General features: G+C 40.5%; 46 protein-coding genes and 1 tRNA gene. 37 read left to right on the forward strand and 10 right to left on the reverse strand.

Going from position 1 to position 51,074, the window contains the following annotated elements; all coding sequences use genetic code 11:
- Nucleotides 1-573, reverse strand: a 573-nt coding sequence (locus G576_RS0104800) for a helix-turn-helix domain-containing protein (RefSeq protein ID WP_027973640.1), incomplete at its 3' end; no start/stop codon positions are given.
- A 343-nt stretch (nucleotides 574-916) separates the two neighbouring features.
- Here G576_RS0104800 and G576_RS0104805 point away from each other — a divergent pair.
- The 23 genes from G576_RS0104805 (at nucleotide 917) to G576_RS0104915 (ending at nucleotide 24,223) form a co-directional block, all read left to right on the forward strand.
- Nucleotides 917-2,602 carry a type 2 periplasmic-binding domain-containing protein gene (locus G576_RS0104805; RefSeq protein WP_027973641.1) on the forward strand — a complete coding sequence of 562 codons (1,686 nt, stop codon included), beginning with the start codon at nucleotides 917-919 and terminating at the stop codon, nucleotides 2,600-2,602.
- Nucleotides 2,603-2,687: 85 nt separating this feature from the next.
- Nucleotides 2,688-3,626, forward strand: coding sequence for an ABC transporter permease (locus G576_RS0104810; RefSeq protein WP_027973642.1), 939 nt, complete (start codon nucleotides 2,688-2,690; stop codon nucleotides 3,624-3,626).
- Nucleotides 3,627-3,635: 9 nt separating this feature from the next.
- Nucleotides 3,636-4,526 (forward strand): carbohydrate ABC transporter permease, encoded by an 891-nt coding sequence (locus G576_RS0104815; protein WP_027971603.1) that lies wholly within the window; start codon nucleotides 3,636-3,638, stop codon nucleotides 4,524-4,526.
- 18 nt (nucleotides 4,527-4,544) lie between these two features.
- A complete protein-coding gene (locus G576_RS0104820) occupies nucleotides 4,545-5,150 on the forward strand; it encodes a DUF624 domain-containing protein (protein ID WP_027973643.1) in 606 nt (201 codons plus the stop codon).
- Nucleotides 5,151-5,212: 62 nt separating this feature from the next.
- Nucleotides 5,213-6,316, forward strand: coding sequence for a family 8 glycosyl hydrolase (locus G576_RS0104825; protein ID WP_027973644.1), 1,104 nt, complete (start codon nucleotides 5,213-5,215; stop codon nucleotides 6,314-6,316).
- A gap of 20 nt (nucleotides 6,317-6,336) precedes the next feature.
- Entirely contained in the window at nucleotides 6,337-7,875 is a 1,539-nt protein-coding gene (locus G576_RS12310; RefSeq protein ID WP_037618519.1) for a glycoside hydrolase family 43 protein, read from the forward strand.
- 14 nt (nucleotides 7,876-7,889) lie between these two features.
- Complete coding sequence (locus G576_RS12315; protein WP_051177996.1) at nucleotides 7,890-8,435, forward strand: polysaccharide deacetylase family protein; 546 nt, start codon at nucleotides 7,890-7,892, stop codon at nucleotides 8,433-8,435.
- Nucleotides 8,436-8,573: 138 nt separating this feature from the next.
- Complete coding sequence (locus G576_RS0104840) at nucleotides 8,574-9,920, forward strand: MATE family efflux transporter (protein WP_027973645.1); 1,347 nt, start codon at nucleotides 8,574-8,576, stop codon at nucleotides 9,918-9,920.
- A 1-nt stretch (nucleotide 9,921) separates the two neighbouring features.
- Nucleotides 9,922-10,890, forward strand: coding sequence for a Gfo/Idh/MocA family protein (locus tag G576_RS0104845; RefSeq protein WP_027973646.1), 969 nt, complete (start codon nucleotides 9,922-9,924; stop codon nucleotides 10,888-10,890).
- Nucleotides 10,891-10,898: 8 nt separating this feature from the next.
- Nucleotides 10,899-12,947, forward strand: a complete 2,049-nt coding sequence (locus tag G576_RS0104850; protein ID WP_027973647.1) for a right-handed parallel beta-helix repeat-containing protein — start codon at nucleotides 10,899-10,901, stop codon at nucleotides 12,945-12,947.
- Nucleotides 12,948-13,074: 127 nt separating this feature from the next.
- Nucleotides 13,075-14,010, forward strand: a complete 936-nt coding sequence (locus G576_RS0104855; protein ID WP_027973648.1) for an alpha/beta hydrolase — start codon at nucleotides 13,075-13,077, stop codon at nucleotides 14,008-14,010.
- Between the two features lie 96 nt (nucleotides 14,011-14,106).
- A complete protein-coding gene (locus G576_RS0104860) occupies nucleotides 14,107-14,754 on the forward strand; it encodes a GDSL-type esterase/lipase family protein (protein WP_051177998.1) in 648 nt (215 codons plus the stop codon).
- Between the two features lie 119 nt (nucleotides 14,755-14,873).
- Entirely contained in the window at nucleotides 14,874-16,916 is a 2,043-nt protein-coding gene (locus G576_RS0104865; RefSeq protein ID WP_027973650.1) for a right-handed parallel beta-helix repeat-containing protein, read from the forward strand.
- A gap of 79 nt (nucleotides 16,917-16,995) precedes the next feature.
- Entirely contained in the window at nucleotides 16,996-17,949 is a 954-nt protein-coding gene (comGA, locus tag G576_RS0104870) for a competence type IV pilus ATPase ComGA (protein WP_027973651.1), read from the forward strand.
- Entirely contained in the window at nucleotides 17,861-18,904 is a 1,044-nt protein-coding gene (gene comGB, locus G576_RS0104875) for a competence type IV pilus assembly protein ComGB (RefSeq protein ID WP_083959946.1), read from the forward strand. Before comGA ends, comGB begins: the two co-directional genes overlap by 89 nt.
- Complete coding sequence (gene comGC / locus G576_RS0104880) at nucleotides 18,904-19,203, forward strand: competence type IV pilus major pilin ComGC (protein WP_027973653.1); 300 nt, start codon at nucleotides 18,904-18,906, stop codon at nucleotides 19,201-19,203. Before comGB ends, comGC begins: the two co-directional genes overlap by 1 nt.
- Nucleotides 19,181-19,591: a competence type IV pilus minor pilin ComGD gene (comGD, locus tag G576_RS0104885; protein ID WP_027973654.1), complete on the forward strand. Its 411-nt coding sequence runs from the start codon at nucleotides 19,181-19,183 to the stop codon at nucleotides 19,589-19,591. The genes comGC and comGD overlap by 23 nt, the downstream gene beginning before the upstream one ends.
- Entirely contained in the window at nucleotides 19,563-19,856 is a 294-nt protein-coding gene (gene comGE / locus G576_RS0104890) for a competence type IV pilus minor pilin ComGE (RefSeq protein WP_027973655.1), read from the forward strand. Before comGD ends, comGE begins: the two co-directional genes overlap by 29 nt.
- Nucleotides 19,843-20,277: a competence type IV pilus minor pilin ComGF gene (comGF, locus tag G576_RS0104895; RefSeq protein WP_027973656.1), complete on the forward strand. Its 435-nt coding sequence runs from the start codon at nucleotides 19,843-19,845 to the stop codon at nucleotides 20,275-20,277. The genes comGE and comGF overlap by 14 nt, the downstream gene beginning before the upstream one ends.
- Nucleotides 20,255-20,698: a competence type IV pilus minor pilin ComGG gene (gene comGG, locus G576_RS0104900; RefSeq protein ID WP_027973657.1), complete on the forward strand. Its 444-nt coding sequence runs from the start codon at nucleotides 20,255-20,257 to the stop codon at nucleotides 20,696-20,698. The genes comGF and comGG overlap by 23 nt, the downstream gene beginning before the upstream one ends.
- A 45-nt stretch (nucleotides 20,699-20,743) precedes the next feature.
- Nucleotides 20,744-21,688 carry a class I SAM-dependent methyltransferase gene (locus tag G576_RS0104905; protein WP_027973658.1) on the forward strand — a complete coding sequence of 315 codons (945 nt, stop codon included), beginning with the start codon at nucleotides 20,744-20,746 and terminating at the stop codon, nucleotides 21,686-21,688.
- 61 nt (nucleotides 21,689-21,749) lie between these two features.
- Complete coding sequence (locus tag G576_RS0104910) at nucleotides 21,750-22,946, forward strand: acetate kinase (protein WP_027973659.1); 1,197 nt, start codon at nucleotides 21,750-21,752, stop codon at nucleotides 22,944-22,946.
- Between the two features lie 83 nt (nucleotides 22,947-23,029).
- On the forward strand, nucleotides 23,030-24,223 hold the full coding sequence (locus tag G576_RS0104915) for an acetate kinase (RefSeq protein ID WP_027973660.1): 1,194 nt from the start codon (nucleotides 23,030-23,032) through the stop codon (nucleotides 24,221-24,223).
- Between the two features lie 23 nt (nucleotides 24,224-24,246).
- Here G576_RS0104915 and G576_RS0104920 read toward each other — a convergent pair whose 3' ends face one another.
- Both G576_RS0104920 and G576_RS0104925 read right to left on the reverse strand, forming a co-directional pair.
- Nucleotides 24,247-25,203: a S66 family peptidase gene (locus tag G576_RS0104920; protein ID WP_027973661.1), complete on the reverse strand. Its 957-nt coding sequence runs from the start codon at nucleotides 25,201-25,203 to the stop codon at nucleotides 24,247-24,249.
- 208 nt (nucleotides 25,204-25,411) lie between these two features.
- A tRNA-Cys gene (locus tag G576_RS0104925) sits at nucleotides 25,412-25,482 on the reverse strand.
- A gap of 361 nt (nucleotides 25,483-25,843) precedes the next feature.
- On the opposite strand from G576_RS0104925, the gene G576_RS0104930 reads away from it, so the two are divergent.
- The 3 genes from G576_RS0104930 to tsf all read left to right on the forward strand — a co-directional run bounded on the left by G576_RS0104930 (nucleotide 25,844) and on the right by tsf (nucleotide 29,434).
- A complete protein-coding gene (locus G576_RS0104930) occupies nucleotides 25,844-27,025 on the forward strand; it encodes an MFS transporter (RefSeq protein ID WP_027973662.1) in 1,182 nt (393 codons plus the stop codon).
- A gap of 195 nt (nucleotides 27,026-27,220) precedes the next feature.
- Nucleotides 27,221-27,985: a 30S ribosomal protein S2 gene (rpsB, locus tag G576_RS0104935; RefSeq protein WP_027973663.1), complete on the forward strand. Its 765-nt coding sequence runs from the start codon at nucleotides 27,221-27,223 to the stop codon at nucleotides 27,983-27,985.
- Nucleotides 27,986-28,393: 408 nt separating this feature from the next.
- A complete protein-coding gene (gene tsf / locus G576_RS0104940; protein WP_027973664.1) occupies nucleotides 28,394-29,434 on the forward strand; it encodes a translation elongation factor Ts in 1,041 nt (346 codons plus the stop codon).
- Between the two features lie 331 nt (nucleotides 29,435-29,765).
- On the opposite strand, the gene G576_RS0104945 is transcribed toward tsf, so the two are convergent.
- From G576_RS0104945 to G576_RS0104965, 5 genes are all read right to left on the reverse strand, one after another.
- Nucleotides 29,766-30,236 (reverse strand): COG2426 family protein, encoded by a 471-nt coding sequence (locus G576_RS0104945; RefSeq protein ID WP_027973665.1) that lies wholly within the window; start codon nucleotides 30,234-30,236, stop codon nucleotides 29,766-29,768.
- 137 nt (nucleotides 30,237-30,373) lie between these two features.
- Nucleotides 30,374-31,279 carry an ROK family protein gene (locus G576_RS0104950; protein WP_027973666.1) on the reverse strand — a complete coding sequence of 302 codons (906 nt, stop codon included), beginning with the start codon at nucleotides 31,277-31,279 and terminating at the stop codon, nucleotides 30,374-30,376.
- Between the two features lie 103 nt (nucleotides 31,280-31,382).
- The gene (locus G576_RS0104955; RefSeq protein WP_027973667.1) at nucleotides 31,383-32,822 is read right to left on the reverse strand and encodes a 6-phospho-beta-glucosidase; all 1,440 of its coding nucleotides are present in this window, start codon (nucleotides 32,820-32,822) and stop codon (nucleotides 31,383-31,385) included.
- An 18-nt stretch (nucleotides 32,823-32,840) separates the two neighbouring features.
- A complete protein-coding gene (locus G576_RS0104960) occupies nucleotides 32,841-35,252 on the reverse strand; it encodes a glycoside hydrolase family 94 protein (protein WP_027973668.1) in 2,412 nt (803 codons plus the stop codon).
- A 12-nt stretch (nucleotides 35,253-35,264) separates the two neighbouring features.
- Nucleotides 35,265-37,970: a GH36-type glycosyl hydrolase domain-containing protein gene (locus G576_RS0104965; RefSeq protein WP_027973669.1), complete on the reverse strand. Its 2,706-nt coding sequence runs from the start codon at nucleotides 37,968-37,970 to the stop codon at nucleotides 35,265-35,267.
- Between the two features lie 413 nt (nucleotides 37,971-38,383).
- Between G576_RS0104965 and G576_RS0104970 the strand changes: the two genes are divergently transcribed.
- The 6 genes from G576_RS0104970 to G576_RS0105000 all read left to right on the forward strand — a co-directional run bounded on the left by G576_RS0104970 (nucleotide 38,384) and on the right by G576_RS0105000 (nucleotide 44,532).
- Nucleotides 38,384-39,757 carry an ABC transporter substrate-binding protein gene (locus G576_RS0104970; protein ID WP_027973670.1) on the forward strand — a complete coding sequence of 458 codons (1,374 nt, stop codon included), beginning with the start codon at nucleotides 38,384-38,386 and terminating at the stop codon, nucleotides 39,755-39,757.
- A gap of 51 nt (nucleotides 39,758-39,808) precedes the next feature.
- Complete coding sequence (locus G576_RS0104975) at nucleotides 39,809-40,750, forward strand: carbohydrate ABC transporter permease (protein WP_027972065.1); 942 nt, start codon at nucleotides 39,809-39,811, stop codon at nucleotides 40,748-40,750.
- Nucleotides 40,751-40,761: 11 nt separating this feature from the next.
- Nucleotides 40,762-41,607 (forward strand): carbohydrate ABC transporter permease, encoded by an 846-nt coding sequence (locus G576_RS0104980; RefSeq protein WP_027973671.1) that lies wholly within the window; start codon nucleotides 40,762-40,764, stop codon nucleotides 41,605-41,607.
- A gap of 35 nt (nucleotides 41,608-41,642) precedes the next feature.
- Nucleotides 41,643-42,959, forward strand: coding sequence for a beta-glucanase (gene bglS, locus G576_RS14030; RefSeq protein ID WP_027973672.1), 1,317 nt, complete (start codon nucleotides 41,643-41,645; stop codon nucleotides 42,957-42,959).
- A 21-nt stretch (nucleotides 42,960-42,980) separates the two neighbouring features.
- A complete protein-coding gene (gene bglS, locus G576_RS0104990; protein WP_027973673.1) occupies nucleotides 42,981-43,634 on the forward strand; it encodes a beta-glucanase in 654 nt (217 codons plus the stop codon).
- Between the two features lie 130 nt (nucleotides 43,635-43,764).
- On the forward strand, nucleotides 43,765-44,532 hold the full coding sequence (locus G576_RS0105000; RefSeq protein ID WP_027973674.1) for an AraC family transcriptional regulator: 768 nt from the start codon (nucleotides 43,765-43,767) through the stop codon (nucleotides 44,530-44,532).
- A gap of 272 nt (nucleotides 44,533-44,804) precedes the next feature.
- Here G576_RS0105000 and mutY read toward each other — a convergent pair whose 3' ends face one another.
- Entirely contained in the window at nucleotides 44,805-45,956 is a 1,152-nt protein-coding gene (gene mutY, locus G576_RS0105010; RefSeq protein ID WP_027973675.1) for an A/G-specific adenine glycosylase, read from the reverse strand.
- 1,505 nt (nucleotides 45,957-47,461) lie between these two features.
- On the opposite strand from mutY, the gene G576_RS0105015 reads away from it, so the two are divergent.
- From G576_RS0105015 to rpsR, 5 genes are all read left to right on the forward strand, one after another.
- A complete protein-coding gene (locus tag G576_RS0105015; protein ID WP_027973676.1) occupies nucleotides 47,462-48,334 on the forward strand; it encodes an ATP-binding cassette domain-containing protein in 873 nt (290 codons plus the stop codon).
- 13 nt (nucleotides 48,335-48,347) lie between these two features.
- Entirely contained in the window at nucleotides 48,348-49,070 is a 723-nt protein-coding gene (locus G576_RS0105020; protein ID WP_027973677.1) for an ABC transporter permease, read from the forward strand.
- 176 nt (nucleotides 49,071-49,246) lie between these two features.
- A complete protein-coding gene (rpsF, locus tag G576_RS0105025; protein WP_027973678.1) occupies nucleotides 49,247-49,537 on the forward strand; it encodes a 30S ribosomal protein S6 in 291 nt (96 codons plus the stop codon).
- An 11-nt stretch (nucleotides 49,538-49,548) separates the two neighbouring features.
- Complete coding sequence (locus G576_RS0105030; RefSeq protein WP_027973679.1) at nucleotides 49,549-50,040, forward strand: single-stranded DNA-binding protein; 492 nt, start codon at nucleotides 49,549-49,551, stop codon at nucleotides 50,038-50,040.
- Between the two features lie 53 nt (nucleotides 50,041-50,093).
- Complete coding sequence (gene rpsR / locus G576_RS0105035; RefSeq protein WP_000068664.1) at nucleotides 50,094-50,333, forward strand: 30S ribosomal protein S18; 240 nt, start codon at nucleotides 50,094-50,096, stop codon at nucleotides 50,331-50,333.
- Between the two features lie 318 nt (nucleotides 50,334-50,651).
- On the opposite strand, the gene G576_RS14125 is transcribed toward rpsR, so the two are convergent.
- Nucleotides 50,652-51,074: IS30 family transposase (locus G576_RS14125; RefSeq protein ID WP_425423364.1), on the reverse strand; the 423-nt coding region annotated here is incomplete at its 5' end.

Below are 51,074 nucleotides of genomic sequence, written 5' to 3' on the forward strand. Positions count from 1 at the left end.
AGAACAGTCATTGATACACTCCGGACGTTCTTCGATAGACTTACCCAAAGTCTTCCGATTCGTCTTCGTGACTTTCTTAGAACGTTTTCTGATACGAACCATCTTAGGCAGATCGATTGGTTTAATAGCTAACAACCCCTCTTTGATATAACGATAAATCGTTTTGGTAGAGGGTACGACTTCTTCAGGATGGGTTGCTTTATAAGTCTGAACAAAACTATCTACGCTATGGAGACGGATGTTAGCCTTCAAGGCATCCCCTAATTGTTCAATGAACCTAGCGGAGCAGTCATTCAACTTGAGATAAGAACACTTTTGACGATTGGTTTCATAGACACCTTGTCCACTATCAGCGAAATAGGCGCTGAAATAGGTTCGTCTCCCATTCTTATCCTGTACCTGATTGACTGAACCACGTTTGATTTCTCGACAAATTGTAGAACGGTGACGACCCAAGAGCCGAGCAATCTCAACTGGTTTCTTTCCCACTTTAAGATAAGCAGCAATTTCACCACGTTCTGTGGCTGAGAGATGAGAATAGGATGATTTTTTGGTAGAATGAGTGTTGGACATGTTCATCTGCTTTCTATACTGAGTTGGGGAATTCTAGTATATCAGACGAACATGTCTTTTTGTTGCACTTCATTTTACAACGCGGGGAGCAAAAAATTTTAAAATAAAACAAAGAAAGCGCTTTACAAAAATCTTCAAAAGTTGTATACTTTGTTTAGTAAGTTTAGCGAACAAACAAACATTAGAGATAATTTCTTATATTGGTTTATAATTGGCAATAAGTTTAACAATTATCGTAACGATGGTTAAGGATTTTGGGAAAGGAGGTATTGCCTAGGATTTAGGAAATCCTTACTTTGTAGTTACAAATATCATATATTTAATTTTTGAAAGGAAAATAGACATGAAAAAAACTTTAAAATTTTTAGCAGTTATTTTAGGTGCTCTATTGGTGCTTATTGGCTGTGGTGGAAAAAAAGATGCTGGGGAACAAGCTGTTAATAAAGATGGCACAAAACAGTTCACTGCATTCAATGCTGTTCCAGGTACAGAAGTTCCTGATAATTCCCGATTAAATGATGCTTTCGCAAAAGAATTTGGGTGGCGTGTGAAAGTATCATGGTTGACTGGTCAAACAGCTAAAGAACGTATCGGTGTTATGGTCGCAGGTGGTGAATACCCAGACCTTGTCGATGCTTCTGATGCCCGTTCTACCATGATTGATGCTGGTGCTTACGTACCTCTTGAAGACTATCTTGATGAATACCCTAACTTGAAGGCAACCTTGTCAGATGTGCAATGGCAAAAGATAAAAGAAGACAATGATGGTCACATCTACACCATCCCTCAATTTGCACAACGTGATGGTATGGTTGACCTGTCTACTGCTTATAATGGTGAAGCCTTCTGGATTCAAAAACGTGTTTTGAAATGGGCTAATTACCCTGAAATCAAAACTGTAGATGAATACTTCAAACTAATCAACGACTACCTAGCTGCTAATCCTAAGACGGATGATGGTCAAGATAATATTGGTTTTGAAATCATCTCTGATGACTGGCGCTACTACGCTCTTGAAAATCCTCCAATGTTCTTGGCTGGCTATCCAAATGATGGTGCTGCCATTGTTGATTTGGACACTCGTCAAGCAAAAGTTTATGATAAGATTCCTGAAGCGAAAGAATACTTTAAGATTTTATCTGAACAATACGATAAAGGTGTTATCGACCCAGAAACCTTTACCGCAAAATATGACCAATACATCGCTAAATTATCTTCAGGACGTGTTCTTGGTATGGTTGACCAAGGTTGGAACATTGACTCTGCTGAAAACTCTTTGATTTCTCAAGGTAAAGATGAATTGACATGGGTACCACTTGGCTTGACTCTTGATCCAAGCGTTCAACCTCAATACCGCGAAGGCCCAGTATTGACAACTCAAGGTGGTATCGGAATCACAGTAAGTTGTAAAGATGTCAAAGGTGCTCTCCAAATGCTTGATGATATCGCCTCTGAAAAAGGTATGATTCTCCGCAACTGGGGTGAAAAAGGCGTCGACTATGAAGTGGATGACGATGGTATGTTCTACCGTACAGAAGAACAAAATGCGAATTGGAAAGACTCAGACTATGTCAACAAAAACAGTGTACCATTTGGTTACATGCCTGGTTACAAAGGATACCTTCCTGACGGTAAAAATGCTGTTTGGCCAAGTGAACAAAAATCTGAATTTGAAAAGACCTTGTCTGATATTGACAAAGAAGTGCTTGCTGCCTATGATGCACCAAATTTCAATGCCATGATGCGTTTGCAAGATCCAGTTTCTGCTTGGTTCCCAATTTACACTGAACGTAACAAATGGACAACAGCAGATGCTGCTGGTATTGCCAACCAAAACATGACTGATGTGAAGATGCAATGGTTGCCAAAAATCATCATTGGTGGTCCAAGTAACTTTGATAAAAACTGGTCAGATTACATGAAGGACTACGATGCTAAAATTGACTACAAGGCTTATGAAGATGCTTTGACTAAAGAAGTTGACCGTCGTTATAAGTTGGAGCAAGAGATCCAAAAGAAAGTTGACTAATTCCAAATAAAGAAAGCCGAATGTTCTTCAATTTGGAAAGCATTCGGCTTATATTTTCTAGAAAAGAATGAATAGGAGGTAAAAAATGGCAAAAAAACAAAAAACTTCAGGGAATAAAACTTTTTTTCAACGAATGATGTTGCAAAAGGATTTATGTTTATTGGCTCTGCCATTTGTTATCTATGTAATATTTTTTAATTATGCTCCACTTATTGGGTGGGTAATGGCCTTTCAAAAATTCCGTCCAGGTCGTGGTTATTTTGACCAAGAGTGGGTGGGATTTGATAATTTTAAACTACTTTTTTCTGATGATAACTTCTTGAGGGTTGTAAGAAATACTCTTGGGATGAGTTTGTTAAATTTAACTCTAGGATTCATTTTTTCAATTGGTTTTGCCATTTTGCTTAATGAAGTAAGAAATAAATGGGTTAAAAAAGTAATGCAGACCATTTCTTATATGCCTCACTTCTTATCTTGGATTATTGTAACAGGAATTGTAATGGATGTGCTGAGTACTGAGAGTGGTATTCTCAATCAGTTGTTAATGACTTTTAATATCATTGATAAACCAATCAGTTTTCTTTCAGAACCTAAATATTTCTGGTGGATTGTTGGCTTCTCTAATGTTTGGAAAAGTACTGGATGGGGCAGTATTATTTACTTAGCAGCGATGTCAGCTATCAATGAAGAACTTTACGAATCGGCAGAAATTGATGGCGCAAATCGTTTAAGAAAAATTTGGCATATCACACTTCCAGGTATTAAACCAACGATATTCATCTTGTTATTGATTAATATTGGTAATATTTTAAGTGCAGGATTTGAGGTTCAATATCTTTTGGGTAATGGTTTAGTTCAAGAAGTTTCTCAAACGATTGACATTTTTGTACTGAAATATGGAATCAGCCTCAATAACTATTCATTTGCGACTGCTGCAGGTATCTTTAACAGTTTAGTAAGTGTGATCTTAATTACTGTTGCGAATCGCCTAGCTAAAGCTGCCGGTGAAGAAACATTGTTCTAGGAGGGGAGTATGAAAAAAGTAGCTATTTCAGATAGATTATTTGATATTTTCAAATGGGTATTTTTAATAAGTTTTGTTCTTGCAACGTTATATCCAATTTTGAATACTCTGGCGGTTGCTTTCAATGATGGTATGGATACTTTACGTGGAGGGATTTATTTATTACCACGGAAGTTTACTTTTGATAATTTTAAGGCTGTCTTTGCGAAAGAAACGCTAATGAATGCAGCTGTCATTTCAGTGGCTAGAACAGTTATTGCGGTTTTCCTTCAGACTTTTTTGACAGCTCTTTTAGCCTATGTTTTAAGTCGAAAAGAATTTGTTTTTAGAACTCCTATTACTATTTTATTCCTGCTTACAATGTATTTGAATGCAGGTATGATTCCAAGCTATATTTGGTTACAAAAAATTGGATTGACTAATACTTTTTGGGTATATGTTTTGCCGGGATTGGTAAGTGCCTTTAATCTGTTAGTCATCCGTACCTACATTCATGGCTTACCTGAAAGTTTAATAGAGAGTGCTAAGATTGATGGTGCAGGTCATATTAGAATCTTTTTAAGCATTATTTTACCTTTATGTAAGCCAGTTTTAGCTACTGTAGCTCTTTTTGTAGCCGTTGGTCACTGGAACTCATGGTTCGATGCAATGTTATTTAATGGATTTAATGAAAGATTAAGTACACTGCAATATGAACTGATGAAATTGTTAGCTTCTGTTATGACTCAAGGTGCTAATGCAAATGATATGAAAAATGCAGCATCAGCAGGTAGTATGGTAACACCAGCTTCAGTACGGGCTGCCACTACAATTGTAACTGCATTTCCAATTGTATGTTTGTATCCATTTTTACAACGTTATTTTGTAAGCGGTTTAACCATTGGTGGAGTTAAAGAATAGATATTAAGAGGGATGGTTATGTACAAGAAAAATTGTTCACTTGAGAGATTAGAAAAAATTAGTGCCTTAGTAGATTATTTAACAATGATAGGGCTTTGTCTACTCACGTCACTACCGTTTGTGACGTTTGGAGCCTCTTTTAGTGCATTGTATAAAACGTACTATAACTACTCTACGAACCAAAATAAGGCAGTTTTTAGAAATTATTTTAATGCACTGAAATCTTCATGGAAACAAAGTACTGTGATTTGGTTTTTATTTCTAATAGAAGTGATTTCATTTATATTGAATTATCAACAACTTTTACAACACCCTACCTTATTGTCTAATGGGCTCCAAGTCTTTTTAGGCTTAGTGCTTTTATTAGCAATACCTGTCGTGTTTTTGTCATTAGCTTATAATGCTCGTTTTTCAGACAATTTAGCAACAGTTGTCAAAAATTCACTTGTTATGCTTGCCATGAATCTTTCCAAAGCGTTTGGACTTTTGATAATTGTTCTGGCTTTAGGAACGCTGACATGGTTGTTCCAATTTGCTGCTATTATCTTTATAGTGATTGGACTGCGATTGATTGTCAGTACTTGTGAAACAATTTTTAGTGCCGTTAAAGCAACAATATCATAAGTTTAAAATGTGTCTTAATGATTTTTAGTATTATTTTTGATACTTAAAGCAAGGAATTTATTATGGAATTTACAAATTTATTTAAAGAATATGGTTATCCTGAAGTGGAGATTGACCAACGTGTAAAACAACTTTGGACTACAATTTTTGAAGATGAAGAATCAAAAGTATATTATGAAACAGAAGATGGCATGGGTTATGTCGTTGATACTGGAAATATAGATGTTCGTACCGAAGGAATGTCATATGCAATGCTTATGGCTGTTGAATATGATCGGAAGGATATATTTGATAAGCTATGGCGTTGGGTCATGACTTACATGTATATGGACGAAGGCGAAAATGCTCATTATTTTGCTTGGTCTGTTGATCCTTCGGGAACAAAAAACTCATATGGGCCTGCCCCAGATGGTGAAGAATTTTTTGCGATGGATCTCTTCTTTGCTTCAAATCGTTGGGGTGATGGCGAAGGAATTTTTAACTATTCTGAGCGTGCGCGTGACCTGCTTCACTATTGTTTGCATAAAGGTAGTAAATATTCGGGTGACCCAATGTGGGATCCTAACAATTATTTAATCAAGTTTATACCAAACTGTGATTTTACGGATCCTTCTTATCATTTACCACATTTTTATGAACAATTTGCGCTTTATGCAAATGAAGAAGATCGTCCGTTTTGGAAAAAAGCTGCTCAAGCAAGTCGTGAGTTTTTAAAAATAGCTTTACATCCAGAAACGGGATTGAACCCTGAGTATAGCTTGTATGACGGCTCACCTCAATATGATAGTGAACACCCATATTTTTATAGTGATGCTTATCGTACTGCTCTTAACGTTGCTAATGATATGGTTTGGTATGGTGAAGATGCGGTACTTAAAGATCGTTTGGCAAAACTTCAAGAATTTTTCATTGATGCAAATTCAGAACATTATCGTTATGTTCTTACTGTTGAAGGGGAACCTACAGAAACACAGGTTTGGCATCCTGTTGGTCTTATTGCAACTTTGGCTGCAGCCTCTCTAGCAAATAAAGAGACAGATAATGCTAAAGTATTTGTGGAGCGCTTGTGGAATATGGAAATGCGTACTGGTAAGTATCGTTATTATGATAATTTCTTATATGCATTTTCATTTATGGCCTTAAGTGGTCGTTATCGGAGTTTCTAATAGAGAAAGGGTCTATTGATATGGCAAGCTATCGTAATCCAATTATTGAAGGTTTTTCACCAGATCCGTCGGTTTGTGCGGTTGGTGATGATTACTATTTAGTTACTTCTACATTTGCCTATTTTCCTGGTGTTGCAATATATCACAGTAAAGATTTGGTTAATTGGGAACATATAGGGAATGTATTGGATCGTGAGGAACAATTGCCTTTAAAAGGTGCTGAGCATTCACAAGGAATTTTTGCACCGTGTATTAGGTATCATAATGGGGTGTTTTATATGATCACTACCAATGTGACACATGGAGGAAATTTCTATGTTACTGCAACTGATCCCAAAGGACCGTGGTCTGAACCTCATTACCTTGATAATGCTCCCGGAATTGATCCAAGTCTATTCTTTGACGATGATGGTCGCTGCTATTATGTTGGAACACGTCCAAACCCTAAAGGAGTTACCTACAATGGGGATTGGGAGGTTTGGCTGCAAGAGTTAGACCTTTCAACCCATCAATTAATTGGTGTGAGTACTTTCTTATGGAAAGGCGCTCTTCGAGATGTTATTTGGCCAGAAGGTCCGCATGTCTATAAGAAAGATGGTTACTACTATTTAATGATTGCAGAAGGAGGGACTAGTTTTAACCATTGTGTAACGATTGCCAGGTCTGAACAAGTTGGAGGTCCTTATATTGGTAATAAAAACAATCCGATTTTAACCCATCGTCACCTTGGGAAAAACTATCCAGTATGCAATGTAGGACATGGTGATTTAGTGGAGACACCAGATGGGCGTTGGTATATGACTTGTCTTGCTAGTAGGATTTTTGATGGCTATAGTAATCTAGGTCGAGAAACTTTCCTAGCGGAAGTGACGTGGGAAGATGGCTGGCCAGTAGTCAATGTTGGAGAGGGAAGACTTTTAGTAGAATCAGAACATTATTTGAAATTAGTTGATGTTGAGGAGAAAACACATTTTGGCATGTCTAGTTATTCTCCAGAGTTTATGTATTTGCGAAATCCTGATACAAATAACTATCAATGGGGAGTAGATGGTAGAAAGTTACGTTTAATTCCAAGTACAATGACATTACGAGACTTAGCGAGTCCAACATATGTTGGCACTCGTCAAAAATCTATGTATTATCGATTTTCAGCACAGATAGAATCATATCTTGGTATAGGTTCGCGAGCCAGTATTGTGATTTTACAAAATAATGATTATTTTGTTGAGTTGACATTGGAACCAAATGGGAAAGGATATCGATCAAGGCTATTGATTACTTTAGCTGGTGAAGAAAGCTGTCTTGGTGAAGTAGAATTACCTTCAAATGTTAATGATTTAATATTTGAAGGTAATGGACAAGCTTTAAAAGCAATTGTTTGTAGTTGTGGTAAAGAAATTATAGTCGCAGAAAATATTGATGTACATTATTTAAGCACAGAAGTAGCTGGTGGATTCGTGGGATGTACTATAGGGATATTTACCACAAGCCCGTCTTCAGATGATTGTGGGTATATAGATGTCATTGAAGTTATCCATGAACGATTACCATCAATTTAATCGTAGAGGTAAAAATGAAAAAAATTGCATTAACATTTGATGATGGACCAAATTTAGAAGCAAGGGAAATCTTTGATATTTTACAACGTTATAATGCTAAAGCTACATTTTTTCTTTGGGGCGAAAAAATATCAGGATACGAGAATGTCTTAACAGACTTGATAGCTTCAGGTCACTGGTTAGCAAACCATACTTGGACCCATCCTAGCTTACTTGAGGTAGATGACACGAAAGTAGTGGAAGAAATTGTAAAAACAGATCAGGCAATTTTTGATATTACAGGTGTTGAAACAACTCTTTTTAGACCACCTTATGGACACATTGATAAACGTGTTGAAGAGCTTATTCAAAAGAAAATCGTACTATGGTCAGCAGATTCGAGAGATTGGTCTGGTATTTTAGCAGATGAGATTGTCGATAATGTAATTAAAGAAAGTAAAAATCAGGCGATCCTTCTCATGCACTGCTTTCCAGAGACTGTCAAAGCCTTACCTCGAATTTTAGAATTCTTACAAAGAGAAAATTATACTTTTGTATCTGTAGATGATGTTTTGAAATGAACAAAGGAATATCGTTGTGATTGATAGATTGAGCGTAATTAACTAGGGATGATTTGATGATGCTTGATAGTCAATCATCAGTGTGAAATCGAATAGTCTTCAAAATATAGCATCATAATTTTGAAAATGGAGTGAAAAATGGTTAAAGATATGACAAAAGGGAATCCAATGAGATTAATCCTACTGTTTGCTATACCATTGTTTATTGGGAATATTTTTCAACAAGTATATAGCATGGCTGATACTTTTATTGTCGGCCGTACGGTTGGTATGAGTGCTTTAGCTGCTGTTGGAGCAACAGGAAGTATCACATTTTTAATTTTAGGATTTGCTCACGGATTAGCGTCAGGTCTAGCGATTCCTTTAGCACAAAAATACGGTGCTAAGGACTTTCAGTCTGTTTCTAAAAGTTTCGGTACTTCTATAATCATATCAATAGTTGTGGGAGTCATATTGACAATATTAAGTTTATTTTTTTGTCGTACCATTCTGGAAATGATGAAAACTCCAAATGAAATTATAAACGAATCTGAAAGTTATTTACGAATCCTTTTTGGTGGAATGTTAGCTTCGATGCTGTACAATCTTATGTCAAACAGTCTACGTTCAATAGGTGATTCACGAACGCCATTATATTTTTTAATTGCTGCATGTATTATTAATATTATTCTGGATTATATTTTTATCGTTTATGGAAATATGGGTGTTTCTGGCGCTGGAGTTGCCACTATTATAGCTCAAGTCTTCTCTTTTGTAAGTTGTATTATTTTTATTTGGTTAAAAGTACCAATTTTACATTTACACCAAGATTCATTTAAGATTGATAATGACTTTTTTTGGTTGCATGTTCGCATTTCCTTTCCGATGGCATTTCAAATGTCCATTATTGCGATTGGAGCTATCACTTTACAGGTAGCTCTAAATGGGTTGGGAGCGCCTTCTGTAGCTGCTTATACCGCATCTGGTCGTATTGACCAATTGGCAACTATGCCGATGATGTCTTTTGGAGTTGCAATGGCAACCTATGTTGCACAGAATTATGGTGCACGATTCTATGATCGTATTTGGATGGGTGTTAGAGAATGTCTAAAAGTGTCAATTACTTTTAGTGTAGTGATAGGATTGACTTTAGCACTTTTTGGGGAACATTTTCTAAGATTGTTTGTAGGACAAAATCAAGAGGAAGTTGTGCAGCTAGGGAAATGGTTTTTTGTGACAAATTCATCTATTTATTTCTTTTTAGCGATGCTCTTAATTTATCGCTATACGATACAAGGTGTTGGAAATTCGGTGACCCCAACAATAGCTGGTATTATAGAACTATTCATGAGAATGTTTGCTGCAGTAATATTAGCAAAACATTTTGGATTTGTAGGTGCCACAATTGCTAATCCTCTTGCATGGATTGGAGCCTTGATACCGATTGCTTATAGTTACTATAGATTTAAAAGACAATATACCTGTCATATAAAAAAGGAGACGTGAGATGAGCAAATTATTCAAATGGGGCTTTATTGGCTGTGGTGGCATTGCTGAAAGCGTCGCAAAAGAACTTGAACAGTCGGATAAACACCAAATTGTAGCACTTTGGAATAGAACCTTGTCAAGAGCTGAGCGTTTTTCAGAACGTTTTGGCGGTATGGTGTACGAACGGGTTGAAGATCTTCTTAATGATTCTAATGTTGATGGGGTTTACATTGCAGTTACAGCAGATTGTCATGCTGAATTTATGAAGCTCTGTATTGCTCATAAAAAGCCTGTTCTTTGTGAAAAACCATTTACGGTAAATGCAAAAGAAGCTCAAGAAGTAATTGACTATGCTCGTCAAGAAGGGGTCTATGTTTCTGAAGCCATGTGGACATGGCATAATGATGTGGCTAAACAAGTCAAGACTTGGATAAAAGAAGATCGCTTTGGTAAAGTTCAAGATGTAGAGGTTTCTTATTCTCTTCCTATGATTTGGAATTATGGGAATCCACGATTGACCTCAATTGAATTAATTGGTGGAGCGGTTATGGATATTGGAGTTTACTCTCTTCGCTATTGTTATGAGCTATTTGGGTATCCTCAAAACATCACCTGTACAGGAGAACTGAAAGACGGTGTTGATTTAAATGAGGAAATCATTCTTGATTATGGCGATTTCAAAGCTAGATTGTATGTTGGTATTAATGGTTCACGTGGAGAACATTTTCTACTTTTTGGAGAAAATGGAACACTTCATATCAAAGACTTTCACATGGCAAAAAGTGCCAGTGTCTTTGGAAATGAAAAGGAAATTTATCAAGCAGAACATCAGTTATTATTCTTAAGACAAGCTGATATCGTTGCTGATGAGATTTTATCTGGTCAGCTAGAGAGTGAAATTAGTCTTGAAAGTACACTAGATGTTATGAATATGTTAGATGATTGTCGCCGACAATTGGGTGTGGTCTATCTTTCTGAAACGGAATAGGAGACAAAATGAAATATTACGTTAATCAACAAGCGCCACGTAGTGGGCAAGGAACGAAGGAGTATCCTTTCAAATCAATTCAAGAAGCAGCTAATTTAGCTAAACCAGGTGACGAAGTCTTAGTCTATCCTGGGGTTTATCGTGAAAATGTTAATCCGGTTAATGGTGGTACAGCAGATGCAAGAATCACCTATACGTCTGTAGAAAAAGAAGCTGCCATTATCACAGGGGCAGAATCCGTAAAAACTTGGGAGCAGTATGATGGTAATGTGTGGGTAGCACGCATTTCTAATGGTCTTTTTGGTGATTTTAATCCTTATGTTGAACGTGTCTATGGTGACTGGTTTGTACAAACAATTTTAGCGCACTTGGGGGACGTTTTCTTAAATGATAAATCACTTTATGAAGTTGAAACTCTTGACGATGTTTTATCCCCAGTGATTAAGTTAGAATCATGGGATTCAGATTTTTCAATTTACACTTGGTATACGGAGCAAGATGAAACTGCTGATGAGACTATTATCTATGCAAATTTCCAAGGACTGAATCCAAATGAGGAAAATGTAGAGATAAGTGTCCGTAAGAACTGTTTTTATCCAGTGGAAGAAGGTCGCAGTTATATTACTGTGTCAGGTTTTACCATCTGTAAGGCCGCTGTTCAATGGGCTCCACCGACTGCTCTTCAAGAAGGGATGATTGGTCCACACTGGTCTAAGGGTTGGATTATTGAAGATTGTGATATCTACGAAGCAAAATGTAGCGGAATTTCACTTGGTAAGTATTATCAACCTGAAAATGATAATAAGTGGAGTAAGTGGAAATATAAAGATGGTACTCAGACAGAACGTGAAGTTATCTTACAAGCTCAACGTGAAGGATGGACGAAAGAACGCATAGGTTCACATATTATCCGTCGTAATAACATCCATGACTGTGGACAAACAGGTATTGTAGGTCATCTAGGCTGTGTCTTCTCAATCATTGAAGACAATCATATTCACCATATTAATAACAAACAAAATCTTGCTGGTGCCGAAATTGGTGGGATTAAATTGCATGCGGCTATTGACACACAAATTCGTCGAAACCATATCCATCATTGTAGTCGAGGTCTTTGGTTAGACTGGCAAGCTCAAGGAACTCGTGTTAGTCAGAACCTTTTTTATGATAATACTATTCCAAAAGAATTTAAAGGAGACAGAGTAGCGTTATCGGTGTCGGTTGTTGTAGGTGAAGATGTTTTTCTGGAAGTTTCTCATGGTCCAACACTTTTAGATAATAATCTGTTCCTATCTGAAAGGTCAGTAAAAATGGCTACTCAAGGTGTTGCGTTAGTACATAATATTGTTGCAGGTGGTTTTGTAGCTGTTGGGGTTGGTACTAATAATGGTGCGAAAGGTATTAGTAGTCCTCGCTACACACCATATCATGTGCCCCACCAAACAGAAGTGGCTGGCTTCATGACTTTCTTGCATGGTGACGATCGTTTCTACAACAACATTTTCATTCAACAAGACCTTCGTCCTGAAATGGTTGAAATTATGAAAAAATCTAAGGCTGAAAAAAATGATTGGGACGATAATAATGTTGAGACTGGAACCTTCCCGTTTGATTCTTACCCAACCTTTGAAGAGTGGGATAAGGAATTTGAAGGCTATTGTGGAATGGGCTCTGCGCCAAGTGATCGTTATTACAGTCCGCTTCCTGTATGGACAGGTGGTAACATCTTTATGAATGGCGCGAAACCATCAACTAAAGAAGTTAACTATGCAGAAAACACCACAGATAAAGTGTCTATTTCCGTTGTTGAAAAAGCAGATGGCTGGTACTTAGAAACCAATCTTTATGATGTTTTACCTGAACTTAAGACAGGAGTTATCAGCACAGAAATACTAGGTATGGCTTTTGAACCAGAACAAAAATTTGAAAATCCAGATGGTTCACCAATTGTCTTCGATACAGATTATTTTGATAATCGCCATAGTCTAGTGCCGTTAGCTGGACCATTTGTAGATAAATTCAGTGGTCTACAAAAACTTATTTCTAAGATTAACTAATAGATAACATAGAGACTCAACTATTTAAGCTTTTGTATGATTTATTATTGGTTGATAAAAAGATCAAACGTTATAGATTCGATCTAACCAATATTTTCAACATACTTAAAACTAGAGGTAGTAATATATGTTAATCAAAAAATTTAATTTAGATAATAAACGAGATAATGTGGATTTAACATCTTATATTTTAGAAGATTCACCAGAGCTCTTGAATGGGAAAAAAAGACCAGCAATCATTATTTGTCCTGGTGGGGCTTACATTAATTGTTCTGATCGAGAAGGAGAGATTGTCGCCCTTAGATTTGCAGCTATGGGCTACCACGCATTTGTATTAAGGTATCATGTTCTTTTAGATGATAAAGAAGACTATAATAGTATTTTTTCGGATTCTATTAATTTTAAGGATGATACTATTTTTCCTACTCCTATGTTGGATATCGCTAATGCCTTCTCTATTATTCATGAGCATGCTGACGATTGGCTAGTTGATACAGATAAATTAATTTTATGTGGATTCTCTGCAGGCGGAAATAATGTTACGAATTATGGTGTTTATTGGAATAAGCCAATCATAACTAATAGTTTTGATATAGAAAGAACACGTCCTGCTGCTATTATAGTTGGTTATCCTTTGACAGATTATTGTGTACATCAAGAATTTGTGAAAAGTCAGGGTAAATCAGGAACAAGATTTTTTGAAATCTCAAATCGTACATTTTTGGGAAATGAAAATCCGACTGAGGAGCAATTGCTGAGTGTTAGCAGTGCTAAATTAATTGATGACTCTACACCTCCAATGTTTATTTGGACAACTACTAGTGATCAATTGGTTAATGTAAATCAATCTACAATTTTAGCGACGGCTTTAGCAAATAAGGGTATTCCGTTTGAATTACATGTATTTGAAGATGGTCCGCATGGTTTATCTCTTGCTACACAGGCGACAGCTCCAAGTATAGTCGAAGTAGATGATACCGTACGTATTTGGATCGAATTAGCTGAAAAATGGTTATCTAAGCGATTTATGCTACCACTGGAAAAGCAGAGTCCTTGGAATTAGTTTGGATGTGTTGATTTATTTAAATTGTAGGAGTGAGACAGAAAAGGTGTTTTCACATTCTTACTGTATAGACTAGCTTATTAGGATACTGAAATAATGGATCAGAAAATCATGGAAATTGTAAGAGAATTAAATTATGAATTCTTACAAAATGATATTTTAAATAAGATCGAAAATTTTTCAAAATTAAATAAATTTGCTGAAACAGGGCAAGTTGTCTTCTTAGGTGATTCAATCACAGAAGGATTTCCTATTGAAGAGATGCTTAAGAGTTCAAAAATTTTGTATAAACGTGGAATTAGTGGAATCAGATCTGATACAGTTTTAGAGCATTTTGATGAAATTATGGGCGGTTTAAAAGCAGGTGAGGTGTTTATATTATTAGGCACTAACGATTTGGCTTATAATCGTAGTACTGATAGTATTGTTGAGACATTTACTAACATTTGCGATAGACTTAAATTAGAGAATCCCGCAACAGAAATTCATATTATTAGTATCTATCCTATTATTGAAGGATATACTGATATGGTTGATATTAGACAAAATAAAGATATTATTACTATTAATTCTCAACTAGAGGTATTGGCTGAGACGGATAGTAAAGTACATTATTATGATATTTATCCTCTGCTTTTAGATGACAAAGGACAGCTGGAAAAAAATTATACAAAAGATGGTTTGCATTTAACTATAGAAGGTTATCAGAAAGTGTGTGAAGTATTGCAAGAAGCATTGGTGTAAGTGTAGTATATTTTTTAGATGTAGTTGGAAACCGAATTCTATTCAGAAAGACTAGAAGTAGTTAAAAGATATCATCAATAATGCTATTTTAATAATAACTCTAATATAGAGGAGACAAAATGAAATATTACGTTAATCAACAAGCGCCACGAAGTGGGCAAGGTACAAAAGATTATCCATTCAAATCTATCCAAGAAGCTGCCAATTTAGCAAAGCCAGGGGATGATATTTTAGTTTATCCAGGTATTTACCGAGAAAATGTTAACCCGATAAATGGGGGGACGGCCGAAGCGCGTATCACCTATACCTCTGTCGAGAAAGGAGGTGCGATTATCACAGGGGCAGAATCCGTTAAAAATTGGGAGCAGTATGATGGTAATGTGTGGGTAGCACGCATTTCTAATGGTCTTTTTGGTGATTTTAATCCTTATGTTGAACGCGTCTACGGTGACTGGTTCGTACAGACTATGGTTGCTCATTTAGGAGATGTTTTCCTTAATGATAAATCACTTTATGAAGTGTTGAGTTTGGAAAAAGTTCTTAATCCTGAAGTTTACGAAGAATCATGGGATCCAGAATTTACAGTATATACTTGGTATACAGAGCAGGATGAAGCAACAAATGAGACGGTCATCTATGCTAACTTCCAAGGACTCAATCCTAATGAAGAAAACGTTGAGATCAGCGTCCGAAAGAACTGCTTTTATCCAGTAGAAGAAGGGCGTAGCTTCATTACGGTATCAGGTTTTACTATCTGTAAAGCAGCCGTGCAATGGGCACCGCCAACAGCTCTACAAGAAGGGATGATTGGCCCACATTGGTCTAAAGGTTGGATTATCGAAGATTGTCACATTTATGAAGCTAAGTGTAGCGGTATCTCACTTGGTAAATATTACCAACCTGAAAATGATAATAAATGGAGCAAATGGAAATATAAAGACGGGACTCAGACAGAACGTGATGCGATTCTTCAAGCGCAACGTGAAGGCTGGACTAAAGAACGCATTGGTTCACATATTATCCGTCGTAATAATATTCACGACTGTGGACAAACAGGTATTGTAGGACACTTGGGATGTGTCTTCTCTATCATTGAGGATAATCATATTCACCATATCAATAACAAGAAAAATCTTGATGGAGCTGAAATTGGTGGGATTAAATTACATGCGGCTATTGATGCACAAATTCGTCGAAACCATATCCATCACTGTACGCGTGGTCTTTGGTTAGACTGGCAAGTTCAAGGAACTCGCGTCAGCCAGAATCTTTTCCATGATAATAGTATTCCTCGCGTTGTCAATGAGGAGGCCTTGAAAGCGTCAGCGGCCATCTCTATGGGAGAAGATGTCTTTGTTGAAGTTTCTCACGGTCCAACACTTTTGGACAATAACCTTTTTCTTACTGACCGTGCTGTGAAAATTGCTGCTCAAGGTGTTGCCATGGTTCATAATATCGTGGCTGGCGGACTTTTGGCAATCGGCAAAGGAACCAACAACGGTACCAAGACCTTGATGAGCCCACGTTATACCCCTTATCATGTTCCTCATCAAACTGAAGTTGCAGGTTTCATGACATTTTTACATGGTGATAATCGTTTTTACAATAATATCTTTATTCAACAAAAAATGCGATCAGAAATGGTAGCCATCATGGATTACCTCAAGGGAATTGATGATGACTGGGACGATAATAACCTAGAAGTAGGCACCTTCCCATTCAATGATTATCCAACGTTTGAAGAGTGGAACAAAGATTTTGAAGGATATTGTGGTATGGGGTCTGCACCGAGTGACCGTTACTACAAACCATTACCAGTTTGGACTGGGGGCAATATTTTCATGAATGGTGCCAAACCATCAAAAAAAGAAGTGAACTTTGCTAAAAACGCTGTTGATGAGGTAGCCATTGCTGTTATGGAAAAAGAGGATGGTTGGTATCTCGATACCAATCTATACGATGTTTTACCAGAACTCAAAACAGCAGTAATCAGTACTGAAACCCTAGGTATGGCATTTGAGCCAGAACAAAAATTTGAAAATCCAGACGGATCGCCAATTATTTTTGACACAGATTACTTCGATGATTACCATGGTTTAGTGCCGCTGGCTGGACCGTTCGTCAGTAAGGAAGCTGCCTTACAAAAACTTGCTAGCCGGTAATAATGTAAGAACTCAAAAAATCTTGCCTATAAGGTGGGATTTTTTTGGTTGCCTGCGAATAGTCAGATAAGGAGGTCTCATGGTACAAGAACTTGCAAAGAAAATCATCACTCAGGCGGTGGGATTGGATGCTCAGGACATCTATGTTCTACCGAGAGAGAATAATTACGAACTTTATATGCGAATTGGCGACAATCGTCGCTTCATGGGTGAACACAGCAAGGAGGAGATGGCTAGTCTTATCAGTCATTTTAAGTTTGTCGCTGGGATGAATGTGGGAGAAAAGCGGCGCAGTCAGCTTGGTTCCTGCGATTATGAGCTTGATGAGGCTGAGAAAGTCAGCCTACGTCTGTCCAGTGTTGGTGACTACCGTGGTCAGGAAAGTCTGGTTATTCGGATTCTTTTCAGCGGACGCATTGAACTCAAGTATTGGTTTGATGGTCTTGATAAAATCAAGGAAAAACTGGCGGGACGAGGGCTCTACCTTTTTTCGGGTCCAGTTGGAAGTGGCAAGACTACCCTTATGCATCAGCTAGTAGCAGAGCGCTTTTCTGGTCATCAGGTCATTTCCATCGAAGATCCCGTTGAAATTAAAGAACCTTCCATGCTCCAGTTACAGCTCAATGATAGCATCGGTATGACTTACGATGCTTTGATAAAGCTGTCGCTCCGCCACAGACCTGATGTTCTCATAATCGGGGAAATCCGCGATAGCGAAACAGCGCGTGCGGTCATCAGAGCTAGTCTGACAGGGACTGTGGTCTTTTCTACCATCCATGCCAAGTCTATTCCAGGAGTCTATGACAGACTTCTAGAACTTGGTGTGTCAAAAGAAGAACTAAATAACAGTCTTTGCGGCATTGCCTACCAACGTTTAATCGGAAAAGGAGGAGTGATTGATTATGCCCAAGATAGTTTCAAAAACCACCGACCAGACCAGTGGAATGCACAAATTGATCAACTGGTTGCAGACGGATATCTCAGTCCTAAAGAAGGACAAATCGAAAAAATTACGCCTGAAAGATCAGCGTAAAGTTATTCAGCTCTTTGCCAATCTCATGAGCGCAGGCTTTACCCTAACTGAAATGGTCAACTTCTTGGAACGTAGTCAACTTCTGCCGATCCAGCAAACACAGCAAATGCGAGAGAGTCTCCTAAATGGACGGGGGATGGCTGAAATGCTAGCAGAACTGGGATTTTCAGATGAGGTGGTCACTCAACTGTCTCTGGCTGATATCCACGGCAACACCCTAAAAAGTCTGCAAAAAATCGACAGCTACCTTGCTAACCTGACTCAGGTCAAGAAAAAATTAATCGAAGTAGCGACCTATCCACTTATTTTGCTGGGCTTTCTCGTTCTTATCATGCTGGGACTAAAAAATTACCTGCTGCCCCAACTAGAAGACGGCAACTGGGCAACCACTCTCATTAGTAACTTTCCAACCATCTTTCTAGGGAGTTTTTTAGTTATCCTGCTCAGCCTTTTCATCACCATCATAGCTACCAAGCGAAAAAGTCGTCTCAAACTTTGGACGCATCTATCTCGCCTTCCTTTTTTGGGAAAAGTAGCACAACTTTACCTGACAGCCTATTATGCCCGTGAGTGGGGTAATCTAATCGGACAAGGAGTGGAGCTAGCGCAGATAACTCAGCTTATGCAGAAGCAGAAATCACAGCTCTTCCAAGAAATCGGCAAGGACATGGAATCAGCTCTCCTATCTGGACGTGATTTTCATAGCAAAGTACTGGATTATCCCTTTTTCCTGAAAGAATTATCCCTCATCATCGAATACGGGGAAGTCAAGTCCAAGCTGGGGAGTGAGCTAGATATTTTTTCGGAAGAGACTTGGGCTAATTTTTTCTCCAAACTCAATAAGAGCACACAGATCATTCAGCCCATCATCTTTATCTTTGTAGCGCTGATGATTGTCATGATTTACGCAGCCATGCTGCTACCAATGTATCAAAATATGGGAGGATATTTTTAATGAAAAAACGATTGAAAAACATCACAAAAGCGACAGTAAAAGGGTTCACTCTGGTAGAAATGCTCGTGGTTCTTCTAATCATTAGTGTTCTTATGCTCCTATTTGTGCCAAATCTAAGCAAGCAAAAAGATGTGGTTCAAGAAAAAGGGAATGCTGCTGTTGTCAAAGTGGTGGAAAGCCAAATGGAGCTGTACGAGTTGGAGCATCATCAATCCGCCACTGTACAAGATTTAGAAAGCAAAGGCTACATCACCGAAGATCAAGCCAAGGCCTACAATGATTACAAAGCTAAATCTTAAAGCCTTTACGCTTTTAGAAAGCCTGCTCACGCTTTTCATTGCTAGTTTTTTAGTGATTAGTCTGTCAGGGTCTATTCAGGGCGTTTTCCAAGATGTAGAGGAGAGACTATTCTTCCTTTCCTTTGAGCATCTCTACCGAGATAGTCAACAACTAAGCCTAGCTCAAAAAAGTGATGTGACTTTGTCTGTGACAGCAAGTGGCATCCGAAATAGCAATGCTGACCTTGCTATCCCGACCAGCGTCAGCCTTTTGGACGAAAAAATCATCAACTTTGACGCCAAGGGTGGCAACTCTAGTCTAACAAAGGTTCGCTTTGCGACGGACGATGGCATCGTCACTTATCAACTGTATCTAGGGAGTGGTAAATATCAAAAAACGACGACTTAAAGCCTATATCTTACTTGAAAGCCTAATCGCGCTAGGAGTTTTAGCCACTATCGTAGCGCTTATCTTGGGGCAAATCAACCTCAATCAAAAGCAGCTAGCCCAGAGCCTACACGAGCAAGAAGTACTAGCTGTGGCGGCAATGGCGGTGCAGACTAAGCAAACTCACATAACCTTAAATGGTATCTCCGTTGAGGTAACAAGAACAAAAGCAGGGCTTTTTATCACAGAGAGTGGAAAAGAGGTCATCCGTCTTGAAAAGAATTAGCTTACCCGCCTTTACCCTTTTAGAGTGCTTGGTATCTTTGCTGGTTATCATCGGTTCGGTCCAAGTTTACCAAGGGCTGACGCAAGTTTTATCCAGCCAAGTTCACAGCCTTTCTGACAACCACCAAGAAGACTGGCTCCTTTTTTACCAACAGTTGCATGCAGAACTCGAGGGTTCCAGCCTTATCAATGTTGAAAACAATAAGCTCTATGTTTCAAAAGGCGGGAAACACCTGGCTTTTGGCAAGTCCAAGTCAGACGACTTTAGGAAGACAAATGCTGACGGTCGTGGCTACCAGCCTATGCTATTTGGGCTAGAGAGCTCAGCCATTTCCCGAGAGAAAAATCGTGTGACCGTTCACCTGACCTTTGTGGGTGGGCTAAAAAGGAGTTTTATCTATGCTTTTGAAGAAAAAAGTTAAGGGCGGAGTCCTACTATATGCCCTCCTTATGTCAGCCATTTTCGTCTTACTTTTGCAATTCTATCTGGGGCGGGTACTGGCAGTTCAGCGGCAAAATCAAGCACAGACCTTATCAGCCAGAGCTTATTTGATAGCCCAGTTGACTGCAGACCAAGCTGATGACAAAAGCGGGGCAGTCAGCTATAAACAGGGGCGCAGCACATGGATACAGAAAAATGATACCCTGGCTGTTACCGTGACCCTAGCTGACGGGCAATCTTATCAGTACCACTTTTTCAAAAAGAAAGCAGAAAAAGAGGAGAAAAAAATAAATCCTGAAGAAAAAAGAACGGCTCAATCCGTGGCGTCGGAAGAAAAAGCAGGACTTTCAGAGGCAGTTGTCGAACCGGCTGAAGAAGCCACAGAAACCAAGGATGAATAAGTGGGAGTTTTTGTCAAAACTTCCATTTTTTGATATGATAATACCATGAATTTTGAAAAGATAGAAGCAGCTTATGAGCTGATTTTGGAAAATATCCAACTGATTGAAAACGACCTTAAAACTAACATTTATGATGCTCTGATTGAGCAAAATTCTTTTTACCTAGGTGCTGAAGGGGCGTCTGAAACGGTTATTGCTAACAATGTCAAACTAAGAGCTCTTGAATTGACCCAAGAGGAATGGCGTCGCGCCTTCCAATTCATCTTTATCAAGGCTGGGCAGACGGAAAGCTTGCAGGCCAATCATCAATTCACGCCTGACAGCATAGGTTTTATCCTGCTCTTTTTGCTGGAAACTCTCACTGACAAGAATCAGCTAGATATCCTCGAAATTGGTTCAGGTACAGGAAATCTGGCCCATACTCTAATGGCAAACACTAGCAAACGTTTAGATTACATGGGAATTGAGTTAGACGACCTCCTTATTGATCTCTCAGCCTCAATCGCTGATGTCATGGGCTCTAGCGTCAGCTTTGTCCAAGAAGACGCTGTTCGCCCGCAGATTCTTAAAGAAAGCGACGTTATCATCAGCGACCTACCTATCGGTTACTACCCCAACGACGCCATTGCTAGCCGCTACATCGTAGCTGCCGCTAAGGGCGAGCACACCTATGCCCACCACCTACTCATGGAACAGTCACTCAAGTACCTGAAAGCTGATGGTCTGGGTCTTTTCTTGGCGCCGACGGATCTTTTGACCAGCCCCCAGTCGTCTCTTTTAAAAAAATGGCTGAGCGGTTATGCTAGTGTCCTTGCAGTCATTACCCTGCCAGAAAGCCTATTTGGTCGCAAAGATAAGGCAAAAGCTATCTTTATCTTGCAAAAACAAAGCAGTGCACCAAAAGAAACCTTTGTCTATCCTATAACAGATCTTCAAAACCAAGATGTTATAGTAGAGTTTATGACTAAATTCAAAAGTTGGGCCAAATGACCATGTGAAATTCACCCAAGAATGTGATAGAATAGAAGCAAATCTATTAAAGAGGTAAATCATGTCAAAAACAATTGCAATCAATGCAGGAAGCTCTAGCCTGAAATGGCAACTTTACAATATGCCTGAAGAAACTGTTGTGGCATCAGGACTGATTGAACGTATCGGTTTAGCTGATTCTGTATCTACCGTTAAATTTGATGGTCGCAAAGAGTCTGAAACCCTTGACATTCATGACCACCACCAAGCCGTTAAAATTCTCTTGGATGACTTGATTCGTTTTGAAATTATTGCAAGCTACGATGAGATTACGGGTATTGGACACCGTGTCGTTGCTGGTGGTGAAAATTTTAAAGAATCAACCGTTATCGGTGAAAAAGAAATCCTAGAAATCGAAGAGTTGAGCGCACTTGCTCCGCTTCATAATCCAGCTCACGTGGCTGCTATTCGTGCTTTCGAAGAAGTTTTGCCAGAAGTGCTTAACGTGGCTGTTTTCGACACAGCTTTCCACACAACGATGCCAGCCAAGGCTTACCGTTACCCAGTACCAAAAGCTTACTACACTGAAAATCAGGTGCGTAAGTACGGAGCTCACGGAACAAGCCATTACTACGTATCACAAGAAGCGGCAAAATATCTTGGAAAACCAGTTGAAGAAACCAAAGTCATCACAGCTCACATCGGAAATGGCGTGTCAATCACAGCCGTTGACGGCGGTAAGTCTGTGGATACCTCAATGGGCTTCACCCCACTTGCAGGCCCAATGATGGGAACTCGCTCAGGCGACATTGACCCAGCTTTAATTCCTTATTTGGTGGCAAATCGTCCAGAATTGGCTGACGCTGCAGCAGTTGTCAACGTCCTGAACAAAGAATCAGGTCTTCTTGGTATCTCTGGAACATCAAGTGACATGCGCGATATTATCGCGGGTTATGAAGCGGGTGAAGAAGATGCGACCTTGGCTTTTGACATGTACATTGATCGCTTGAAAAAATACATTTCACAATACTTTGGTGTTTTGAATGGAGCGGATGCCCTTATCTTCACAGCAGGTGTCGGTGAAAACTCTGCACCGGTTCGTAAAGCTGTCGTAGACGGATTGACTTGGTTTGGTATGGAACTTGATCCAGAAAAGAACGTCTTTGGAGCAGTTGGTGAGATTTCAACACCAGATTCAAAAGTGAAAGTATTTGTCATCCCAACTGATGAAGAATTGGTCATCGCGCGTGACGTTGAACGTTTGAAAACAAAGGCATAAATAGAACAAGAGGCTAGGTTGTCATAACCAAGCCTTTTTGTTATAATGAAAATCTAAGAAAACGCTTACTATGAGGTGAATTAATGTCAAAAACAATTGCAATCAACGCAGGAAGCTCAAGTCTCAAATGGCAACTTTACAAAATGCCAGAAGAGGAGGTCTTGGCAGCAGGTGTTGTCGAACGTATCGGTCTTAAGGAGTCAATTGTTACCGTAACATATAATGGCAAAAAAGAAAGGCAGACGCTGGATATTGCAGACCACGGTCAGGCAGTAAAAATCTTACTTGATGATTTGATTCAATTTGGCATTATCGCTAGCTATGACGAAATTACTGGTGTTGGACACCGTGTCGTTGCTGGTGGTGAAAATTTCAAAGAATCTGTTCTAGTTGATGATGACGTGTTAGCAGAGATTGAAGACTTAGCGGCTCTTGCCCCTCTTCACAATCCAGCCAATGCTGCAGGAATCCGTGCCTTTAAGGAAATTTTGCCTGACATCACGTCGGTGGCTGTCTTTGACACGGCATTTCATACAACCATGCAGCCTCATACCTATTTGTACCCAATCCCACAGAAGTACTACACAGACTACAAGGTGCGTAAATATGGGGCTCATGGGACAAGTCACTTTTATGTTGCTAATGAAGCTGCCAAGTATCTAGGAAAGCCAATCGAAGAACTTAAACTAATTACGGCTCATATCGGTAACGGCATTTCTATTACAGCCAATTACCGCGGCCAATCTGTGGATACCTCGATGGGCTTTACCCCGCTAGCGGGCCCAATGATGGGCACTCGCTCAGGCGATATTGACCCAGCCATCATTCCTTATCTGGTAGAGCATGCTCCTGACCTAGCGGATGCCGCTGCGGTGGTGAACATGCTTAACAAGCAATCAGGACTCCTTGGAGTGTCTGGACTTTCAAGTGATATGCGTGATATTGAGGCAGGACTTCAGGCAAAAGATAAACATGCGGTGCTGGCCTATAACATCTTTATTGACCGAATCAAGAAATTTATCGGTCAGTATTTTGCGGTTTTAAACGGAGCTGACGCCATTGTTTTCACGGCTGGTATGGGGGAAAATGGGCCTCTCATGCGCCAAGATGTCATTGAAGGTCTGTCGTGGTTTGGCATGCACATTGATCCAGAAAAAAATGAAACTCGTGGCATTTCAGGAGAAATTTCAACCCCAGATTCGAAGGTTAAAGTCTTGGTGATTCCAACAGATGAAGAATTGGTTATCGCCCGCGATGTTGAAAAATTGAAAAAATAAGAAAAGAGCTGGCTTCAGCTCTTTTACTCTGTTTCAAAATGAATGGATTTGTCAGTTGTGTCCACGGTCACTTGTCCACCGATGGTAATGGTGAAAAGAGGCTGTGTATGGGCAAAATCCAAGTCATACATCACTGGAACGGTTTTCAGATAAGGGTATTTTTCCAAGATAGCCATGAAAATATCTTCTGTCATCTTAGTTTCTTTTGGAAAGCGCCCAAAGAGGACGGCTTTTGGTTCTGGATAGGCTTGAAAGATAGCTGTCAGATGCCTAAGGATGATTTCATAAGTATCATCTTCGGCTTCCTCTAAGAAGAGAATGTAGTCATTTGGTCGAGGAGCAAATTCAGTTCCTGTCAAGAGGTTGAGGGTCGAAATGTTGCCACCGATAGCTGTACCTGAAGCTCTTCCATGATGGTAAACCTTCCACTCGGTCGGGAAGAAATGGCGAGGTTGGGTCGGGTCGTACCAAGGATCGCTAGACCAGTCGGGGCTTGGTGTCAGGTCGTAGGTATTCGAAGTCACCGCCCTAAGCCAGCTTTCAGTTTGGTATTTTTGGCCGTCAATCATTTTAAAACTACTGTAGCTTGGTCCCATGTAAGTCTGCATGCCGGTCTTGGAGTAAATGGCATTAAGCAGGGCGGTAGTATCAGAGTAGCCACAAAAAATCTTAGGATGTTTGGCAATGATATCGTAATTTAGATAAGGTAAAAGCTCGTTGCAGTTGAAGCCCCCGATGGTGGTTAGAATGGCATCAACGGAGTCATCGGCAAAAGCAGCTTCCAAGTCGGCGACACGACTGGCGATCGAGGCAGAGTAAAAGACATCATTTTCAAAATAATTGTCCGAAAATGAAATCTGAAAACCTAGTTCTTCCAGTTTTTCCTTGGCAGAAAGGTTAGCTTCAAAGCCCCCTAAACGTTCAATAGACGAAGATGGACTGACGATACGGATATGGTCACCTTTGGCAAGTTTTTTCATAAGCGCCTCCTTCGGATAAATTGTTCCTAGTATAGCAGATTTTAAATATGACGTAAAGACCTTAAAATAGAAAAACTGAGACTCGATTTGAAAAAATTCTCCCCAAATTATTTTCAAAGTTTACCGAACTTAACCAGACGAAAAAAACAAAAAAGCCCGAATTTACGGGCTTTTCGTTAGGTTAAATCCTGTTAAAACAGGTATTGAAAGGCGGTAGACGGATTTGAACCGACGATCAAGCTTTTGCAGAGCCGTGCCTTACCACTTGGCTATACCGCCGTAACAGATAGTATTCTATCGTAAAAAGTGCACTTCGTCAAGGGGAAAATGAAGATGATGCATGGCTCAATTTTGTAAACGTCTATTGATAAAGGTACTATAAGCTATTTTTCCATGAAAGAGCAACACGGAATGAGGCACCTGTCTAGAAACCTGAAGGGCAGACAGGTTTTTATATTTTTGTTATAATAGATTGGAATGACAGTAAGCATGATTGAAGACAATAACTACTTTAGTTCAGGGAAAGGATAAGCCATTATGGTCGTAGGAGCAATCTAGCAGAGATAGTCTGGCCTTAAGGTCAGTCAGTTATAGCGACAAGTGTTTTATTATATATTACTAGAAACTAAAGGAACCAATCATGTTTAAACAAACTTACCGTCATAATATTGCTCTTCTTTGGGCAAGTGAATTCTTATCGTTTTTTGGGATAACCAGTTTTTGGTTACTCTTCCTTAGTCAACACGGCATGACACTCTGGCAAATAGGTGTTCTAGAGAGTATTTTTCATGGGACTAGTCTTTTATCAGAAGTACCTTCTGGTATCTTAGCAGATCGCTTTTCCTATAAGACAAATCTTTATGTGAGTCGTTTGGCCAGTATATTATCTGCCCTCTTGATGTTGGTGGCATCTGGTAATTTTTGGGTTTATGCCTTGGGAATGGTTGTCAGTGCTTGGGCCTATAATTTTGACTCGGGGACAAGCTCTGCGATGCTTTTTGAATCAGCTAAAGAGGCTGGTCTTGAGAATAAGTATCTGCGAATTTCTAGCTTTATGTCAGGTGTTTCAGAAGCAACTCGCACCCTTGGAACAGTTTTATCTGGCTTTTTTGTACATGGACTTTTGGATGTTACCTATGTTATTCAAATAGTGTTTGCGATTTTGGCTATGGTTCTGATTTGGTTTATGAAAGAGCCTAGTATTAAAGTTTCTAGGGATAAAAATCCTAGTTTAACAGTGATTATTGAGACGGTTAGGGAGACTTTTAAGTCCAATCCTAACCTGTTAAAATGGCTTTTGACTAGTCAGATTATCTGTGTCCTCATGTGCATGTTTTATTTTTACTATCAAAATGAATTGACGGCTTTGACGTCATGGCAGATCAGCTTAGTCATGCTTTGTTCGAGTGGAATCAACATTGGAGCGGTCTTCTTGGCTAGTCGTATTGGAGAAAAGTGCCAATCTGTAGTCATTTTTCCCTTTATCGTGGGCTTAACAGGTTTACTTTATCTTGTGGCCATTCTTAAAGCGCCGGCTGTCTATGTTGTAATTTATCTCTTGACTGATGGTCTCTACGCTCTTTTTCTGCCTATTTTCACGAATGATTTACAACATAACATTCCAAGTGATGTTAGAGCGACCCTGTTAAGTGTTAATAGTATGTTTTTTAGTCTATCTATGATCATCATTTTTCCTCTAACTGGATTTGTTATTGATTATTTAGGTTTTTCTAAGACTTTTTTATGGCTTGGGCTCCTTCTCCTTGTTTTGGTTCCCGTTTTATTAAAAGAGTATCGATATTTGCCTCAAAAAGAGATATAGGGGAAGAGGAAATAGGAAAAGAAGTGAGAAATTAGCACTATATATCTTGCTTAAACCAAAGAAATTTGGTAAAATAGCTAAGTTGTCTAACAACAAATACTCATTTTAGATGAATTGTGGGCTTGTTGCTCGAAAGAGTGAGTCTGCAAGCTGAAATCTAAAAGAGGACTAAAAAACATAAAGGAGAAACTACTCATGGCAGTAATTTCAATGAAACAATTGCTCGAGGCTGGTGTTCACTTTGGTCACCAAACTCGTCGCTGGAACCCTAAGATGGCTAAGTACATCTTCACAGAGCGTAACGGTATCCACGTTATCGACTTGCAACAAACTGTAAAATTGGCTGACCAAGCTTACGAATTCGTTCGTGATGCAGCAGCAAACGACGCAGTTATCCTTTTCGTAGGGACTAAAAAGCAAGCTGCTGAAGCAGTTGCTGAAGAAGCTGCGCGTGCAGGTCAATACTTCATCAACCACCGTTGGTTGGGTGGAACTCTTACAAACTGGGGAACAATCCAAAAACGTATCGCTCGTTTGAAAGAAATCAAACGCATGGAAGAAGAAGGAGTTTTCGAAGTTCTTCCTAAGAAAGAAGTTGCACTTCTTAACAAACAACGCGCTCGTCTTGAGAAATTCTTGGGCGGTATCGAAGATATGCCACGTATTCCAGACGTTATGTACGTTGTTGACCCACATAAAGAGCAAATTGCTGTTAAAGAAGCTAAAAAACTTGGTATCCCTGTAGTTGCTATGGTTGATACTAACGCTGATCCAGATGACATCGATGTGATTATCCCAGCTAACGATGATGCTATCCGCGCTGTTAAATTGATCACTGCGAAAATGGCTGACGCTATTATCGAAGGACGTCAAGGTGAGGACGCAGAGGTTTCATTCGAAGAAGAAACAGCATCAACTGAATCAATCGAAGAATTGGTAGAAGTTGTAGAAGGTAAATAAGAATTAAGCTACTGTGGTCTTAAGAAAAGCGGATGATTTTAGGAAATTTATCTAAATCACTAGCTTTTTAGTCCGAGTGCCATGTGGCACATAGATAATAGCTCGTGTACACTTCGGCTCGTCTATTGACCGCTAGAAGCGTACGCATCAAAACTTGAACCAACCCAAGAGGGCAGAGCGTTCCTGCTCTGTCCTCTGTTTTGATTCATTGATTTTCAAAAGGCGACGAGGTCGCTGGTTATAGTTACTTTTCGCTATAGTGGAGGTCAGTAGCTCACTATAATTGTTGACAAGGGGCGAGATATTTGCTCACAAAAAGGAATAAAACACTCTTAGAGTGGTCGCCTTCACCCTACACCACCTAAGAAAAGTAACAAAAGAATTCGTAAAAAATAAAGGAGAAAAACCATGGCAGAAATTACTGCAAAACTCGTTAAAGAATTGCGTGAAAAATCAGGTGCCGGCGTTATGGACGCGAAAAAAGCACTTGTAGAAACTGATGGTGACATCGAAAAAGCGATTGAATTGCTTCGTGAAAAAGGCATGGCTAAGGCAGCTAAAAAAGCTGACCGTGTTGCGGCTGAAGGTTTGACAGGTGTTTACGTAAACGGCAACGTTGCAGCGGTTATCGAAGTTAATGCTGAAACTGACTTTGTTGCGAAAAATGCTCAATTTGTTGACTTGGTTAACGAAACAGCTAAAATCATTGCAGAAGGAAAACCAGCTAACAACGAAGAAGCCCTTGCTTTGACAACTTCAACAGGTGAAACTCTTGAGGCAGCTTACATCAACGCAACTGCAACAATTGGAGAAAAAATTTCATTCCGCCGTTTTGCCCTTCTTGAAAAAACTGACGAGCAAGCGTTCGGTGCATACCAACATAACGGTGGACGTATCGGCGTTATCTCAGTAATCGAAGGTGGCGACGAAGCCCTTGCTAAGCAAGTATCAATGCACATTGCTGCAATGAAACCAACTGTATTGTCATACACAGAACTTGACGAGCAATTCGTTAAAGATGAGTTGGCACAGCTTAACCACAAAATTGAGCAAGACAACGAATCACGTGCAATGGTTGGTAAACCAGCACTTCCATTCTTGCAATACGGATCAAAAGCACAGCTTTCTGATGAAGTAATCGCAGCTGCTGAAGAAGCTATCAAAGCTGAATTGGCTGCTGAAGGTAAACCAGAAAAAATCTGGGATAAAATCATTCCAGGTAAAATGGATCGCTTCATGCTTGACAATACTCAAGTTGACCAAGCTTACACTCTTCTTGCTCAAGTTTACATCATGGACGACAGCAAAACAGTTGAGGCTTACCTTGACAGTGTAAATGCAAAAGCAGTTGCATTTGCTCGTTTTGAAGTGGGTGAAGGTATCGAGAAAGCTTCAAACGACTTTGAAGCTGAAGTTGCAGCAACAATGGCAGCAGCTCTTAACAACTAAGTTTGTCTATAAAGACAGAAAAAAGGTGGGATTGCCCTGCCTTTTTTTCGCTTTTATGCAGGCTGACTTAGTTTTTTACACTCAAAAAGGCTTCATAATCTCCACGATGGATTTACCCACTAGGGAAATTTTAGAGCCACTTAGTTTATTTCCAATACTTTTTTGACCATAACAAAACACTCCTCTTGCTAGTTTACTAGAAAGAGGAGTGTTTGTCGTATGTCTCATATTATTGGGCTAGTGCCAACAAATATGATTTCAAACTCGCTTTTACTATTTGAGTTTGGATTTTTGTTTTGTGTCTAAGGGATGCTTTTTCCCAAAAGTACTTTTAGTGGCTAAAGGTGTTTAGACCAAAGATAAGGGATAGACTTCCCATAATGATACCAGCTAGGATAACACCGAGCATGACTGCTGTGACACTGCGTTTGAAATCCCAGTCAAGGATGGATGCAGCTAAAGTACCAGTCCAAGCACCGGTTCCAGGTAGAGGAATGCCCACAAAGAGTAAGAGTGCAAAGAAGACGCCTTTATCACCAGCGGCTTTGGACAACTTTTCGCCTCCACTATGACCTTTTTTAAGACACCAAGTGAAAAATTTTCCAGTAAATGGCTTATCAGCACCCCACTCCAAGACCTTGCGAGCAAAGAAGAAGATGATAGGAACGGGAATCATATTACCAATAACTGAGATAGCTAGAGCCTGGGTGAAGGGAATGCCAGAGGCGATACCAAAGGGGACAGCTCCTCGGAGTTCGATGAGAGGGATCATTGAGATGAGGAGCGTGATAAGATAATTCATGGTTTAGAAATAACCTTTCTGAGTGATACCTTTCTATTTTATCCTATCCTCAGTCAGTGGGCAAGTATTTTGTCGTCAGTTGCTGGAAAACACAAGATTCTGGGTAGCCATCACGGCAGACTCAGAATCTTAATGGTTTAAGCTAAATCGGTGGTTTCCAATAGCTGGTACAGGGCTCCATAGAGATTGGCATCGTTGCCAAAGTGGGTTGGGATAATAGAGAGATCGGCTACATTCATGCTAAGTAGGGGAGAGCCTTCAATGATGATGGCAAATTGGCGGTTGATTTCGTCAATCAAGAGCGGTTGAGAACTAATTCCCCCGCCAATAGCGTAAGTTGTCAAGTCAAGAAAGGCTTGTAGGTTTAAAATCAGATAGGCAATTTGGCGACAGTAGTGTTGGAAAATCGCTAGGGCTTCTTTGTGCCCGTTTTTAATAGCTTCAAAGGCTAAATGCCCATTTTTGAGGTCGCTGTTACCAGTAGCTTGATTGACATCTGAAATCATCTGAACGGCAGAGCCGATGAATCCGACCATTTTTTCTCTCTCAGGTTTACTGGCTTCGAGCACCGACAGGCTGAGCTCGCCGGCCTGAAAATGGGGTCCCGAGCGCAGCTTTCCGTCCAAAATAATCCCACCACCAACACCAGTACCAAGAACGATAACGGCAGCGTCACTAACTCCTTTGAGACTTCCCAGCCAGATCTCAGCTAGGGCAGCGGCTTTGGCGTCGTTTTGAACGCTGACAGGCAGGTCATACTTGTCCTTGATGACCTGAGCCAAGCAGAGCTGATCTAAGTAAGTCAGCGCACCGCCAAAATAAATGGTTCCAGTAGTCGTATCCACCTTTCCAGGCACGCTGAAAGCTACTCCAGAAATTAGCTCTAAATGTTGGTCGATAATGCTGTCAATGCTGGCTAGAAAGCTGTCCAGAGAATCTGTAGGAGTTGGTAATTTGTCGGCAGAGACGAGCTTTCCATTTTCCTGCATAAGGGCGTATTTGATGTTTGTTCCACCGACATCAATGGTTAGATAATATTTCATAATCTACTTACCAAGTTGAATCAGGAAGAAAAGCGTGTGTGTCAAAAGATTGTTTCGACGATTTTCGCATGCTTGACATTCTGATTCATATTTCCTTTCGCGATTAGTCGAGGTCGCGACCGTTTGTGGCAATGACCTTTTTGTACCAATCAAATGATTTTTTCTTACTGCGTTTGAAAGTGCCTGTTCCATCATTGTTGCGGTCAACGTAGATGAAGCCATAGCGTTTTGACATTTCACCAGTACTTGCAGCGACAAGGTCAATACAGCCCCAGGTGGTGTAGCCCATCAATTCGACCCCATCTTCATTGATGGCTTGGTTCATGGCAATGATATGGTCGCGCAGGTAGTTGATACGGTAGTCGTCTGAGACATAGCCGTTTTCATCTGGCTCATCAATAGCGCCAAGGCCATTTTCCACGATAAACATTGGTTTTTGGTAACGATCCCAGATGGTATTAAGGGTGATACGAAGGCCTAATGGGTCGATTTGCCAGCCCCACTCAGAAGCTTTGAGATAAGGGTTTTTCACAGAGGCAAATACATTGCCTTCGGTTTGTTCAACATTTTCTGGATCAGTTGAAACCACTCGGCTTGAGTAGTAGGAGAAGGAGACAAAGTCAACAGTGTGTTCTTTTAGGAGTGTCAGGTCTTCTTCTGTCATATGGATATCTAGCCCTAGCTTTTCAAATTTTTTCTTAGCATAATTTGGATACTGGCCGCGAGCTTGCACATCAATGAAGAAGTAGTTTTCACGGTCTTCCTGAAGTCCAGCCCAGACATCATTTGGATTGCAGGTATTTGGATAAAATTGCCCAGCAGCTAACATACAGCCGACCTTGTTTTCTGGGTCAATTTGGTGCGCAATTTTTGTGGCCAAAGCTGACGCTACCAGTTCATGATGAGCGGCTTGGTATTTGATTTGATCAGGATTTTCATAATCTTCGATGTAAATACCAGCTCCCATAAACGGCGCATGGAGAATCATATTGATTTCGTTAAAAGTAAGCCAGTATTTGACCAAGCCCTTGTAACGAGTGAAAAGAACCGTTACAAGACGTTGGTAAAATTCAATTAGTTTACGGTTACGCCAACCTCCGTAATGTTCAATCAAGTACATAGGGCAATCAAAGTGAGTGATGGTTACAAGTGGTTCGATACCGTATTTGTGGCATTCTTTAAAAACGTTTTCGTAGAATTGAAGCCCGGCTTCGTTTGGCTCAAGCTCGTCCCCTTTAGGAAAAATACGAGACCAACCGATAGACATGCGGTAGGTTTTGAAGCCCATTTCCGCAAAAAGCGCAATATCTTCTTTGTAGTGATGATAGAAATCAATGGCTTCTTTAGCTGGGTAGAGGTACCCTTCTTCAAAGTGATACATTTTTTTCTGGCCGGTGATGATGGCGAATCGGTCTTCACCGATTGGTACAACATCGACGTTGGCTAAGCCACGACCATCGGCGTCATATGCTCCCTCGCATTGGTTTGCGGCTGTTGCTCCGCCCCAAAGGAAGTTTTTTGGAAATTCAGGATATGCTGTCATGAGAAATTCTCCTTGTGTTTAAAGTACGAGCGTGATATGGTTTTCAGGTTTGAGAAGCTCCTCGGCTAGGTAAGGGGTAGGTAGCTCTTGACCATTAAGCATAAGCTTGCTGAAACCTGATTCTTTATGATTTGGATTTTCTACAGTGATATGGAGAACTTTTCCACGGAAGATTTTATCCATTGTAAAGCTGTCCCAGTCTTTTGGAATGGCTGGCGCTAATTTGAGACCAGCAAGGTCTGGACGAAGTCCCAAGATACCTTCGACACAACCTACCATAACAGTTGAGGCAGTTCCTGTCAACCAATGAACATGAGAATGTCCGTGGTTAGGGCTTGCTGGACCTTCAGTAAATTGTCCATAACAGTAGGGTTCCAATTGACGAATATCAGCTTGATCGTTCTGTGCAGCGGGAGCATTTTCCATAAAGTATGTGAAGGCACGCTCACCTTGTCCGCGAAGGGCTTCTGCTAGAATCAACCACCCTTGGGATTGAGAGAAGATTCCTGCATTTTCTTTATTGCCTTGGTTATAAATAACAGCAAGGGCACCATCGAAAGCATGTTTATGGTATGGAGGGTCCATGAGGATAGCACCGTAACTTGTATTGAGGCGGTTAAAGACATTATCCATAGCTAGCTTGGCTTGTCTGTCGTCAGCAAGGCCACTAATAACTGCCCAGCTTTGAGGGTTGAGCCACATATTGGCTTCAGGTGCGCAAGCTTCTCCGATACGCTCGCCTGCTTCAGTGTAGCCACGTACGAAGCGGTCATGATCCCAGCAAAGCTCCTGAATTTTTTGTCCCATTGACTCTTGTTCAGAATCAAGGAAAGTTAGGTAGTCTGCGTCAGCTTTTTCGCGAGCAAAAATCTTCAAGATACTAAGAGCGTAGTAGTATTGCAAAGCGACAAATGACGATTCACCCTGTGCGCCAAGACGGAGACAATCGTTCCAGTCAGCGTGAAGTCCGGCTGGCATACCATGTGGCCCAAGATTATCCATTGAGAACTGGATAGCAGCTTTTAAGTGGTCGTAAACGGTAGCCTCTCCTTTATTGGCGTAAGGGATAACTTCATCAAGGAAAGCAGTGTTTCCAGTCTCCGCGATATATTTGTAGACCGTTGGGAAAAGCCAGAGGGCATCGTCGGCGCGATAGGCTGGATGTCCAGTTTCTTGAACGTAGGAAGCGTCGTCTGGAGTGTCCTCGTGTCCAGGATTGTGAGTGAATTTAACCAGTGGTAGTCCACCGCCGTTATCAACTTGTGCTGATAACATGAAACGAATTTTATCAAGAGCCATTTCAGGAGCTAAGTGGATAATCCCTTGAATATCTTGAACAGTATCTCGGTAGCCGTAGCCGTTACGTAGTCCACAGTAAATGAGAGAAGCTGCGCGTGACCAGATAAAGGTCATGTAACAGTTATAAGCATTCCAAGTGTTAATCATAGTGTCAAAGACAGGACTTGGTGTTTTGACTTGCAAGCTCTCTAGGCGCCCGCTCCATTCTGCGCGGAGTTCATCAACTTCAGCAGTAACGGTTTCTTTAGCATTTTCATAGCTGGCAACAATAGCTTGCGCTTCATTAGAATATTTTTCGCCTAGCACAAAGACAAGAGTCTTACTTTCATTAGGGGCAAGGGTCACTTTGCTTGCAAGAGCGCCACAAGGATTTTCGTTGTAGTTGTTTGTATTTCCAAGATTACCTGAAGTAACCCCGACAGGTTTATCGTAACCATTGTAGCGTCCTAGAAAGGCTTTTTTATCTCCACAGAAAGAAGAAACAGGATGACCTGCTAGACCAAAGAAGCGTTCAGTAACATTTTTTTCGTCAACTTGTTCATCTTCCTCAAGGGCGTTAAGATTGCCGTGAATTTGTTGAACAATACGGTTCTCTTGAAAAGCTGTGCGTGAAATGAAAAGAGAGTATTGTAGATTGACTTGGTCTTGCTCATAGTTGCTGTGGTTAGTAAATTCAGCGTAACCAGTCAAAGTCAAATGACGTTCTTGGTCAGAAGTATTTGTCACGTCAATGGCCCAAACCTCGTAACTTTTACCTTTAGGGACATAATAAGTAGCTTCTGAATGAATCCCTGCATAATCAGCTACCATTTTAGTATAGCCAAGACCGTGGTGACATTTACTGATGTAGTCTTTCAAATCCTTTCCAACGGGTTGCCAAGAAGCAGACCAGAAGTCTTGGCTATCATCATCGCGAAGATAAATGTAGCGGCCGGGTTGGTCAAAGTTGTTGAAGACATAACGGAGAATACGGCCATTGGCGCCAGATTTGGCAAAGCTGTAACCTCCTGCGTTGTTTGAAATGATTGCTCCGTACTCTGGTGAACCTAGGTAGTTAACCCAAGGCGTTGGAGTATCTGGTCTGTCAATCACATATTCACGATTGACATCGTCAAAATAACCGTATTTCATGAAAAGTGTTCCTTACTGTAATGTTATAGTGATGTGATGTGTGTGGTTGTTGAGTTTTTGTAGTTGCTCTTTGCTGATAAAGGCAAAGGCATCATCAGTAATTGGAAGGTCTTGTCCGTCACAAGTTGCAGCAACGACAACATACTGTCCAAAATCTTTGCGTCTAGGATTTTCATAAGTGATTTCCAAGTTTTTTCCTGAAAACTTAGTCAAGATAGTAGCTCTGCCTTTGTCATCGAATTGCTCGGTCAAGAGTTTTGGATAGAGAATCAAATCCCCGGCCTTGCCTTGAACGCCGAAGACCTCGGTAACCATAGTTAGCATGTACCAACTAGCCGCTCCTGTTAGGTAGTGGTAAACACCACGACCATCAGCACGGAAGTACTCTGGAATACCTGGATAGATACGAGATCTTTCAAAATTAAGGCTGGTGTCAGCTAGCGATTTAAGTGCCTTCCAACCTTCTTTGGCAAAGCCACGACGATAGAGAGCGTTGGCATACATGACTGTCATGTGGGAAAAGACGGCGCCGTTTTCTTTTTCGCCATAGGCAAAGCCAAACATGCGTCCGAGGTCGGTTTTGACTTCTCTAAAGTCGGTATTGAGACGGTAGCCTCCGATTTCCTTGCGGTAGAGGTGACGATCAGCGCTGACCGTGATTTTCCTGATTTGGCTATCGGTTGCCACATAGTTCATGATGCTAAAGACCTGTCCAGTTAACATCATATGTGGCATATCCTTGTAATAACCGTCAGTGGCCTTTCCGCTATTATCGTAGTAGGAATTGTACCAGCCCTCGTCTTCATTGATGTCAATCCATTCATTTTCTTGGAGAAAATGGCGGAGCCAGTTAGCTTTTTGAATCAGATTGAGAGCAATCTCTGATAGAGAGATTGTGATTTTATGACCATTGACCTTGTGTTGGCACTGGTTGACATAGTTATCTAAAATCTGTTGTTTGCGTGAGATTTGGTCGTAAATATCAGCATCATTTTTGAGCAGAAGTCCAACCTCTTCTAAAATCTCAATGGATTCAAGTCCTCCTTTATTTTCGAGGAGACGAATAAGGGACGCAAGCTCCATTAGATTACCAGAATAGGCGGCTGTAAAGGCAACGCTCTCTCCATTTTCTTCAGCCATATCCAAGGCGTCATTCCAGTCAGCTCCACGGAGACGATAGATGTTGTGTTGTCCTACTTCATAAAAGCCAGTCAGATGCTGAATGAGGAGGTGCTCTAAGATACTTCCCATATAAACGTCGTCTGATTGTGTGCGTTGCTCATTTCCATAAGCCTCGCTCCAAAACTGGTCAAAGGCAGTCCCCCGCTTGATTTGCGGATCTTTGAAATAGGAAACCTGCTTGTTGAGAATGCCAATATCCCCTGTTTGGTCAATATAGAGCTTGGTGGTTATCAAGGGCCAGAGCGCGTGATCCATCCAGACACGGGCAATACCATTACGGTCAGCAAGAAAATTGCCTCGTCCCTCACCAATAATGGTAGCGTTGGTTCCGTCCAGTCGAACCCCTTTAAAGTTGTTGACAATCATATCGCCGACCTGATTTGGTTCCATGAGTAGAAGTGAAAGGCAGTCTTGCCAAAGATCACGCCAGCCGCGCCCCCCACGACCGTAATCATGATGAGGAAGGAAAGAACAGCCGAAAATACGACGCAAGAAGGGTTGGAAACAAATCCATTTCATCAGTCGGTCAATGTCTTTGTCTGCGGTTTGAAAATTGACACTGACTTTTTCTTGCCAGTAAGTTTTGGTCTCCGCTAACTTTTCTTGGACGCTTTGGACTGTGCTATATGCTTTTGCGACAGGTTCAATTTTTTCAGGGGATTCGCTAATACCAAGGAGGACGATGAAGGATTTTGTTTGACCGGCTTCCAAGGTAAAGGGTTCAAAACTGAAAGCTCCCATAGCTTCACGTCCATCAATCTGAAATCCAGCTTCAACCCCAGCTCTGCCATTATCCTGAATCAAAGCACGAGGATGTGTAAAACTGCCACCTTCGCCGATAAAATCTTCAACGGTAGGGAAAAAGGTTCTTGGAGTATTTCCGTCTTGATCAAAGCCCACAACATAATAGGTATGATGGTTAAGTCTGTGCCCCCGCTCATCAAAGGACATGGTAGGTGTCACATAGATACCCTTCTTGTCCGTCTTGATGCGGTGAAGCATGGAAGTGACATTCCTATGGTCGCGCAGGTTATCGGCGCTTCGCCCAAAGATGGGAATGGCTGCTGTCGCTGTCAGTTCTTGCGGGAAGTCAGCCTTGTTTGTGATATCTACCTGCGTGATTTCTACATTATCATCAGAAGGGATAAAGGAAGTCGTCACCGCCCTGAGCTTAAGCTCAGATAAGTCACGTTCTAGCTGATGCCACATAAAACCTGCGTGAATACAACTGTCCTCTTGGTTAGGGTTAAATTTTTGAGCCTCTTGTTGAGCGGACTGACCCGTCACGGAAGCTAGGAGTCCATCGCCAGTCTTAATCCAAAAATTTCGCGTAGAGCGGCTGTTGTGCAGGTCGTCGACACTAACGGGCTCTAGTAGGAAATGTTCTTGGTCAATCTTAGCGTCACCACCCAAGTTTGGAGCGATAGCACTCTTTAATCCCATTTCTGATGCGAGGGGAAAATAGAGGGAACTGATGTTTTCGGGTTGACGAATGGAAAAATCTCCATTGTCATTTGTAAATGTCAATGGTTTCATAAAAACTTCTCCTTACACTTTCTATCTTATTATGATGATTAAATTGTAAAGAAAAGTCCTCAGATAAAAAACAAGAAAAAGCAAAAAAATATCACAATTATGACATTTTCTAAAAAATCTAAGGGTTCAGGTGCTTCAAAATTAAAAAGCCTTATTATAGAAGAAAGTGACATAAAACTAAACATAAAGCGATTACATTTTTGAAAATATCAATTTATGAGTCGATTTTAAAAAAAATATGCTAAAAAATAGAGTAAAATAAATGTATTCGTTTTTTGTAAAAAAAATAAAGACAGGTCAAAAATGTGGTATTTTTTTCAAAAAAATAATATAATGACCATCTTTGACAAGCTATAATACAATTACAAAAACAACAGAGGGCAAGTCCCTCAAAGAAAAAAGGAGTAACTCTCATGAACAAAAAAGTAAGCGCTTTTATCGCTATGGCTCTTGCAGCAGGGACCTTGGTTGCTTGCTCTTCTAAATCAGGCGGTTCTTCAGCAAGTTCTGGCGAGGAAGGAAAAGTTATTAACATCTACTCTTGGAATGATGAATTCCGTCAGCGTGTCGAGGCGGTTTATCCGGAAGTGGAAGAAACCTCAAAAGATGGTACAGTAACAACTTTGAAAGACGGCACTGAAATCCACTGGATTGTCAATCCAAACCAAGATGGTGTCTATCAACAAAAACTCGACGAAGCCCTGCTTAACCAAGAGTCAGCAGACGCAGATAGTAAGGTTGATATTTTCTTGTCAGAGACCGACTATGTCAATAAATATTCTTCAAAAGAAGCTGGCGCAGCTATTCCTTTGAAAGAGCTGGGTATTGATCCAGACAAGGATTTGGCTGACCAGTATAGCTTTACAAAAGTTACGGCTTCTGACGAAGATGGGGTTCAACGTGGTTCGACATGGCAAACAACTCCAGGTGTTATCGTTTATCGTCGCGACATTGCCAAGGCAGTGTTTGGAACAGATGATCCAGCTGAAGTTGGTAAAAAGGTCGGCGATTGGGCAAGTGCAAAAGAAACTGCAAAAGTCCTAAAAGACAAAGGGTACACAATCTTCGCCTCTCCAGCAGACACCTTCCGCCTCTATGGTAATAGCATTAAAAAACCGTGGGTAAAAGCAGGTGAAACAACACTTAACGTTGGACCAGAGATTATGCAATGGGTAAAAGATTCCAAAGAATGGCTAGACGCAGGCTACTTTACGAAGACTGTCAAAGGTCAATGGACAGACGAGTGGAATAAGGAAATGGGGTCACAATCTAAGACCTTCGCTTTCCTCTTCCCTGCTTGGGGTATTGATTTTGTCTTGAAACCAAACTGGGATGGTGCTGAAGGCTCATGGGCAGTAACAACTCCTCCACAAGAATACAACTGGGGCGGTTCTTACATCCACGGAGCTGTTGGTACAGACAATCCAAAACACGTCAAGGACATCATCATGGCCTTAACTGGTGAAAAAGAAAACCTCTTGAAGATTTCAAAAGACTATCTTGACTTCACCAATACTCAATCAGGCATGAAAGAAGCTGCTAAAGATGATAACTTCAAATCAGACTTCCTTGGTGGCCAAAATTCCTTTGAATATTTTGCACCAGTTGCTGAGAACATCAAGATTGCACCACTATCAGCCTATGACCAAGGTAGTGTTGAATTGATTCAAAACAACTTCAATGATTACCTACAAGATAAAGTAAGTTTTGAAAAAGCAAAAGAAAACTTTGAAATTGCCATTAAAGAACGCTACCCAGAAATCACGGAAGTGAAATGGCCAGACTAAAAGAAAATGCGGTGTGTGATAGCACCGCAGATCTATTGAAGGAGTAATAGAATGAAACAAAAACGTAAACGTATTAATTACGGGAAATGGGGATATCTTTTCATCTTACCTTTCTTTGCAACTTTCTTTATCTTTTCCTTTATCCCTCTGGTTGAAACCATTCGCTATAGTTTTTATGAATACTATCGATCTGGGATTAGAGAAATCGGGCCAAATTTCATTGGTTTAGCCAATTATAAGGCACTATTAGATTCAGACCTTTTAAAATATGCTGGAAATACGATGATTATGTGGTTGATGGGATTTATTCCTCAGATTGGGATTGCGCTTTTACTGGCTAACTGGTTTGTGGATGCTCGATTGAAGCTACGGGGACAAGGAATCTACAAGGTCATTATTTATCTGCCAAACCTGATTATGGCGTCAGCTTTTGCCATGCTCTTCTTTACCCTTTTCTCAACAAATGGGCCAATCAACTCAATCATGACATCTTTGGGTTGGTTCAAGGAGCCAGTTGACTTTATGGGGACAGCGCTTGGGACACGCTCGCTGGTTGCAGTTATGAACTTCCTCATGTGGTTTGGAAACAGTACCATCATGCTAATGGCGGCCATCATGGGAATTAGTCCGGATATTTTTGAAGCAGCAGAGATAGATGGATGCAACAGTCGCCAACGTTTCTTCTATATTACCCTTCCAATGATTCGTCCAATCCTTGCTTATACCCTAATCACCTCAATCATTGGTGGCTTGCAGATGTTTGACGTCCCACAAATCTTGACCAATGGTCAAGGAGCACCAGACCGAACATCGACAACCCTTATCATGTTTTTAAACAATCACCTAAAGAGCAAGAACTACGGTATGGCAGGAGCATTATCAGTCTATCTCTTTATCGTCAGCGCTATTCTATGTTGGTTTGTCTATAAGATGACCAACAACGAAATCAAAGCGGGACGAGAAAAAATAAAACACAAGGCTAAAAAGGCATAGGAGGTCAGCACATGTCAACAAATGCACAAAACCGCATCAGGCGTCTTGTGGCACATTTTGTACTCATAACTCTGTCATTTATGTGCCTTTTCTTCTTTTATATTTTGATTATCAATGCTACCCATTCTCATGCAGAATTGCAGAGGGGTTTCTCAGCTTTACCAGGTAGCCATCTTTTTGACAATCTGAAAAAGGTTGCCAACGATGGAACCTTTCCAATGTTTCGAGGCATTTTTAACAGTCTCTTAGTTTCTGGGGCGACAGCAGCTATCTGTACCTATTTTTCAGCCCTAACAGCTTATGGTTTATACGTTTACGATTTTAAACTCAAAAAAATTGCCTTTACCTTTATTATGGCAATCCTCGTCATGCCTACTCAAGTTACTTCTATGGGGTTCTTGAGACTGATTACACAAATGGGCATGTACGATACCCTTCTGCCAATGATTATCCCATCCATCGCCTCCCCAGCAGTTTTCTACTTCATGTATAGTTATATGCAGTCCTCCCTACCCCTTTCTATGGTGGATGCTGCTCGAATTGATGGGTCGGGTGAATTTAGAACTTTCAACACCATCGTCTTGCCACTTATGAAGCCAGCCATTGCCGTACAAGCTATCTTTACTTTTGTCGGTTCTTGGAATAACTACTTCATTCCAGCCTTGGTTATTCAATCTAAGAGCAAGATGACCGTGCCAATCTTGGTTGCCACTTTGCGTGGTGCTGACTACATGAACTTTGATATGGGGAAAATCTACACCATGATCTTGGTAGCAATCGTCCCAATTATCATTGTTTATCTCCTTCTTTCAAAATACATCATTGCAGGTGTTACCCTCGGTGGTGTTAAAGAATAATCTTGTTATCAAAAAATTTTTTAAGCGAGGTTTTTATGTCAAAGAAAACAGTGTTAAAATGGCTTTGCGCAACAGCTACCATTTGTAGCCTGCACGCAGGTGCCGTAGTTGTTTCAGCAGAAGATGCTACGCCTCAGCCAGTGGCGATAAGCGAGACAAGGGAAACACCGGCTGAAACTCTTCCAACAGAAAACCAGGCAGCAACACCTGACAGCACAGAAGCTACTGAACCCGTCCAAGCTGCTCCAAGCGAAACAACAGCAGGTGACGTTGAATCAACAACCGAAGTCACAGAAGCAGTCTCAGCTGAGACGGTAGAAGAAGTAGCGCCAGCTCTCGCCACAGAGTATAGCACTAATTTTGAGTCTTTTGATGAAAGGACTATGGCCAAAGCTGACTGGTGGAATGGCAATCCTTTCGGAGCTGTTTGGAAACCGGACAAGGTCAAGATTGAAAATGGGGTGATGACTCTGACTCTGGATCAAGGGACAGATGTGAATGCACCAGTGGAATTTATTTCTGGTGAATGGCGTACCCAAGACTTCTTCCACTATGGAACCTACGAAGTCAGCATGAAACCAATCAAGAATCCTGGAACAGTTAGCTCCTTCTTTACTTACACGGGACCAAGCGACAACAATCCTTGGGATGAAGTTGACATTGAGTTTCTAGGGAAAGATACCACCAAGATTCAATTCAACTATTTCACAAATGGTCATGGCGAGCATGAATACGTGTACGATTTAGGTTTCGATGCTTCTGAAGCTTTCCACACCTATGCCTTTGACTGGCAAAAAGACTACATTACTTGGTATGTCGATGGCAAAGCGGTGCACACAGCCACTGACAATATCCCAGTGACCCCTGGTAGAATCATGATGAATGCATGGCCAGGAACCGGTGTAGATGATTGGTTGCAAGCATTTGATGGGAAAACACCACTTGTAGCAAGTTATGATTGGATGCGCTATACAGCAACAGAACCAGTGACTCTTGAGCAACCACCAGTTGTAGATGACAAAGGCACTGGAACTTCGGTTACACCACCAGCTGTAGACGACAAGGGCACTGAAACACCGAATACGCCACCAGTTGTAGATGACAAAGGAAGTGAGACCTCAGACGTCGAATCACCTGTTGACAACGACAAGAACCCTGAAAGAAAACCAGAAGCTAATACTGACAAGTCAGATAAAAAGTCCCCTGTAACAGACAAGACACCGACAACACAAGGCGCAGTAGCTACTCTTCCAAAAACAGGAACAAAGGAAAATGCTGGCTTGACCATCCTAGGATTCCTGTCCCTAGTAGCAGGTTTGGCACTGTTGCCGCTTCGCAAAAATCACCATTAATTACCACTAGAAAGTGAACCTATGGAAGATAAAAAGCAGTTCAAGACGCATTTTGAAACCTACAATGAGAAGACCATGGAACTTAGAACGGGATCAAATGGTCACATGTTTGATTGCCGATTTGAACCAGAAAATGTCCTTTTTCAAGATGGGATTTTGTCCTTGAAAATCGATCAGGATGCCTCAGGAGCCTACACAGGAGGTGAGTGGCGGACACGTGACTTCTTTGCTTATGGCTATTACCAGGTCTGTATGAAAGCCATCAAAAATCCAGGCCTTGTGACTTCCTTTTTTACCTACACAGGTCCAAGTGATAGCAATCCTTGGGATGAAATTGACATTGAATTTCTAGGGAGAGACACCACAAAGGTTCAGTTCAACTATTTCACAGATGGTGTTGGTGAGCATGAGTTCCTCTACGATTTGGGTTTTGATGCTTCTGAGGACTTTCACACCTATGGTTTCGACTGGCAAAAAGACTACATTACTTGGTATGTCGATGGCAAAGCGGTCTATACCGCGATAGACAATATCCCCGAAACACCAGGGAAAATCATGATTAATGTTTGGCCAGGCATCGGAGTTGATGATTGGTTGGGGGCTTATGATGGAAAGACGCCTCTGCATGGTCATTACAAATGGATAAGCTACAATTCCAGTCAAAAAAGTTCCTAAACCTTGGAAAAGTCTCCGTGTGGAGCTTTTCCTTTTTTCTCAGAAATAATGAAAAACTTTCTGAAAACCAATAAATATGCTATAATAAAAGCGGTCACATGCCAAGGTCAGAAGCCAGGAGGACAGAAGAATGAGTTATAGAGAAGAGTGGCGCCTTTATGAAGTAAGCGATGGTTCTGATGAACTCATTCACCGTCCGTTGACGGAAGAATTTCTCTTTTACCAAGCAGTTTCAAATGGAGACATCGAAGTTGTCAAGCGAAATTGCGAGCAGGAGCGCTTCATGGAAAATGAGGGGGTAGGAAAGCTGTCACGAAATATGGTGACCAACCTCAAATACCACTTTGTCATTACCACGGCCATGATTACTCGTATGTGTGGTCAAAACGGCATGGAATTGGAACAAGCTTTTCGATTGAGTGACTTCTACATTCAAAAATTAGATGACCTGCACACCGTCCAAGAAATTCAAAACCTTCACGATGAAATGGTGATGGATTTTACCGAAAAAATGCGGCGCAAAAAACAAAACGATGTGACTTCTAAGCACATCGCAGCCTGTAAAGATTACATCTACTGTCACATCAAGGAACGCATCACAGTAGAACAACTGGCGCTTGAATATGGGGTATCGACCAGTTACCTATCGCGGCTCTTCAAGAAGGAAGTAGGGGTCTCCCTTAGCACCTACGTCCGCAATAAAAAAATCGAAGTTGCCAAAGACCTACTGAAATTCAGTCAGGATTCGATGATTGATATTGCCAACCATCTATCCTTTTCATCACAGAGCCACTTCATTCAACAATTTAAAGAGGTGGTCGGCATGACTCCTAAAAAATATCGGGACAGCCACCACAGAGTTAAATGGGATAAAAATGTTGATTCGGATGCCCTTTAGAGGTACCTGAATTCAATGAAAAACAAAAATGTTGAGATAGCCTATTAAAAGTCAGAGGCCACAAAGTGGTTGAAACGGAGATAGGATTCCTCCTAATGAGCATGAATCTAACAAAATTGGCTAAGAAATTAGTTCAAGAGAGTAGAAACAAAAAGAAAAACACAGACAGTTCAGCTAGACTTCATCAGAATCAGCTCAATCTGCCTGTGTCTTTTTTAGTTATAGGCTAGTTTTGCCCAACCTCTTTTTCTATTTGTGGTACTTTTCCGGTTCTATTTTTTCTTTGGTTTTAGGACTTCTGCCACCATCTTCTTCTGAGGCGCAGCCATAGGGTAGGCGTCAAAGTCGGCTGGAGATACCCAGCGTAACTCTTTTGGACTCGTCAGCTCTGCTTTTTCCACAAAACCTTCTAAAAGTTCTATGGTCCATTTCTGGTGGCTAAAGGTGTGCTTGACGGGAGCAAAGGTCTTATCAGACCAAGTCGGGGTTAGCAGGTAGTCGTCTTCAAATAATTTTTTCTGAGAGATGGTTTCTAGAACATCAGTCTCCTTTTCAAAGAGATTTAATTGTTTAGCGATAAGGTTTGTCTCAACAATGGGGAAGGACCAAAAACCACCTAGCAGTCTTCCTTCGACATTCTTCTCCAGCAAAAATTCACCTGCCTGATTTTGAATGATAAAGGCCTGAATCTGTAAGGGGCGTGGCTTTTTCTTGGGTGCTTTGACGGGATAGAGATGGTAAGTCCCATGCAAATAGGCTGCGCTGAAAGCGCGGACGGGACTCTCATCAGGCCTAGGATTTTTAGCGGACTCAATGTCAGTTCCCAAGTCCATCAGAGCTTGATTGAAGTCTCCAGGACGAGCAGGGTCAATTAGTTTCTCCATGATGGCCTGAAAAATCTTACGATTTTTGGGGTCCCCCACGTCCTGCTTAATCTCAAAAAGTCTCGCCATGACCCTCATGACATTACCATCCACAGCAGGTTCTGGCAAGCCAAAGGCAATGCTTGCAATAGCTCCAGCCGTATAAGGGCCAATACCTTTTAATCTTGAGATGTCCTCGTATTTGTCTGGAAAACGACCACTAAAATCCGTCATAATCTGCTGAGCAGCTACTTGCATATTGCGGACGCGAGAGTAATAGCCCAAGCCCTCCCAAGCCTTGAGCAACTTATCCTCAGGAGCGTTAGCTAAGTTTTCCACCGTCGGAAACCAGTCCAAAAAGCGCTTGTAGTAAGGAATAACTGTCACTACCTGAGTCTGCTGAAGCATAATCTCAGAAATCCAAATCTTATAAGGGTCAGAAGTTCTACGCCAAGGTAAATCCCTTTTCTCACGATCATACCAAGCCAGCAGGGTGCGACGAAAATCTGCAATCTTGTCAGAGTCCCACATGTCAATTCCATAATCACTCAAATTTATCATAAATTCATTGTACCAAAGCTTTTTTCTTTTGGAAAATGGCAGAGCTCCAAAAGAAAATGTTTTTATTTTCTTGCTGAAAAGTCTCTGCAACTTTCTTAGGTCAGAATGTGGCACATCTTAAGCTCTCTCGTTCGTCAAATCAGAACGATGATAGAACAAATCAGCGCCAGCTTTTTTCCTCAGAAAAAATGTTCGGAAAAAGCGAAAGAAGCTAAAAACTTGACAAAAGAAAGCGCTTACGTTATACTTAAACCATAAAGAAGGAAGATAAGAAAGGAGGTAACTCTGATACTAATCTTCAATCGCAACAGATACACAAATGGAGACTAAGTCTTCAATCATCGTTTCTCATATACAGGAGGTGGCGCATATGTTAACCTTTGACATTGGTCGCTATAAGAACGGAGACATGCCTCGATAGACAGTAGGCAAAAACTTTACAGCAATTTCCGTAGGAGCTTCTCCTATGACATTCAATCTAACTAGATATAAAAACGGAGACTGACCATTCAAGGAAAATCAAATCAGACTAGAAAAACGACTATCTGGCACATAATATATTTTCCTTTAATCACAGAGATAGGAACAGAGTCAACTCTCATAGAGTAGTCAAGATGATAGCTAGCGTTTGATAGTAAGCTTTGAATATCAATATCAGTTTCCATGTCGCATAAAATAGCCACAAGGGAGTGAGTCCAATGCAAATATAAGATGTGTTGTTATTGTAACTCAGTGTAAATGAAAAAAATAAGATAAATGTTATTGTCGCTCAGTGTGTAACACTCTATAAAATCAAATCAGACTAGGCAAGACGGAAGTAATAATAAGAAAGTCTTATTCCAACTTCGCAGATGGTCTTAGCAATGAAAAGCGTTTTGATTTTGATGAGTACAGGTTCTCAATACAGGAGGGTCTTAGTGCATATTGCAAGATATAAAAACGGTGACAGTTAAGCTTTCAAATGTTTTTCATCATAAAGCTCTATAAAAATAATAAGTAAACAGATCAAAATGGTCTTCCAAGAGTAAATGGTTAGTTCGCAACTCTATTATTAAACAGAAAAATAGCAGTTTGTAACGTCTCAGAAGACCCCTACAGAAACAGTAAGAAAACAATCAGATGAGATGATATTAGACAGGAACTTATGGAGCTTAAACAAGCGATAAACATAAAAGCCTAGTTTGACACATCAACTTTGATCAATGTCTAACCACGAGCACCTGAAGCTCAGAGAACATGACTTAGTAGGAGGAGTACTAATGCTAAGATTTAATTGTTCACGGTATAGAAACGGAGATTTCTAAACGTTAGTCGCAGTTTCTTATGATTCAACTATAACTAAATAATCAAAGGGCATCTGTCGGAGACGGCAGGTGTTTTTATCCGTTTTAATAAAATTTTTCCTTGCACAAAAGATTGTTGTATGGTAATATCAATACACAGATGTTTATTGTGTGAACTCAAGCATACATAAAAGATTGATAATCAAGGAAAGAGGTGTCGTTATGACAGAGGTATTGCTGCATATAGATAGTATTAGTAAAAAATATGGAAAGCAGGATGCGTTATCAAACATCAGCTTTGACATTAAAAAAGGTGAAATTTGTGGACTTGTAGGACAAAATGGTGCAGGGAAAACAACCCTCATTCGCGTTCTGTCTGGTCTTATCAATGCCAGTTCAGGAAAGATTGACCGTTATCAAAACTATAAAATTGGAGCATTGATTGAATCACCAACCCTATATCCTAACATGTCCGCTTATGCTAATCTGAAATACGTAGCTTTGCAGATTGGATTGCCTAAGGCAGATGAGCGTATCAAAGAAGTGTTAGCTTTAGTTGGTTTGTCAGATGTTGATCGCAAGAAAAAGGTTAAAAATTTTTCCCTTGGGATGCGTCAACGTATGGCGATTGCTCTGGCGATTATTGACTTTCCAGACTTTTTGATTTTGGATGAGCCGATCAATGGCTTGGATCCATCAGGCATTAAAGAGATGCGAGACATCATTCTTAACCTCAGAGATACCTATGGAATTACCATTCTTATCTCTAGCCATATCTTATCAGAGTTGGAGTTGGTAGTTGACCGCTTTGTAATTATGCATAAGGGACGGGTGATTAAGGATGTTGAAAAAGCTGCGCTTAAAGCAGAAGTTGAAAATCGGATTCATTTAGAAACCGATGATAATGATAAAGTGGCCTCAGCTCTGCAGGCTAAAGGAATAGCTCTAGATATGGTTGGTGACTATCTCAGTATTAAGCCCGATAAAACCGTCCAAGAATTGATTGATTTGGTGTCAGAATTAAAGGTTGAAATCAAGGGGGTTTATCAAACAGGATCAAGCTTTGAAGATTATTATTTAGGTTTATTGCAGTAAGGAGAAGAAGCAAATGTTAAGATTTCTAAAAGCAGATTGTTACCGTATTTTTAAAGAACGATTGAGTTTAATCTCCTTGATTCTTCTGTTACTTTTAAGCGGAGGAATTGCTTACATCGTTGCTCGTCAAAACATGCCTGCTACAGGAGTAGCAGCGTTCATGATGCCTTTCTTTGCCGGCTTTCTCCCTCTCTTTTTTGTCACTCCAGGTAAAATATTCTTTGGTGAAGACTTTGTGCAACGTACCATTAACAATAGTCTAATTAAAGTTCAAAGTCGCCCTAAGACCTTTGCCTATCGTTGGTTAATGAGTATGGTTGTCAGCCTTTTCTACATTCTTATTGCCTATACCTTTGCTGGTTTGATTTATCAACTATTTACGGGAGACACTATTTTTAAAGGACTCTTTGAAGGCTTGCTTTACCAGATGCCTTACTATTTAGCAATAGCTGCGATACCTCTGGTTTTCTTTAATCTGTTTGACAAGATTTATAAGACGAATACGCTATTCATCATTATTTTTACCATGTTTGAATCCTTTGCTAAGTTGATTCTTAGCCTGCTCTTGAAAATTGATGCGGAGGTCTATCAGCCATACATGTTATTTGCCAATCTTGCCAATACAGTAGATGGCTCGGCAGGCTTCATCAATCACTCAAGTATAGTAGCTTTTGTCTACATGATTATTTTTCTTTGTATTTCTTATCTACTCTTTGTTCACCGTGAGTTTAAGTAAAAAGCAGAGCAGAGCTTGAAATGATAGTGGATTACTGAAGAAGCTCAGCCTTTTTCAAAAACCAACAAAATCCTTGCAAGATAGGGAAGAATCTGATAGAATAATACCTTGTGAGTATCCCTCACTTCCCACAGACAAAGATCTGGGGGCATTAGACCAAAAGGAGGAACATATCAATGGCTAAATACGAAATTCTTTATATTATTCGTCCAAACATTGAAGAAGAAGCTAAAAACGCTTTGGTAGCACGCTTTGACTCTATCTTGACTGACAACGGTGCAACTGTTGTTGAATCAAAAACATGGGAAAAACGTCGTCTTGCCTACGAAATCCAAGATTTCCGCGAAGGACTTTACCACATCGTTAACGTTGAAGCGACTAACGATACAGCTCTTAACGAGTTTGACCGTTTGTCAAAAATCAACGGCGATATTCTTCGTCACATGATCGTTAAACTTGACGCGTAAGAAGGTGCCTTATGATCAATAATGTAGTACTTGTGGGTCGTATGACCCGTGATGCAGAACTTCGTTACACACCAAACCAAGTGGCCGTGGCAACCTTTACCCTTGCTGTTAATCGCAACCGAAAAAACCAAAATGGTGAGCGTGAAGCGGACTTTATCAACTGTGTCATCTGGAATCAACCGGCTGAACATTTGGCAAATTGGGCTAAAAAAGGTGCACTTATCGGAGTTACCGGTCGTATTCAGACGCGTAACTACGAAAATCAACAAGGTCAGCGTGTTTATGTGACAGAAGTTGTTGCAGAAAATTTCCAAATGTTGGAAAGTCGTGCTACACGTGAAGGCGCTGCTGGTTCTTACAATGCTGGGAATAGTTCGTTTGGGAATGCCACTGGTGGCTACCAATCACAACCAGCACAATCAACACCAAACTTCGGTCGAGACGAAAGCCCATTTGGAAATTCAAATCCAATGGACATCTCAGACGACGATCTTCCATTCTAAGGAATTGGACAAGGGCACTGCCCGTTATAAAAATATAAAGAGGAGAATTAAACATGGCTCAACAACGTCGTGGCGGATTCAAACGCCGTAAAAAAGTTGATTACATCGCAGCTAACAAAATTGAATATGTTGATTACAAAGATACTGAGCTTCTTAGCCGTTTCGTGTCAGAACGTGGTAAAATCTTGCCACGTCGTGTGACAGGAACTTCTGCTAAGAACCAACGTAAAGTAACAACAGCAATCAAACGTGCTCGCGTTATGGCTCTTATGCCATTCGTAAACGAAGATTAATTGAAATGACCCCTTGGGTCATTTTTTTTATGAACTTGAAACTGAGACGCCTAAAACTATAAAAGACAAACAGTTGGGATGAAATCTTTCTTTGGAAATAATATATTAAACTATAAATGATTATATGAAACTTTTTGATATAAAAAGTATAACTTACTATAATGAAAAGGTCGTGAAAACGGCGAAGAAACAGCAGTCACAAGGGTTTTTTTGAGTCTAGGAATAGAGTTGTTAAAACTAGTATTATTTGCAATTTTAAAGAAACGCACGTTGTCAAGTTAAGTGCAACAAGTTCATTGATAGCTAGAGTTCCAGAGGTTAAGCTGTTTGGGCTAGCCCAAACAGAAATTTTGAGGATTGATACTGAAGAAGTCGTCTTGGGCGCTCATTGATGGCAGTGATATAATTGTCCAGTTCTTCAGAGGTTAGTGAATTAAGTGAGACTCCTTTAGGGACATATTCTCTGAGGAGGCCATTAAAGTTCTCGTTTGTGCCTCTCTCATGTGAAGAATAGGGATGCGCAAAGTAAACATCAACGGCTTCCAAGTCTGAGAGTAAACTAAACTCAGCACCATTATCTGCTGTGATGGATGCAATAGGATACAGACTGGTAAGATGCCTTACAGCACTATTAATGGTGTGGGACTGTTTGTCTTCTAGCTTAACGCCCAGTGCATAGCGTGTCTGGCGCTCTACCAAAGTCAAAATAACAGCTTCACCTTTGGTTTTCTTGCCAAGAAC

Source organism: Streptococcus porci DSM 23759, from assembly GCF_000423765.1.
GTDB lineage: Bacteria > Bacillota > Bacilli > Lactobacillales > Streptococcaceae > Streptococcus > Streptococcus porci.

What these genes read in the sequence shown, in the direction of transcription:
- G576_RS0104805 (WP_027973641.1), top strand. Translation starts at nt 917, where the DNA reads ATGAAAAAAACTTTAAAATTTTTAGCAGTTATTTTAGGTGCTCTATTG.
- G576_RS0104810 (WP_027973642.1), top strand. Translation starts at nt 2,688, where the DNA reads ATGGCAAAAAAACAAAAAACTTCAGGGAATAAAACTTTTTTTCAACGA.
- G576_RS0104815 (WP_027971603.1), top strand. Translation starts at nt 3,636, where the DNA reads ATGAAAAAAGTAGCTATTTCAGATAGATTATTTGATATTTTCAAATGG.
- G576_RS0104820 (WP_027973643.1), top strand. Translation starts at nt 4,545, where the DNA reads ATGTACAAGAAAAATTGTTCACTTGAGAGATTAGAAAAAATTAGTGCC.
- G576_RS0104825 (WP_027973644.1), top strand. Translation starts at nt 5,213, where the DNA reads ATGGAATTTACAAATTTATTTAAAGAATATGGTTATCCTGAAGTGGAG.
- G576_RS12310 (WP_037618519.1), top strand. Translation starts at nt 6,337, where the DNA reads ATGGCAAGCTATCGTAATCCAATTATTGAAGGTTTTTCACCAGATCCG.
- G576_RS12315 (WP_051177996.1), top strand. Translation starts at nt 7,890, where the DNA reads ATGAAAAAAATTGCATTAACATTTGATGATGGACCAAATTTAGAAGCA.
- G576_RS0104840 (WP_027973645.1), top strand. Translation starts at nt 8,574, where the DNA reads ATGGTTAAAGATATGACAAAAGGGAATCCAATGAGATTAATCCTACTG.
- G576_RS0104845 (WP_027973646.1), top strand. Translation starts at nt 9,922, where the DNA reads ATGAGCAAATTATTCAAATGGGGCTTTATTGGCTGTGGTGGCATTGCT.
- G576_RS0104850 (WP_027973647.1), top strand. Translation starts at nt 10,899, where the DNA reads ATGAAATATTACGTTAATCAACAAGCGCCACGTAGTGGGCAAGGAACG.
- G576_RS0104855 (WP_027973648.1), top strand. Translation starts at nt 13,075, where the DNA reads ATGTTAATCAAAAAATTTAATTTAGATAATAAACGAGATAATGTGGAT.
- G576_RS0104860 (WP_051177998.1), top strand. Translation starts at nt 14,107, where the DNA reads ATGGATCAGAAAATCATGGAAATTGTAAGAGAATTAAATTATGAATTC.
- G576_RS0104865 (WP_027973650.1), top strand. Translation starts at nt 14,874, where the DNA reads ATGAAATATTACGTTAATCAACAAGCGCCACGAAGTGGGCAAGGTACA.
- comGA (WP_027973651.1), top strand. Translation starts at nt 16,996, where the DNA reads ATGGTACAAGAACTTGCAAAGAAAATCATCACTCAGGCGGTGGGATTG.
- comGB (WP_083959946.1), top strand. Translation starts at nt 17,861, where the DNA reads ATGCACAAATTGATCAACTGGTTGCAGACGGATATCTCAGTCCTAAAG.
- comGC (WP_027973653.1), top strand. Translation starts at nt 18,904, where the DNA reads ATGAAAAAACGATTGAAAAACATCACAAAAGCGACAGTAAAAGGGTTC.
- comGD (WP_027973654.1), top strand. Translation starts at nt 19,181, where the DNA reads ATGATTACAAAGCTAAATCTTAAAGCCTTTACGCTTTTAGAAAGCCTG.
- comGG (WP_027973657.1), top strand. Translation starts at nt 20,255, where the DNA reads ATGCTTTTGAAGAAAAAAGTTAAGGGCGGAGTCCTACTATATGCCCTC.
- G576_RS0104905 (WP_027973658.1), top strand. Translation starts at nt 20,744, where the DNA reads ATGAATTTTGAAAAGATAGAAGCAGCTTATGAGCTGATTTTGGAAAAT.
- G576_RS0104910 (WP_027973659.1), top strand. Translation starts at nt 21,750, where the DNA reads ATGTCAAAAACAATTGCAATCAATGCAGGAAGCTCTAGCCTGAAATGG.
- G576_RS0104915 (WP_027973660.1), top strand. Translation starts at nt 23,030, where the DNA reads ATGTCAAAAACAATTGCAATCAACGCAGGAAGCTCAAGTCTCAAATGG.
- G576_RS0104920 (WP_027973661.1), bottom strand. Translation starts at nt 25,203, where the DNA reads ATGAAAAAACTTGCCAAAGGTGACCATATCCGTATCGTCAGTCCATCT.
- G576_RS0104930 (WP_027973662.1), top strand. Translation starts at nt 25,844, where the DNA reads ATGTTTAAACAAACTTACCGTCATAATATTGCTCTTCTTTGGGCAAGT.
- rpsB (WP_027973663.1), top strand. Translation starts at nt 27,221, where the DNA reads ATGGCAGTAATTTCAATGAAACAATTGCTCGAGGCTGGTGTTCACTTT.
- tsf (WP_027973664.1), top strand. Translation starts at nt 28,394, where the DNA reads ATGGCAGAAATTACTGCAAAACTCGTTAAAGAATTGCGTGAAAAATCA.
- G576_RS0104945 (WP_027973665.1), bottom strand. Translation starts at nt 30,236, where the DNA reads ATGAATTATCTTATCACGCTCCTCATCTCAATGATCCCTCTCATCGAA.
- G576_RS0104950 (WP_027973666.1), bottom strand. Translation starts at nt 31,279, where the DNA reads ATGAAATATTATCTAACCATTGATGTCGGTGGAACAAACATCAAATAC.
- G576_RS0104955 (WP_027973667.1), bottom strand. Translation starts at nt 32,822, where the DNA reads ATGACAGCATATCCTGAATTTCCAAAAAACTTCCTTTGGGGCGGAGCA.
- G576_RS0104960 (WP_027973668.1), bottom strand. Translation starts at nt 35,252, where the DNA reads ATGAAATACGGTTATTTTGACGATGTCAATCGTGAATATGTGATTGAC.
- G576_RS0104965 (WP_027973669.1), bottom strand. Translation starts at nt 37,970, where the DNA reads ATGAAACCATTGACATTTACAAATGACAATGGAGATTTTTCCATTCGT.
- G576_RS0104970 (WP_027973670.1), top strand. Translation starts at nt 38,384, where the DNA reads ATGAACAAAAAAGTAAGCGCTTTTATCGCTATGGCTCTTGCAGCAGGG.
- G576_RS0104975 (WP_027972065.1), top strand. Translation starts at nt 39,809, where the DNA reads ATGAAACAAAAACGTAAACGTATTAATTACGGGAAATGGGGATATCTT.
- G576_RS0104980 (WP_027973671.1), top strand. Translation starts at nt 40,762, where the DNA reads ATGTCAACAAATGCACAAAACCGCATCAGGCGTCTTGTGGCACATTTT.
- bglS (WP_027973672.1), top strand. Translation starts at nt 41,643, where the DNA reads ATGTCAAAGAAAACAGTGTTAAAATGGCTTTGCGCAACAGCTACCATT.
- bglS (WP_027973673.1), top strand. Translation starts at nt 42,981, where the DNA reads ATGGAAGATAAAAAGCAGTTCAAGACGCATTTTGAAACCTACAATGAG.
- G576_RS0105000 (WP_027973674.1), top strand. Translation starts at nt 43,765, where the DNA reads ATGAGTTATAGAGAAGAGTGGCGCCTTTATGAAGTAAGCGATGGTTCT.
- mutY (WP_027973675.1), bottom strand. Translation starts at nt 45,956, where the DNA reads ATGATAAATTTGAGTGATTATGGAATTGACATGTGGGACTCTGACAAG.
- G576_RS0105015 (WP_027973676.1), top strand. Translation starts at nt 47,462, where the DNA reads ATGACAGAGGTATTGCTGCATATAGATAGTATTAGTAAAAAATATGGA.
- G576_RS0105020 (WP_027973677.1), top strand. Translation starts at nt 48,348, where the DNA reads ATGTTAAGATTTCTAAAAGCAGATTGTTACCGTATTTTTAAAGAACGA.
- rpsF (WP_027973678.1), top strand. Translation starts at nt 49,247, where the DNA reads ATGGCTAAATACGAAATTCTTTATATTATTCGTCCAAACATTGAAGAA.
- G576_RS0105030 (WP_027973679.1), top strand. Translation starts at nt 49,549, where the DNA reads ATGATCAATAATGTAGTACTTGTGGGTCGTATGACCCGTGATGCAGAA.
- rpsR (WP_000068664.1), top strand. Translation starts at nt 50,094, where the DNA reads ATGGCTCAACAACGTCGTGGCGGATTCAAACGCCGTAAAAAAGTTGAT.